Below are 41,985 nucleotides of genomic sequence, written 5' to 3'. Positions count from 1 at the left end.
CACGAGCTTTTTCTTCTGGTGCGTTATCGATCTGGTCGAAAGCACGAGCAGCACCGCCGTAGGTTTTAGCCAGTACGGTAGTGATTGCAGCGGTCAGCGTTGTTTTACCATGGTCAACGTGGCCGATAGTACCGACGTTAACGTGCGGTTTTGTACGTTCAAACTTTTCTTTAGACATCGATTGTCCCTCTAAGACACGGATAAATCGGTGATATCACCACATCAACCAGGCGAAAATGCCTGAACTGTTGAATACATTTACATTGAAACAGAGAGAAAGGGAGGGAGAAGTGAAGTGGTGCTGATACCCAGAGTCGAACTGGGGACCTCACCCTTACCAAGGGTGCGCTCTACCAACTGAGCCATATCAGCACGTATTGGAGCGGGCAGCGGGAATCGAACCCGCATCATCAGCTTGGAAGGCTGAGGTAATAGCCATTATACGATGCCCGCATCCTGAAACTCGGCTACCCAGTTCTTTCTGTAACAAAAAAAGAGATTTCTCTCTTTTCTGTTCGAGCTGGTCAATTTTTCCAACCAGCTCCGGCGGCGTTGACGCTGCCAGAAAGTGGTGGTGGGGGAAGGATTCGAACCTTCGAAGTCTGTGACGGCAGATTTACAGTCTGCTCCCTTTGGCCGCTCGGGAACCCCACCGGACTTGATGGTGCCGACTACCGGAATCGAACTGGTGACCTACTGATTACAAGTCAGTTGCTCTACCTACTGAGCTAAGTCGGCATCAAGTAGCGCGCATTCTATGGAGACCTGCGCAGTCATGCAACTAAAAAATTGCATAAAACGTTCTTTCGCTCACATTTTATTCGAAACCAGGGCTAACCGCTGTAAATTCATCCGCTCACGGTTAAAAATTCAACATGAACGCCTGATTTCGGCACGCTATAGCACCACGTGATACCTGCCCGGTTAAGCATCGCTTTCCCATATTTTTTCTTATTATTCCTCTCATCTGGTGTTAACCTCCTGCCCATTGTCCAAAATTAACTATGTGATGAGCCCGCACCCGCCGTTTCGTGATGGTTCACAGAAGCATGCTTATGAGCAAAAAAGAGCAAACGTTAATGACGCCCTATCTTCAGTTTAACCGTAGCCAGTGGGCAGCCCTGCGTGACTCCGTCCCTATGACACTGACGGAAGGTGAAATCGCACGGCTAAAAGGGATAAACGAAGATCTCTCCCTGGAAGAGGTGGCAGAAATCTATCTCCCCCTCTCTCGCTTGCTTAACTTCTATATCAGCTCCAATTTGCGTCGTCAGGCCGTACTGGAACAGTTCCTCGGCACGAACGGTCAACGTATTCCTTATATCATCAGTATTGCGGGCAGCGTGGCAGTGGGTAAAAGTACCACCGCGCGTGTGCTTCAGGCGCTGCTGAGCCGCTGGCCGGAACACCGCAGCGTGGAGCTGATCACCACCGACGGCTTCCTGCATCCCAACGAGGTGTTGAAAGAACGCGGCCTGATGAAAAAGAAGGGCTTCCCGCTCTCTTATGATATGCACCGCCTGGTAAAGTTTGTTTCAGATCTAAAATCGGGCGTACCTCACGTTACCGCGCCGGTTTACTCGCATCTGATCTACGACCGCATCCCGGATGGCGACAAAACGGTTGTGCAGCCCGACATCCTGATTCTGGAAGGCTTAAACGTCCTGCAAAGCGGGATGGATTACCCTCACGATCCGCATCATGTGTTTGTCTCTGACTTTGTCGATTTCTCAATCTATGTCGATGCGCCGGAAGATTTGCTGCAACGCTGGTATATCAACCGCTTCCTGAAGTTCCGCGAAGGGGCGTTCACCGACCCGGATTCCTACTTCCACAACTACGCCCAGCTCTCTGAAGAAGAGGCTATCAGCGTGGCGACCGGGCTGTGGAATGAGATCAACTACGTCAACCTCAAAGAGAACATCCTGCCGACGCGCGAACGCGCAAGCCTGATCCTCACCAAGAGTGAGAAACACGCCGTCGACCAGATTCGTTTACGGAAGTAGACCTCAGACGTAAAAAAACCGGCTTATCGCCGGTTTTTTATTTATGCATGCGGCTTTTCGCCGTTTTCATCCTGATCGACCGCGAAGCAGGCCACCAGCTGTCCACCATAATCCTTTAGCTGTGGCTGCAACTGCGTACACGGACCGAAGCGGCGACGGCAGCGGGCGTTAAACGCACATCCCGGCGGCGGGTTAAGCGGGCTTGGCAACTCACCGGTCAGCTTAATGCGCTCACGGCGGTCATCCGGGTTCAGCCGCGGCGTCGCAGACAGCAGTGCCTGGGTATACGGATGACGCGGGTTAGTAAAGATCTGATCTTTCGTCCCCTTCTCCACGCAGCGTCCCAGATACATCACCATCACCTCATCGGCAATGTGCTCGACCACGGACAGGTCATGGGAGATGAAGACGTACGACAGTCCCAGATCCTGCTGTAAATCCATCATCAGGTTAAGCACCTGCGCGCGAACGGACACGTCAAGCGCTGAGACCGGCTCATCGGCAATCACCACGTCCGGGTCAAGCATCAGCCCACGAGCGATGGCAATACGCTGACGCTGACCACCAGAGAACATATGCGGGTAGCGATCGTAATGCTCGGTTTTAAGCCCCACCTTCGCCATCATCGCCAGCGCTTTTTCACGACGCTGCTCTTTGCTCAGATTGCTGTTAATCAGTAGCGGTTCTTCCAGAATCTGCCCCACTTTTTTACGCGGGTTTAAAGAACCGTACGGGTTCTGGAACACAATCTGGATTTTCTGGCGACGCAGCTTCTGCGCCTGCGGATCGTGCTTGAGCAGATCCTGGCCCTGATAGTAAAGCTCGCCGCCGGTTGGCGTTTCAATCATCGTCAGCAGACGGCCCAGCGTGGATTTCCCACAGCCCGACTCCCCGACGACCGCCAGCGTTTTACCGCGTTCAAGGCTGAAGGAGACGCCGTCCAGCGCTTTTACCAGGCGCTCGGGGGCAAAAATCCCCTTCTTCACCGGGTAATGTTTTTTCAGGTCGATAGCCTGCAACAGCGGCTGTTGCGTGGTGGCCTGGTGCGTACTCATAGTGTTGGCCTCCCGGCATCATCGAGTGGGTAGTGGCATTTTGACTGCCGACCATCGGCCAGCAGATTCAGCTCTGGCTCCTCGGCGCGGCATTTATCTGTCGCATACGGGCAGCGCGGATTCAGCAGGCAGCCCTGCGGACGGTCATATTTACCCGGAACCACACCCGGCAGTGACGCCAGACGCGCTTTGTCCTGGGCAAACTCCGGCAGCGCACGCAGCAACGCCTGCGTATACGGATGACGCGGCGCGCGGAAGATATCGTGCGAACTTCCGGTCTCCACCACCTGACCCGCGTACATCACGATGATTTTGTGTGCCGCTTCCGCCACCAGCGCCAGGTCGTGCGTAATCAGCACCAGCGCCATATTCTCTTTCTGCTGCAACTCCAGCAGCAGCTCGATGATTTGCGCCTGGATGGTCACGTCCAGCGCGGTAGTTGGTTCATCGGCAATCAGCAGTTTTGGTCGACAGGCAATCGCCATGGCGATCATCACGCGCTGACTCATGCCGCCGGAAAGCTGATGCGGGTAAACGTCCAGACGCGATGCTGGGTCAGGTATCCCCACCTGGTTCAGCAGATCGATAGCACGCTGGCGACGGGTTTTCTTATTCCCACCCTGATGCACCTTAATCGCTTCCATAATCTGGAAACCCACGGTGTAGCATGGGTTCAGGCTGGTCATGGGGTCCTGGAAGATCATCGCCACTTCCGCGCCCACCAGCTGGCGGCGCTGTTTTTCGGAAATACGCTTCAGATCCTGACCGTTGAACTCCAGATTTTCCGCCATCACGCGGCCGGGGTAGTCAATCAGCCCCATAATCGCCAGCGAACTCACTGACTTACCGGAGCCCGACTCTCCTACAATCCCGACCACTTCGCCCTGATTAACGCTGTAGCTGATACGGTCCACGGCGCGAAACGGTGTGCCTTCGTCGCCAAAGTGCACGGATAATTTATTTACATTTAATAACGCCATCTCGTGCCTCTTACTGCTTCAGTTTGGGATCAAGTGCATCACGCAGACCATCACCCATCAGGTTAAATGCCAGCACCGTCAGCAGAATCGCCAGACCCGGGAAGGTGACGACCCACCAGGCGCTTTGCGCGAACTGCAACACGTCGGAGAGCATGGTGCCCCACTCCGGTGTTGGCGGCTGCGCACCCATGCCAAGGAAGCCAAGAGCGGCCATATCAAGAATGGCGTTAGAGAAACCGAGCGACGCCTGAACAATCAGCGGCGCAAGGCAGTTTGGGAAGATATTGATAAACATCTGACGCATCGCACCGGCACCCGCCACGCGAGAGGCGGTAACGTAGTCGCGGTTCACTTCCACCAGCACCGCCGCACGGGTCAGACGCACATAGTGCGGTAGCGCAACAAACGTCAGCGCAAGCGCGGCGTTACCAATCGACGGACCGAAGATCGCCACCAGCACCAGCGCCAGCAGCAGGCTTGGTAATGCCAGCATAATGTCGACGACGCGCATGATGATGTTATCAACAATGCCGCCGAAGTAGCCTGCCACCAGGCCGAGTACGATCCCCATGATCAGCGACAGTACGACAACGAGGCAGCCAACCAGCAGCGACAGGCGTGCGCCGTACATCAGGCGCGAAAGCACATCGCGACCCACGTCGTCGGTGCCCAGCAGGTGCGCCAGGCTTCCGCCGTCCTGCCATGCAGGAGGTGCCAGCAGCGCATCGCGGAACTGATCAGCCGGGTTATACGGCGCAAGGACGTTCGCAAACACCGCAATCAGGATCATGATGGAAACATACACCAGCCCGACGACCGCGCCTTTGTTGCGCTTGAAGTAGTGCCAGAATTCCTGCATCGGCGTCATTGGCACCGGTGCGGTGACCACTTTATTTTGAGTAACTTGTGACATGATGGCCCCTTACTTCTTATGACGAATACGCGGGTTCACCACGCCGTACAGCAAATCGACCAGCAGGTTGACGAGAATAATCATCGTCGCGACCAGCAGTACACCGCCCTGCACAACCGGATAGTCACGGCGTTGCAGCGCATCAATCAGCCAGCGTCCAAGACCCGGCCAGGAGAAGATGGTTTCGGTCAGGATCGCCCCCGCCAGCAGCGTACCGACCTGCAAACCGATAACGGTTACCACCGGCAGCATAGCGTTTCGCAGGGCATGAATGATGATGACGCGCATACGGGTCAGGCCTTTAGCGCGGGCAGTACGAATATAATCCTCGCCCAGCACTTCCAGCATGGAGGAACGGGTCATACGCACGATCACCGCCAGAGGGATGGTGCCCAGCACCATTGCAGGCAGGATCATGTGCGCAACCGCATCAATGAAGTTGCCCTCTTCGCCCCAGATCGCCGTATCAATCAGCATAAAGCCGGTTAACGGATTGGTGTCGTCAAGGAAAACCATATCGCTGACGCGTCCGGAGACCGGCGTCAGGTTCCACTGCACCGAGACCAGCATGATCAGCATCATGCCCCACCAGAAGATAGGCATGGAGTAGCCGGTCAGTGCCAGGCCAACAGCGGTGTGGTCAAAAATAGAGCCACGTTTAACGGCAGCCAGTACGCCAACGGGGATCCCTACCGCGGTCGCGAAGATCATGGCGCAGATACCGAGTTCCAGCGTCGCTTTAAAGCGAGGTACGAACTCGTCCCACACCGGAAGACGGCTTTTCAGTGAAATCCCTAAATCGCCGTGCAACACGCCCCAGATATAGTGGAGATACTGCTGCCACATCGGCTTATCAAGGCCGAGTTCAGCCAGCAGTTGCGCATGACGTTCAGGGGAGATACCACGCTCGCCCGCCATAATCATCACCGGATCACCCGGGATCATATGGACGAAGGCAAAAGTGAGAAGGGTGATACCGATAAACGTCGGGATAACCAGTCCCAGACGTCGGAGGATGAACTGCAACATAACCCGGATTCTCTCTGATGACGCACACTCAGTGGCGTGACGTCTGTATTGCTCACAAATGTAAATTCCCTCTCCCTGTAGGAGAGGGTTAGGGTGAGGGGGTGCATGCACGCCCCTCACCCCTGCCCTCTCCAGGAGGGAGAGGGAGAACACCCTACTTATTATTCAACAGACACGTTTTCGAAGTGGTGTTTGCCCAGTGGATCGACCACGTAGCCCTTCACTTCTTTACGCACTGGCTCGTACACGGTGGAGTGAGCAACAATCAGCGCCGGAGCCTGATCGTGCATGACAACCTGCGCTTGCTTGTACAGTTCGATACGTTTGTTGTGATCGTCGGTCGCACGCGCCGGCTGGATCAGATCTTCAAACGGCTTGTAGCACCAGCGAGAATAGTTAGAACCGTCTTTCGCTGCCGCACAGCTGAACAGGGTCGCGAAGAAGTTGTCCGGATCCCCGTTGTCACCGGTCCAGCCCATCATGACCGCCTGGTGTTCACCCGCTTTGGCGCGCTTCAGGTACTCGCCCCACTCGTAGGTCACAATCTTGGCCTGTACGCCAATCTTCGCCCAGTCAGCCTGAACCATTTCCGCCATACGGCGTGCGTTCGGGTTGTAAGGACGCTGTACCGGCATCGCCCACAGCTCAACGGTAAAGCCTTTGTCCTGGCCCGCTTCTTTCAGCAGCGCTTTCGCTTTCTCAGGATCGTAGGTGTAGTCCTTAATGTCGTCGTTATAGCCCCACATGGTTGGTGGGATCAGGTTCTTGGCCGCAACGCCTGCGCCCTGGTAAACGGCTTTGATGATCGCTTCTTTGTTCACCGCGTAGGTCAGCGCCTGACGCACTTTCACGTCATCGAACGGTTTCTTCTCGGTGTTGAAGGAGAGATAACCCACGTTCAGGCCCGCCTGCTCCAGCAGGTTGATATTTTTGTCCTGCTTCATGCGCGCGATGTCAGCCGGGTTTGGATACGGCATCACCTGACATTCGTTTTTCTGCAATTTTGCGTAACGCACGGATGCGTCAGGCGTGATGGAGAAGACCAGACGGTCGATCTGCGGCTTGGTGCCCCAGTAGCCCGGGAAGGCTTTATACAGAATACGGGAATCTTTCTGGTACTGAAGCAGCTGGAACGGGCCGGTACCGATTGGGTTCAGGTCCACTTTTTCCGGAGTGCCGGCTTTCAGCATGTTGTCCGCATACTCTTTAGAGAGAATAGAGGCGAAGTCCATCGCCAGGTCAGCCAGGAATGGCGCTTCCGGACGCGTCAGCACAAACTGGACGGTTTTATCGTCCACTTTTTTCACTTCAGCGATCAGGTCTGGCAGACCCATCCCTTCGAAGTATTCATAGCTGCCGCCAGACACTTTATGGTACGGGTTCTGGGCATTTTTCTGACGGTCGAAGGAGAACACAACGTCGTCGGCGTTAAAGTCGCGCGTAGGTTTAAATTCTTTGCTGTCCTGCCACTTCACGCCCTGACGCAGGTGGAAGGTATAGGTTTTACCGTCTTCGCTGATATCCCACTTTTCAGCCAGGCCAGGAATCACTTCCGTGGTGCCGGTTTTAAATTCAACCAGACGGTTATAGATCGGTACAGAACTTGCGTCGTAAGTCGTACCAGAGGTAAAGAGCTGTGGGTTAAAGCCTTCCGGAGAGCCTTCAGAACAGTAAACCAGGGTTTTTGCCTGTACGCTTGCTGCAACGGTCATGGCCACCAGGCTCAGACCAAGCTTCAGCATCCCTGACTTCTTCAAGGAAATACTCATTATTGTGCTCCAATGTGATGTTTTGCTTTGTTGTGTTACGCCGCCTGACCTTTATTTATTTTTTACCCGGTCCGGTCGGTGATGCCCGAAGGCGTTAAAAGGGATAGAGAATCCTTTCAGAAGAGCGTTTGAGTTGCAGCGCAGATCCTCCCTGAAATGCCCCTCGTGCCCTACAATCTGTCAACAGAATGTGAAAACGTCAATACAGGTGGCGGGGATTTACGTGGAGTGTGAGAAACCGCAAACAAAGATTAAAAAAACCCTGACCGTGAGTTTTCAGCAGAGAAATTTATGCTACTCGCCATGATGCAGCACAATTATCTTCATATTTCGCAACACTCAGTGATTAAGTTTTATTCAGAATGAGTAAATTTTCTTACAGGATGGTGATTATCTGAGCACTAAATACCGCGAACGTTAAAACGCACAGCGAAAAATGCTGAGGTTATCCATAAGCAACGCGAAAAAAGATCAAACTATATATAAAAAAATACAATGGATTATGTCACAAAACCGCAAGCAGGCAGGGGGAAGCAGGGCTAAGGGGTATTTTGAGGACTCGTGCGGGGTAACGCGTTAATGCAAAAAGGGCTAACCTTGCGGTTAGCCCTTTTTAGAATGTGGTCGGCGAGAGAGGATTCGAACCTCCGACCCACTGGTCCCAAACCAGTTGCGCTACCAAGCTGCGCTACTCGCCGAATGCGGAGCGCATCTTACTGCTGAGGTGCGCCCCCGTCAATCCCTTATTTTCAAAAAGCCATTCAACTGGCGATATTCTCGCCAGACCAGCTACTGCGCGGCTTTTGTGGTGTTATCAGGGAGTTTACACCAGTTGTTGTTTTCGTTAATCCCACCGTTCGGTGAGGTATAGCCGAGACAGCCCATAATGGTGTCGTACAGCTCAACGTGACGGCGCGGTACCTTGATCTCTGCCTGCTGTTTCAGATGGGCAAACATTTTGGCTTTGTCCGGATTTTCCAGGTACTTATCCGACATCCACATGATCATCGGCACGCGGAACTGCTCAGGCGGGGCCAGCTTACGCGGCGTACCGTGTAAATGCTCTTTCTCGTTGATGGACTCGCCGTGGTCGGCCGCGTAGATCACAATCGCTTTCTTATCGCGAAGCTGGTCGATCACCCGACTGAGGAAGGTATCCACATACAGAATCGAGTTATCATAGGCATTGATCAGCTCCTGCTTGCTACAGTTCTTGTTAATGCCGACGCACTCAGGCGTCCATTTGGCGAAATCGCGCGTGTAACGCTGATAGTAGCTGTAGTGTGACCCTTTGGTATGCAGAACAATAAGATGCTTACCCTGCGGATGGTTTTTCAGTGACTGTTCCATCTCAGAGAGCAGCAGCATGTCATCAACGTTCTTTCCGCGGTTACGCGGCTCGGCGCCAATCTGCTCGCGGTAGGCGATGTTATCCGCCATGGTGTTGGTGTAGAACCACATCTCACTTTGCATGGCGAACAGATCGGAGCTAAATCCAAGCTGCTTCAGAACAGCAAACACGTTTTGCTCTTTGAGAGTGCGCTGAGGATTATCACTCGCACCGCCCTCACGAACAAACATACAGCGCAACGAGAGCTTCGTGGCGGTATCGCAGGAGTAGCCGCGGTAAGCTACAAGATTCTTTTCCTGCGCCAGTTTCGGGGTGGTATCGCGGTCATAACCGAGGATACCCATATGATCCCAGCGCGTCGTTTCGCCGATAACGAAGACCACGTAAGTATCATCCAGCCCTTCAGCCGGAGCCTGGTAGGTGAACTTTTTGGTTGGGTTAATCAGCGATTTCACATCGCTGGATTCGTCCGCCTGAGCCCAGGCATAAAGACCTAACGCCGACAGCCAGTTAGACGGCAGATACGAGTTAGCCACCACGCCGCCGTAGCTTGGCATATCCACGCCTGTCGCTTTTTCGATCCTTTTTTGCTGTTTTTCCATCAGGCGAATAGGCGCCCACACCAGCAGACCCGCCAGAAGAACGACGGCGACGTTGCGGATGCGCTGTCCCCGGGTACGCAGCTGGCGTAACAGGGTGTAGCGGCAGGTGTTACTCCAGATAAAGAAGAGCGGGATCAGGCAGGTCAGAATCGTCCACAGGATGAACCCTTGACCCACCACCTCTTTCGAGAGGTCGATGTCCGTGGTCATCACCGAGGCCACAATACCGTAGCCAATGACCACATTCATGAATGTCATGTAATAGCTTGCGGCGGCGGAGATAATCACCACCAGCGAGGCCAGAACCTGCCATGTACGTCTGCCAAAAAGCGAGAGCAGACGTAGCAGGAAGAAGGTCGCCAGAATTGAGCCAAACACTTCAATCGCGGCAAAAATTCCATTTCTTACAGTGAGGTGTTCGAAATAACCTTCCACTCGTCTGAACAGCACCGCGCCATTCAGAAACAAACCGATATAGACAGCCAGCATCAGACACAATCTTTGCTGGGTAAGAGACCTAATATATTTCATGCAAACAACCCTGGGGGAAGGGGTATAAAGACCCGCCGAATCTCAGTGAGAAAGCTGACAGAGTAAGTAGATGCGAGAGCAACCGTTATCAGAAACGTCTACAAGCGCGATAAGTAGACCACAGCAGGAAAGAAAAGTGGCAGCAGAGAATGTGAATCGATGAAGTTTTTTACAAAATAGCAAGTCCGGAAGCGATTTAGAAATAAATAAAAGAGGCCCTGCGGCCCCTTTTTATCGAATCATGCATGCGCTTCTTTATATACCTCGCGCTGCGGCTGACGAATCGTGGTGGACAGCGCCAGCGAAATAATCAGCAAGGCAAATATCACGCAGAATGTCACGTAGAAGCCACCAAACAGCGAGGCAATCAGTGAACCGCAAATACTGCCGATACCGAAGCCGAGATAAATCACGCCGTAGTTTTTCGCCAGGTTGTTCAGGCCGAAGAACTCGCTCACCAGCGACGGGAAGACGGTAATAGTGCCGCCAAAGTTAAAGGCTACGCAGGCTATCGCCGCAAAGAATGTCGCCTCGTTCAGCGGAGCGAACAGCAGTGCTGCCATACCCACCAGGGAGATCACCTGCCCCAGCGTAATCACGCGGATCCGGGCGATTTTGTCAGACAAGATACCCAGTACCAGACGACCCGAGAGGTTAGCGATAGAGATGACCGTTACGGCGTTCGCCGCCGTCGCCGCGTCCAGTTTTACCATTCCCTGCGCGATATCTTTCGCCACACCGATGACATACAGACCGCTCATGCAGGCCGTCAGGAACATCACCGCCAGCATCCAGTACTGCGGCTTACGCATGGACTGAGCGAGAGTGAAATCGTTCTCCACCACGCCGTTAACGGTTTTCACTTCCTGCTTCGGCGCATCTTTCATCAGCGTGGCGCCGAAGAGGATCATTACCAGCACAATCACGCCCCAGATCATAAAGGTTTTCTCAAGCCCAACCGAGGCCAGCAGATGCGCATCGATGAATTTGAAGCCGAGGCTGCCCAGGCCATATGAACCAATGGCAAATGCGGAGATAAGCCCTTTACGCTCCGGGAACCACTTCACGCAGTTAGACAGCGTCAGCAGATAACCTGCGCCGTCCGCCAGCCCCACCAGCACCCCGGCGCTCAGCCACAGCATCATCAGGTTGTTAGAATATGCCGTCAGGAAGAATCCCAAGCCCAGCAAGATCCCGGATGCCATGGTTACACGCTTCACGCCGAAACGTTCCTGAAGTTTACCCGCCACGGAAGAGGAAATTGCTAACCCAAGACTCAGCAAGCCGAAGGAGAATGCCACCTGGCTTATCGGCGCGCCGAGCTTATCGGACAGGGCGCTGTTAAACAGGCTCCAGGTATAGACCGATCCCAGTGCGAACTGGGTAACGATGGTGCCGAATAGCGTCAGCCAACGCGTGCGGTTATAAGTTGATGTGTTCATGGCAGTGTCCTGCAAGATAAATTAAGGAAATTCGCTGAGGACAACGATAAACAAAACCTTTATAGCGCTGGGGGAAAACGGAATGAAATGCAGGAGAGAAGGAATGAAATGCCTGGGATCTGGAATGAATGACCTTGCCGGGGAATGAAGCGCTGTTCTGTTAGTGGGCACTATCGCTCCAGACCCCGTCATAATTGTATTAAATATGTTATCGTATCGTTTAAAAAAATAACAACCCTTAAAATTTGGCGCTCAATCCCAGCGTATATAAATATTCTTCTTCAGTTTGCTGGTTATAGCTGATCTTCGCCCAGGGGTGTAAATCACCATACTGCGTATCAACACGCCAACCCAATGAGTTCACGCTGGCATGCCAGAGGGGATCGGTAAGCGACTGCGTGGTGGTTGTATCCTCAAACGCATTCACCGTTACAGGGGGAGCGCCATCAGTGCGCCACGCCATGACGGGCCCGGTGGTGAAATGTCCCGCCACGGGAAAATTCCAGCCAACGCTCAGAACGGTTTCCGCATCCGAACCGGAGGGATCGTTCAGGGTAAACCCCGTAGCATTCTGCGTGCGGTTAATACGCTCCGCGAGAATATCTTCATAACGAGGTTGGTGATCGGCGTCCCATGTATAACGTTCCGTCGTATTACTTTGTGCATCTGAAACGATATATTCCTGTTGCCACGCAAAAGCGGTGTGACAAAAAAGCAGGCAGACTGAAACACCCACCAGGCCAGAAGCAGCATGGCGACCACTGATTTTTTTTATCATCATCAAAGCGACTCCAGAAAGAGCCGAGTTCGGCGATATATGTCATTGTTCGAAGAGGTATTAGGGCGTATAGCCCTGTATTAACTATTGTCTCTTTAGCAGACACGTCAAGCCGGGCAGATTGAAATTTTTGCGTTTACCGTATCAGGAAGGGAGATGACCTATGCAACGTTGCGGCTGGGTAAGCCAGGATCAGCTTTATATCGATTATCACGACAAGGAATGGGGCGTACCGGAAACCGACGGTAAAAAACTGTTTGAAATGATTTGCCTTGAAGGCCAGCAGGCCGGGCTGTCGTGGATCACCGTTCTGAAAAAGCGTGAGAACTATCGCAAAGCCTTCCACCAGTTCGATCCGGCTGCGGTTGCCGCCATGACCGACGACGACGTACAAAAGCTGGTTCTGGATACCGGTATCATCCGCCATCGCGGTAAAATTCAGGCCATTATTGGTAACGCGCGTGCTTATCTGGCGATGGAGCAAAATGGCGAACCCTTTTCAGCATTTGTCTGGTCGTTTGTGGATAACGAGCCGAAGGTGACGCAGGCCGCCACGCTTGCAGAGATCCCAACGTCGACCCCCGCCTCAGATGCCCTGTCGAAAGCGCTGAAAAAACGCGGCTTTAAGTTTGTGGGCACCACCATCTGTTACTCCTTTATGCAGGCCTGCGGGCTGGTCAATGACCACATTACGGGCTGCTTCTGCCATCCGGAGGGCCACCATGATCCGCAAATGGCAAAGTGAGAACACCGCGCCGCTTTTGAGTCTGTGGCTGGAGAGCACCACCGAGGCGCATCCGTTTATCGACGCAAGTTACTGGCAAGCGAATGAAGCGGTAGTGCGGGATGAATACCTTCCCGCCGCCGAGACCTGGGTCTGGGAAGAAAACGGTACCCTGTGCGGTTTTATCAGCGTCATGCAGTTCCAGTTCGTGGGGGCGCTGTTTGTCGCCCCGGCGTTCATCGGAAAGGGGATTGGGCGTGCGCTGCTGAACCACGTTCAGCAGCACTACCCGTATTTAACCCTGGAGGTGTACCAGAAAAACGTGCGGGCGGTGAATTTCTATCATGCTCAGGGTTTTCGCATCGAAGACAGCGCCTGGCAGGATGATACCCAACACCCGACGTGGATCATGAGCTGGCAGGCGGATCAAACGCCGTAAGGGTAAGCGCCGGCCCCTCATATTTCTCCACCCATGCCAGCGCCGTATTCCCCGCGCAGCCATTCCCCAGCTTCGAGCTGGGGAGATCTTTGGTCAGCACGTTTACGGCGCCGTTCTTACAAATACCGCCCTCGTCCAGCGCCAGATCCGGCCATGCGCCCTGATGAATGCAGAAAACGCCAGGGCGGATCCCGTCACTCACCACGGCGCCTGCCAGCACCTGCCCGCGCGCGTTCCAGACCCGAACGAGATCGCCGTCGTTAATCCCCCGCGCCTTTGCATCGTCGCTATTCAGCGCGATCGGCTCACGACCCGCCACCGCATACTGCTCGCGCAGAGCCGAATAGTTGAGCTGGCTGTGCAGACGATGGGCAGGATGGGCAGACAGCAGCTGAAGCTGCCCCGGCTGCGCATTGCCATGCCATTCGTCCGGCTCCAGCCACGCCGGATGCGGCGGACAGTCCGCGTAGCCAAAGCTGGCGATGCGTTCGCTGTAGATCACAATCTTCCCGCTTTCGGTTTTTAACGGGTGATTCTCCGGATCGCGACGGAAGTCAGCAAAGCGCACAAACCGCGCGTTCTGCTCGCTTTCTGGCATTTCGAAGAGTTGATTCGCCTCCCAGAACTCAGCAAATGGCGGCAGGGACACGCCCTGCGCAGCCCCGCGCTGGCTGGCAATCTGGTAAAATGTTTCCAGCCATTGCAGATCCGTTTTGCCCTCGGTGAAACGCTCCCGCCCGCCCGCTTCCCACATTTCACTCAGGTCGGCAAAGACGTCGAAATCATCCCGCGCTTCATCCCGGGGAGCCACGACGCGCTTCATCGGCACCATATGCTGGTTGCTGTAATCCCCCGTCATGGTGAGATCGTTACGCTCGAACGAGGTCGTGGCAGGCAAAACGATATCGGCATGTTTCGCTGACGCAGTCCAGAAGCACTCCGAGATCACCACCAGCTCCGGTTTCTGCCAGGCGCGGATTAGGCGGTTGGTATCCTGGTGATGGGTGAAGTTGGCCCCACCCGCCCACCAGATAAACTTAATATCCGGGAAATGGCGATCCTGACCGTTGTGCTGATAAAACCCGCCGGGGTTCTCCAGGGCTTCAACAATGCGTGCCACCGGAATTTTATCCACAGCGTCCACGCCACCCTGCACCGAGCCCTGCATGGACGCCAGCACCGCGGCTTTACGCGTCGGGTTGCCGCCGTTGGCAAAGTGATAGGAAAGGCCAAAACCGCCGCCGGGTGTGCCAATCTGCCCAAGCATCGCGGCGAGCGTCACCAACATCCAGTGCTTTTGCTCGCCAAACTGCTGGCGCTGCATCCCCCAGCCGGACATGAGCATCGTGACATGGCTATGGAATAACGCCGCCAGTTCGCGGATTTTAACGGCATTAACGCCGCAAATCGCCGCGGCCCACTCTGCGGTTTTGGCAATACCGTCGCTTTGTCCCGTCAGATAGTCGGCAAATTTATCGAACCCCGTGGTACAACGCGCCAGAAATTCCGTGTCGTGCCAGCCGTTCTCCACCAGGGTGTGGGCGATGCCCAGCATCATCGCCACGTCGGTGCCCATATGCGGCGCGATCCACTCGGCGCTGTCGCCGAAGAAATCCAGGGTTTCAGAGCGCATCGGATCGATACAGATGATGCGCTTGCCGCTTTTGCGCAGCGCATCGAAGTAGGAAACGCCCTGCTCGTCGGACGCATTCCAGGCAATTTTCAGGGTATTGAGCGGGTTGGCGCTCCACAGCACCACCACCTCTGTATGCTCCAGCACCAGCGGCCAGCTGGTCTGCTGTTGATAAACCTCATTCCCGCCCACGACATACGGCATGATCGCCTGCGCCGCGCCGGTCGAGTAATCACCCAGATGGCCGGTATATCCTCCGGCCAGGCTCATATAGCGTTGCAGCAGGGTTGCAGCCTTATGCAGCACGCCGTTTGAGCGCCAGCCATAGGAGCCGGCAAAAATGGACGACGGGCCATAGCTGTCGCGGATGCGTTTATGCTGCGTATGGATCAGCGCCAGCGCATCGTCCCAGCTCACGCGCACGAACTCATCCTGCCCGCGAATACCCTGCGGTTTATCCGGTGACGCCAGAAAGCCTTTACGCACCATCGGCCAGCGGACGCGGGTCTTGCTGTGTACCTGATCGCGAACGACGGTCTGTAAAGAGTTGAGATGGCGCGAAGGCAAAGCCCCGCGAGACGACAGCACAGTGTCGCCATCGGTTTCGACCAGCATCGGCCCCCAGTGGGCGGCGGTCAGAATGGTTTTTGTTGAGGTGCTCAAAGCGTGCGCTCCTGGTTGCGTGCAGGTGTTTCGGCCTTTCATTGAGGCAATTTATCGTTTGTGACAAATTTCAGAGTTATACACTGAATTTTCTCCGTATCCGGACGTCATAATCCACTGCCACGTCCGTCGTGGCAAAGAATAAAAAGGATTAAGGAAATAAGATGAAAAAACGCGTACTCGTTATTGCCGCTCTGGTGAGCGGCGCACTGGCTGTTTCAGGCTGCACAACCAACCCTTACACCGGTGAACGCGAAGCGGGCAAATCCGGCATTGGCGCGGGTATTGGTTCCCTGGTAGGCGCTGGCGTTGGCGTACTCTCCTCCTCCAAGAAAGATCGCGGCAAAGGTGCGCTGATTGGCGCAGCGGCAGGCGCAGCCCTGGGCGGCGGCGTGGGTTATTACATGGACGTGCAGGAAGCAAAACTGCGTGACAAAATGAAAGGTACGGGCGTAAGCGTGACGCGCAGCGGTGACAACATCATCCTGAACATGCCAAACAACGTGACCTTTGACAGCAGCAGCGCGACGCTGAAACCCGCAGGCGCGAACACCCTGACCGGCGTGGCCGCAGTGCTGAAAGAGTACAATAAAACTGCCGTGAACGTGATTGGTTACACCGACAGCACCGGCAGCCAGGATCTGAACATGCGTCTGTCGCAGCAGCGCGCCGATTCCGTGGCCAGCTCGCTGATCGCCCAGGGCGTAGAAGCGAACCGCATCCGCACCAGCGGCATGGGTCCGGCTAACCCGATCGCCAGCAACAGCACGGCGGAAGGCAAAGCGCAGAACCGCCGCGTTGAAATTACGTTGAGTCCTGTGCAGTAGGTAAAAGCAAAACGGCAACCCCGTTGCCGTTTTAGTATTTGCGCCCTCTCCTGTGGGAGAGGGTTGGGGTGAGGGCATCAGACCGACACCCGGCAAATTGCTTGATTCGCCAGATTTTCCCGCTAAGGTATTCTCACTAAATTCAGGGAAATCAGCGATGATCAAACCAACCCGGGCCACCATCAGCGACGTGGCGAAAGCCGCCAAAACCGGTAAAACCAGCATTTCACGCTACCTCAACGGCGAGAAACACCTGCTGTCCGATGCGCTGCTGGCGCGGATCGAACAAGCCATTGCCGATCTCGACTACCGTCCCAGCCTGATGGCGCGCGGCCTCAAGCGGGGTCGCACCCGCCTGATTGGGCTTATCATCGCCGATATCACTAACCCCTACTCCGTTAACGTACTCAGCGGCATCGAAGCGGCGTGCCGGGAAAAAGGCTTTACCCCGCTGGTCTGTAACACCAATAACGAAGTTGATCAGGAGTTGCATTACCTCGATCTGCTGCGCAGCTATCAGGTGGAAGGGATCGTGGTCAATGCCGTCGGGATGCGCGAAGAGGGGCTAAATCGTCTGCAACAATCGTCTCTCCCGATGGTGCTTATTGACCGCAAAATCCCGGAATTTGCCTGCGATGTGGTCGGGCTGGATAACACCCAGGCGGCCACCACTGCCACCGAGCACCTGATTGAACAGGGTTTCGAAGCCATTCTGTTCCTGAGCGAACCGCTGGGTATGGTTAACACCCGCCGCGACCGCCTGGCTGCATTTCGCGCCACGCTGGCGCGTTATCCCGGTGTGATCGCCGAAAATGCTGAAATCCCCCTCCATGAAGCCGGACAGCTGGATAATACCCTGCGCCAGTTCCATACCCGCCATCGGGGAATGCGTAAGGCGGTGATCTCCGCTAACGGGGCGCTGACGCTTCAGGTTGCCCGCTCGCTTAAACGCATTGGCCTGCACTGGGGCAGCGACATCGGCTTGCTCGGCTTTGATGAACTGGAGTGGGCTGAACTTGCTGGCGTAGGCATTACCACCCTCAAACAACCCACCTGGCAGATCGGCTATGCCGCGGTTGAACAAGTGGTTCGCCGCATTGAAGGCACCCGCGACGCCGTACGCGAGCAGGTTTTTTCTGGCGAGCTGATCGTTCGCGGCTCTACTGCCCGTTAATTTCCCCTTCGTGACAGCGATCATAAATTCAGCATCCCGATCTTTTCTTTGGAACCGGTTCCATCTAGCGTAATACTATCGATTACGCTCTGGAGTCAGGAAATGAGCAGAAAAATTATGGTGGTCACCGCCGCGTATGGTGCGGATCAGGTGCGACAGGCAGGCGGTCAACGGGCGATGCTTCCCGTGATTGCTGGCGCAGGGGCTGATGGCGTTGAAATCCGCCGTGAGCTCTTCAGCCACGACGAGTTAATGGCCCTGCCTGCGCTGGGCGAGTCCATTGAACTGCTGGGTTTACTGGCGTGCTACTCCGCCCCGGTCCCCCTGTTTATGCCCGATGGAACCCTCAACCCGGATCTTCCGCGCTACCTTAGCGAAGCCAGCGCACTGAACGCGCTGTGGCTTAAAGTCTCGCTGGGTCATTTCAGCGACAAACAACCGCTTGAAGCCCTGCGCGCACTGCTGGATGAAAGCGGCATGACGCTGGTGGTGGAAAACGACCAGACCGACTGCGGGCAGCTCGCGCCGATGCAGCGCTTCAAAGCCGCCTGCCGGGTAATGGCGCTGCCGGTCACACTGACGTTCGATATGGGCAACTGGCTGTGGGTTGGCGATTCCCCGGAAGAGGCTGCACGTCAGCTGGCTCCCGCCGTGAGCTATATTCATGTGAAGGCCGCAGTCCCGCATAAGGCGCAGTTCCGCGCCGTCGCGCCGGATCAGACCGATTCTCGCTGGCGGGATCTGCTTAATCAACTGCCTGCCGACGCGCCGCGCGGTATCGAATTCCCACTCGAAGGGACGGATCTCACCGCCGTCACCCGCCATTACGTCAACCTGCTGCGCGAGGAGTAAACCATGCACAAGACGCTGGACGTTATCACTATCGGCGAGGCCATGGCGATGTTTGTCGCCACCGAAACGGGCGAGCTGAGCGCAGTGGAGCACTTTATCAAACGCGTGGCAGGCGCCGAATTGAATGTCGCTACTGGCCTTGCGCGGCTGGGGCTGAATGTCGGCTGGGTGAGCCGCGTGGGCAATGACAGCTTTGGCCATTTCGTTCTCGACTCGCTGAAAAAAGAGGGCATTGATGCCGCAGGCGTCACGCTCGACGGACGCTTCCCGACGGGCTTTCAGCTGAAATCTAAAGTTGAAAATGGAACCGATCCCATCGTGGAGTATTTCCGCAAAGGCTCAGCGGCAAGCCATCTCTCCGTGGATGATTATCACGCCGCGTATTTCTCCTCCGCGCGCCACCTGCACCTGAGCGGCGTGGCGGCGGCGCTCTCGGCCAGCTCGTACGATTTACTCGATCACGCGGCTTCGGCAATGAAAGCGCAGGGCAAAACCATCTCCTTTGATCCGAATCTGCGCCCGGTGCTGTGGAAAAGCGAAGCGGAGATGGCTGAGAAACTCAACCGACTGGCGTTTCAGGCGGACTGGGTTCTGCCGGGCATAAAAGAGGGAATGATCCTCACTGGCGAAAGCACGCCCGAAGGCATTGCTGATTTTTACCTCAACAGAGGGGTAAAAGCCGTGGTGCTGAAAACCGGTGCCGACGGCGCATGGTTTAAAACTGCCGACGGTGAGCAAGGCGCTGTCGCTGCGGTAAAAGTCGACAACGTGGTCGATACCGTGGGCGCGGGCGATGGGTTTGCCGTCGGGGTCATCAGCGCCCTGCTGGAGGGCAAACCGCTGTCGCAGGCCGTGGCGCGAGGCAACAAAATTGGTTCGCTGGCGATTCAGGTGCAGGGCGACAGCGAAGGATTACCAACACGAGCAGAGCTCGGCGTCTAAATTCCCTCTCCCCGTGAGAGAGGACCAGGGTGAGGGCAGCAATCCGCACCAGATAATTAAGCCACCGTGTACCCTACAGACAACGGCGGCAACAACCTCAACAACAGAGGCAAGCCTATGAACAGTTCGACCAATGCAGTAAAACGCTGGTGGTACATCATGCCAATCGTGTTTATCACGTACAGCCTGGCGTACCTGGATCGTGCCAACTTCAGTTTCGCATCCGCCGCCGGGATCAACGAAGACCTCGGGATCACCAAAGGGGTCTCGTCCCTGCTGGGCGCCCTCTTCTTCCTGGGTTATTTCTTCTTCCAGATCCCCGGCGCGATTTACGCTGAACGCCGCAGCGTGCGAAAGCTCATTTTCATCTGCCTGATCTTATGGGGTGCCTGTGCGTCGCTTACTGGCGTGGTGAATAACATTCCTGCTCTGGCGGCTATTCGCTTTATTCTCGGCGTGGTTGAGGCGGCCGTCATGCCAGCAATGCTGATTTACATCAGCAACTGGTTCACAAAATCGGAGCGTTCACGTGCTAATACGTTCCTGATACTCGGTAACCCGGTCACCGTGCTGTGGATGTCGGTGGTTTCCGGCTATCTGATCCAGTCCTTCGGCTGGCGCGAGATGTTCATCATCGAAGGGGTTCCCGCGATTATCTGGGCCTTCTGCTGGTGGGTGTTGGTGAAAGATAAGCCAGCCCAGGCGAAATGGCTTTCTGAAGACGAAAAAGCCGCACTCCAGGCGCAGCTGGATAAAGAGCAGCAGGGGCTTAAAGCGGTGCGTAACTACGGCGAAGCCTTCCGCTCCCGGAACGTTATTCTGCTGTGCGCACAGTATTTTACCTGGAGTATTGGCGTGTACGGTTTTGTGCTGTGGCTGCCGTCGATTATCCGCAGCGGCGGTGAAAACCTTGGCATGGTGGAAGTGGGCTGGCTGTCATCGGTGCCTTACCTGGCTGCGACCATCGCGATGATTATCGTCTCCTGGGCATCGGACAAGCTGCAAAACCGTAAGCTGTTCGTCTGGCCACTGCTGCTGATCGCTGCTTTTGCCTTCATTGGCTCCTGGGCCGTAGGCGCGAACCACTTCTGGGTCTCGTACACTCTGCTGGTGATTGCGGGTGCGGCCATGTATGCCCCGTATGGTCCGTTCTTTGCCATCATCCCGGAAATGCTGCCGCGTAACGTCGCAGGGGGCGCGATGGCGTTGATCAACAGTATGGGTGCGCTGGGTTCGTTCTTTGGCTCGTGGTTTGTGGGCTATCTTAACGGTGCCACCGGCAGCCCGTCGGCCTCTTACATCTTTATGGGGGTGGCGCTTTTTGCCTCGGTATGGCTTACTCTGATTGTTAAGCCTGCTAATAATCAACAGCTACCCGTCGGCGCACGCCACGCCTGAATCCTTTTAAAATCAACGGAGATTAGCATGAAGCCGTCCGTCATTTTGTACAAAGCACTGCCTGAAGATCTGCAAAAACGCCTGGAGGAACACTTTACCGTTACCCGGGTAAAGAACCTCAGCCCGGAAACCGTGGCACAGCACGCCGACGCGTTTGCCAGCGCCGAGGGCCTGCTGGGTTCGAGCGAAAAGGTGGATGCAGCGCTGCTGGAGAAAATGCCGAAGCTTCGTGCTACCTCAACCGTTTCGGTGGGATACGACAATTTCGACGTGGATGCGCTAAACGCGCGCAACATCCTGCTGATGCACACGCCCCATGCCCTGACGGAAACCGTCGCCGACACGCTGATGGCGCTGGTGCTTAGCACCGCCCGTCGTGTAGTGGAAGTGGCCGAGCGCGTGAAAGCGGGCGAATGGACCAAAAGCATTGGCCCGGACTGGTTCGGCGTGGACGTTCATGGCAAAACGCTGGGGATTGTTGGGATGGGCCGTATCGGTCTGGCGCTGGCACAGCGCGCGCATTTTGGCTTCAACATGCCCATTCTGTATAACGCGCGCCGTCACCACAGTGAAGCTGAAGAACGTTTCAACGCCCTTTATTGCGAGCTTGATACGCTGTTGCGGGAAGCCGACTTTGTCTGCCTGATCCTGCCGCTGACGGATGAAACGCGTCATCTCATCGGCAAAGCGGCGTTTGAAAAGATGAAGAAATCGGCCATTTTCATCAACGCGGGTCGTGGTCCGGTGGTCGATGAGAAGGCGCTGATTGAGGCACTGCAAAACGGTGAGATCCACGCCGCTGGTCTGGACGTGTTTGAACAAGAGCCGCTGCCGGTGGATTCTCCGCTACTGACCATGCCGAACGTCGTCGCCCTGCCTCACATCGGCTCTGCAACTCATGAAACACGCTACAACATGGCGGCGACCGCCGTGGATAACCTGATTGCCGCGCTCGGCGGTAAAGTGGATAAGAACTGCGTTAACCCGCAGATACAACAGTAGAAACGAAAAAACCCGCCAGAAGGCGGGTTTTTGAATTTAGTGCTACTGGGCTGGAAGCTTACAGGCTTACAACGTTACCAGCTGCTGGGCCTTTAGCGCCGCTTTCGATGGTGAAGGAAACTTTCTGACCTTCATCCAGAGATTTGTAGCCATCGTTCTGGATAGCAGAGAAGTGTACGAACACGTCTTTAGAGCCATCGTCAGGTGTGATGAAGCCGAAACCTTTATCAGCGTTGAACCATTTTACCAGACCAGTCATTTTAGCAGACATAGAAATTACCTTATTAACAAATATATTGTGCCTTCCGGCTTGATGGATTGCGTTACAGATTTTTAAGCGATGAAGGAAGGGTCACTACGAAGGGTATCTATGGATAACAATCTGGACTGCTTTACTAAACTGCTTTAGGTCTGTGTAACAAACCGACGAACATAGTTATACCGATGTGGTAGATGAATGACAAGCGTTATTTTCATCAAGCATAAAAAAACCCCGCCGAAGCGGGGGTTTTTCTTATTCCGTAGCAGCGACCGCTGCGCTCCAGGCCTGGCTAAAGGCCTGATGCTGGGACGCGAGCGGACCGATCAGCGCGTTATACTGGCTCGCCTGCTGGGAGGTCGGGAACTGGATACCGTTAGAGACAAAGCTCACCTGCGTACCTTGTTCACTAATAAAGTCACCCACCTGGACCAACTGCTGAGTAAAGACCTGCGCCGCCGGGATCAGCGGTTGCAAAGCGTTTGACGGCTTGGTCACGACTTTCTCATACACCTGGTCATAGACCGGTTTAAGATCCTCGCCCTGCTTCAACGCGGAACGCGACGCATCAGCCTGCATTTTGGCATTTTGCAGCTGCTGGCTCAGTACCCCAAGCGCGCCATTTGACTGGCGTAGCGGTTCGCGCTGGGTCATATAATCCTGTGGAACACGGATGGCATTCACGCTATCCACTACCGGGCGAATACCGGAATCCATCGCCTGGCTTACCTGCTGTGAATAGCCATACAGAATGGCGTAATCCGACACGAATGGACCAAACTGTTTTTTCTGATCCGCAGTCAGCGTTGGTAAACGCTCGCCGCTACGCATCACTGTATTCTGTAGAAAATCGATAAACGCTTTGCGCTGATCGCCTTCTTTATCGAAACACCCACTCAGGCTAACAACCATCAATAACGCCGCAATAGGCGCAAACCAGCGAGAGCAGGACTTTCCTGTCGCCATTTTATTACTCCTTTCACCCAAAAAGCGCACACCGGCACACGCGTGCCCAACGCTGACAAGGATAGTCCAGGTCAGCCTTGCAAGATAGAGTTTTCATGCAAAACGGGTATTCCCGTTTTTGTACTGACTATTTACAAAAAAATACCTGTGAATCCCTACATATGACTAATCAGGTAATTAGCATAACTATCCATATAGCTGAAACGTGTAAAGCGATCGTTATCGCACAATTAATCACAGCCGTGACGATCCTGTGTCTGGTTTAGGGACTATTCTTAACAGGCTCTCTGATGTTCATGATCCCGATGTGTGATTTATGAGGAGTTCTCAATGGAATTAAAAGATCCTGAGTTTGAGCTGCTGAGCAGCCTGGAACAGATTATTTTTAAAGATGTACCGCCGACGGTTACCCTGAATCAAAAGCCCAATCCTTTTAGTGAATTTGAGCGTTTACGCAAAGGATCGGGCCTGAAAACAGATGAATTCGCAAGAGCGATGGGTGTCAGCGTAGCAATGGTGCTGGAGTGGGAGTCAAAACGTGAAAAACCTACCCCAGCCGAGCTAAAGCTGATGCGCCTGATCCAGGCAAACCCTGACCTTCGCAAGCAGTTAGCCTGATAAAGTTTGTTTGCCCCCGCCCTTGCGGGGGCTTGTGTTTACAGGCTTTCACATCGCCATCCCGTCTCTTCCCACACCAGTTCATGCGTCAGCTTCAGCCCTGCCAGAAAAGCTTCATCGTGCGACACCACCAGCAGCGCGCCGGGATAATCGGCCAGGGCCGCTTCAATGGCCTGAACAGAGGCCAGATCAAGATGGTTGGTCGGCTCATCCAGAAGCAACAGCTGCGTTGCCGCTTCACGCCACAATACGCAGGCCAGCGCGGCCTTCAGGCGCTCGCCGCCACTCAGTTCGGCCAGTGGTAGTGTCACTTTCTCTGCGCCCAGTTGAAGCTGCGCTAAACGGGTACGCAGCGCCCCCTCTTCGAGCGGCGTATTGCCCAGGCTAAGGTGAGTCATCACCGACTGCGACAGATCCAGCCGGGAAAGATGCTGATCGAGATAAGCACACCTGACAGAGACCTTACAGATTCCCGTAACAGGGGCGGTTTCGCCCAACATCACTTTCAACAGCGTGGATTTTCCACAGCCGTTCGGCCCGCGTAGCGCCACGCGCATCGGGCCATCCATTCGCCAGTTTATCGGTGGGACAGGCACGTGCGGAAGCACCAGTTCTTCCAGCACCAGCACCTGTTTCCCTTCCGGGATTTCACTGCCCGGCAGGGTAAACATCACCGCATTATCCTCTTCAACCCGCTCGCGTGCCTGGTTGACCGCAGCGTTCAAAGCATGGTTTTGATCGCTATGCTGTTTTTTCCAGGAACCAATACGCTCTTTCGCCGCCCCTTTGTATTTGACCCGTTCAAACGAGGCGATGTTAAGGCTGTCGACCGTGCGAAGCGTTTTGGCTGAACGCCGCAGGCTGTCGTCATGCTCTTTATGCATACGGGCGCGGGTACGCTTGCGCTCGGTGGCAGCATGCTCCAGCGCGGCGCGGGCAGCCAGCTGTTCAGCATCACGCTGGGTTCGATAGTCAGCATAATTCCCACCGTAGCTGCGCAAGCCCAACGCGCTCAGTTCAAGGATTCGCGGTACCTGGGCCAGCAACTCACGGTCGTGAGAGGCCACCAGCACCCCGCCCTGATACCTGGAAAGCTGCTCGTAGAACCACTTGCGGCCTTGCCTGTCGAGGTGGTTGGTCGGTTCGTCCAGCAGCAGGTAGTCAGCATCCGCGGTGAATGCGCTGCACAGCAAGGCACGAATGCGCTCGCCACCGCTCAACTCTGCCGCGCGTTTACTCGGGTCAAAAGGGGGAAGTTTTGCAGCGATAAAAGCCTGGCTCAGCCGTTCAGCCAGATCCCAATAACCGTCGAGCGTGTCGAGATCGTCGGGTTCATAATGACCGCTGTCGATGCGCGTGCGCGCCGCAAAGATCGCGTCGTAACCAAGCAGTTCGGCAAGCGTGGTATCCGCAGAAATATCCTGCTGCTGCGCCACGTAGACGTGTGTACCAAAGCGTTCAATATGACCGCTGGCGGGTTCATCAACTCCTGCCAGCAACCGGAGAAGGCGTGTTTTACCGCTGCCGTTGCGGCCAACCAGCGCGCACACTGACGCATCCAGAGAAAGATTCAGTGGACCATAAAGGATATCGCCCGTCGCAAACTGACAGGTGACCTGATGCAAAATAAAAGAGGGGGACTGCGCAAAATGAGCCATAAGCACTCCTGAATGAAATCAAAACATCCCCTGCGGACGCGATGCGTTGAGCAAGGATCAAAATTCATCAGTCGTGTTTGTTCATTTTTGGGGGGCGCTCCTGAGGGCGAAATTTAACGGGAACAAGAATAACGGCAATGCGCCGCCCATTTCAAGGTTAAATTTTCACCAGGCTATTGCCCGAGCATAAAAAACCCGCCGAAGCGGGTCTCTCAATCAGATAAACGCAAACGCATCGCCAAACAGACGATCTTCCCGCGCGTCACGCTCGTTGCAGAACAGGTCGCGGGCAATTTTTGCCATTTCAAAGCGACCGGCAATGTAGATATCGTGCCCGGCCAGCGTCCCGTGATCCTGCAATACCGCAGTCAGCACCGTACCGCTGCGCCCGCGCCAGCCCTCTTCCGGCTGCTCGACAACCGGCTCAATGCGCAGGTTTGGATGATTTACGCTCAGCGCCTCCAGCTCAGACAGATCGTAAAGGTGCTTCTCTTCACGGCCGCCCCAGTAGATGGTGATATCGCGATTTGGATTACGCGCCAGCGCCGTCAGCAGAATAGAGCGGACATAGGAGAAGCCCGTGCCACCGGCAATCAGGATCAGCGGACGGTCTTCGTCTTCACGCAGCCAGGCCTCGCCATGAGGAATATCGACCACGATTTCACGCTCTTTCAGGATGCGGTCCATCACGGCCATCGCGTACAGGTTAAGCTCAGACGCACCAATATGCAGCTCAATAAATTCCTTCTCTGCTGGCGTTGAGGCCATAGAGAAAGGACGCTTATCACGCTCGTCCATCACGACCATCAGGTACTGACCGGCACGGAATGAGAATGCCGCTTCAGGAACCAAACGGACGCGATATACGGTGTCGGTAATAGCATCTACCGACGTCACTTTACAGCTTAAGGTTGTCATTCGCTCTCTCTGTCGGGAAGTCTATAGGGCTAAACGGTCTTATTCTGCCTTACCGTTATTCATTATGGCCAGCTCGTCCCAGATCGCGTCAATTCGCGCGGTCACGGCAGGATCTTTTTCGATCGGGCGACCCCATTCACGGTCGGTTTCGCCAGGCCATTTGTTCGTGGCATCCAGTCCCATTTTTGAGCCAAGTCCGGAAACCGGCGAGGCAAAATCCAGGTAATCAATCGGCGTGTTTTCCACTAACACCGTATCACGCGCCGGATCCATACGCGTGGTGATGGCCCAGATAACGTCATTCCAGTCGCGGGCATTGACGTCATCATCGCAGACAATCACAAACTTGGTATACATAAACTGGCGCAGGAAAGACCATACGCCCATCATCACGCGCTTAGCGTGACCGGCATACTGCTTCTTCATCGTCACCACCGCCAGGCGATACGAACACCCTTCCGGCGGCAGATAAAAATCAACGATTTCCGGGAACTGCTTTTGCAGGATCGGCACGAACACTTCGTTCAGCGCCACGCCCAGTACCGCCGGTTCGTCGGGTGGACGGCCGGTATAGGTGGAGTGATAGATGGCATCTTCACGCTGGGTAATGTGGGTGACGGTGAACACCGGAAAGTTATCCACTTCGTTGTAATAGCCGGTGTGGTCGCCGTACGGCCCTTCGGGTGCCAGCTCGCCCTGTTCAATGTAACCTTCCAGCACAATCTCTGCGCTGGCCGGTACTTCCAGGTCATTGGAGATGCACTTCACCACTTCGGTTTTGGTGCCGCGCAGCAGTCCTGCAAAGGCATATTCAGACAGCGTATCAGGAACAGGCGTCACCGCGCCCAGGATGGTTGCCGGATCGGCACCCAGCGCGACGGAAACCGGGAAGCGTTCGCCCGGATGGGCCGCGCACCACTCCTGGAAATCCAGCGCCCCGCCGCGATGGGACAACCAGCGCATGATGAGCTTGTTTTTGCCAATCAGCTGCTGGCGGTAAATGCCGAGGTTTTGACGCTCTTTATGCGGCCCACGCGTCACGGTGAGGCCCCAGGTGATCAGCGGTGCGGCATCTTCAGGCCAGCACTGCATGATGGGAATTTTGGTCAGATCCACCGCATCGCCTTCCAGCACTTTTTGCTGGCACGGCGCACCGCGCAGGCGTTTGGTGGGCATGTTCAGCACCTGCTTAAACTGCGGCAGCTTGTCGAACAGGTCGCGGAACCCTTTTGGCGGCTCCGGCTCTTTCAGAAAGGCCAGCAGTTTGCCCACTTCACGTAACGCTGTGACATCTTCCTGCCCCATCCCCAGCGCCACGCGGCGAGGTGTGCCAAACAGGTTGCACAGCACCGGCATGGTGTAGCCTTTTGGGTTTTCAAACAGCAACGCCGGGCCGCCCGCGCGCAGGGTGCGGTCAGCGATTTCTGTCATTTCCAGATACGGATCAACAGGAAGCGTAATGCGTTTGAGTTCGCCCTGCTTTTCCAGCAGCGCCAGGAAGTCGCGTAGATCGTGGTATTTCATGCAGTTAATCATGGCCTCTCTGTAAGCGCTTCATTATACGGCGTAAGACCGCGTGATGCTGTAATTTTGTTAAATTAGCGTGAACTTCCACGACTTACTCTCTTTTTCGCCATTATAATCACCTTAGCGATCCCGCCAGGGTTTTGGTATGCTTGCGCCCCGAACAATGGGAAGAGTGATTATGCAGGCCTGGTATTTACTGTATTGCAAACGCGGGCAACTTCAGCGCGCGCAGGAACATCTTGAACGTCAGTCTGTTAACTGCCTGACACCCGTGATCACGCTTGAAAAAATGCAGCGTGGAAGACGCACGACCGTCAGTGAGCCTCTGTTCCCGAATTACCTGTTCGTCGAATTCGACCCCGAAGTGATCCACACCACGACGATCAGCGCCACGCGCGGCGTCAGCCATTTTGTGCGTTTTGGCGCCCATCCGGCAAGAGTACCGTCATCGGTTATTCATCAGCTTTCTGTCTACCAGCAGCCTGAAGATATTACCGATCCGGAAACCCCTTATGCCGGCGACAGCGTGGTGATCACCGAAGGCGCCTTTGAAGGCTTACAGGCCATCTTCGCTGAGCCGGACGGTGAAGCGCGCTCCATGCTGCTGCTCAACCTGCTGAACAAAGAGGTGTTGCAGAGCGTGAAAAACACCGATTTCCGCAAAGTTTAGAACTGCACGCCGAACAGACGACGCACGTTATCATCGGTTTGTGCTGCCAGCCACTGCACATCTTCTCCCAGCCAGTGCGCCACTCGCTCAGCAATATGCCCCAGGTAGGCCGGTTCATTACGTCGTGATGGCGGTTTGGGCTGCATATCCCGGGGCAACAGATACGGCGCATCCGTTTCCAGCAGCAAACGATCGGCCGGGATAACGGGTAACAGCTCACGCAGTTCCAGCCCACGACGCTCATCGCAGACCCAGCCCGTGATACCCAAATAAAGCCCGCGGTTCAGGCAATCCAGCGCTTCCTGACGGGAGCCCGTAAAGCAGTGCAACACCGCGCCCGGCAGTTTCTCCAGCCAGGGTTCCAGTAGCGCCATAAAACGTTCATGCGCATCGCGACAGTGCATAAACACCGGCATCTCCAGCTCTGCTGCCAGCGCGAGCTGGGCGGTAAATGCCTTCTCCTGCTCTTCAGGCGTCGAGAAGTTACGGTTGAAATCAAGCCCGCATTCGCCAATGGCAACCACTTCTGGCGTTTGTGCCAGACGATGAAGCGCCTCAGCGCTTTCATGCGTCCACTGGCTGCTGTCATGAGGATGCACGCCTGCGGTGGACCAGCAGTGTTGATAGCGTTGCGCCATCTGCCGTGCCTGCTCACTCTCATGCAGATTCGTTCCCGTCAGTAGCAGCCCACCCACGCCGGCGGCAAAGGCGCGCGCCACCACCTCATCGTGGTCTTTCGCAAACTGGGAGCTAGTGAGGTTAAGCCCGATATCAAACATACGTATCCCCATATGACAACCGCCCTGACGGGCGGTTGGTTTTATTCTTTAGTGGTCTCTTCAGACGGCTCGTCTTCTTCGTCCCGGGTACGCCCCTTTCCGACGTAGAAACGAGCGAAGAATACGCCGACTTCAAACAGGCAGTACATCGGTATCGCCAGTAAGGTTTGCGAGAAGACGTCCGGTGGCGTTAACAGCATACCTACAACAAATGCCCCCACCAGGATGTACGGGCGCTTCTTACGCAGATCGTCAGGCGTGGTCACCCCTACCCAGCAGAGCAGGACAATCGCTACGGGCACCTCGAAGGCGACACCAAAGGCCATAAACAGCGCCATCACGAAGCTGAGGTAGCTGGCGATGTCCGTCGACACCTGCACCCCTTCTGGCGCGGTATGCGTCAGGAAGCCAAAGGCCAGCGGGAAGACAACGAAGTAGGCGAACGCCATGCCGATATAAAACAGCAGCGAACTGGACACCAGCAGCGGAATAACCAGCTTGCGTTCATGCCTGTACAGCGCGGGCGCCACAAATGCCCAGACCTGATACAAAATGACCGGTGCAGATGCAATCAACGATACCCAGAAGGTCAGCTTGATGGGGGTAAAGAACGGTGAAGCAACGTCCGTTGCAATCATCGTCGCGCCCAGCGGCATCTGTTTAATCAGCGGCGCGGAAACCACCTGATAGATATCGTTGGCGAAATAGACCAGACATAAAAAAATGAGGAAAACCGCAATAATGCAGTTTAACAGGCGCTTACGCAGCTCAATGAGGTGCGCAATCAGCGGTTGAGTATCATCTACTGCCATGTTTACGCTTTATCACTCGACGAGGGGGATGATTCGGAAACGGGCGCGGCGGGTTTTACCTCAGCCGTTTTGACCACGGGCTCTTCCGGCGGCACCTGCTTTTTCACTTCGGGCTCCTGCGGCGATTGCTCTGGCGAAGCGGCCTGATGCTCCGCGCTGGAAGGCGTCACACCCTCGCGCTGCTCTTCGCTGCCCTTCACCACCGGATTATGGATGGTGTTTGCTTCATCGCTCGCCTTCTCAGGATCGTTAATGCTGTATGAGCGCTTCATGGATTCAGCCGCTTCGCGTAACTCATCCATTGATGCTTTCAGCTCCGGCGTCAGGTTATCCATGCTCGCCTTTTCAACCTTTTTCAGGCTGTCCTGAAATTCCTGAAGCTTCAGCTCCTGTGCCAGCTCGTTCTGCACGGTAGTTGCCAGCGAGCGAAGTGCCCGCACCCAGCCCGCGACGGTTTTCACCGCAACGGGTAAACGCTGCGGCCCCAACACAATCAGACCAATCACAAAGACCAGCAGTAACTCACCAAAACCAATGTCGAACACGAATTACACCTGCTCTTTATCGTGACGTTTAGCCTCTTCCTTTTTGGCTTCGTCCTGCTTATCGGCGATGGATTTAGCGGTAAAATCAGCATCCTGACTGGTTTTTTCCTGCTTATTCTCATCATCGCTCATGGCTTTCTTGAAGCCTTTGATTGACGCGCCCAGGTCGGAACCAATCGATCCGAGTTTTTTCGTGCCAAACAGCAGCACAACGATGACGGCAATGATCACTAACTGCCAGATACTGATACCACCCATGCGTGTTCCCCAGTGATAGATGATTAATTAGTCAGATCGCATTATACGTATGCAATCTCTCGATAGCGACGCTAATTCAGCGCGTTTTTCGCCAGCCAGCAAGCCAGACAACCACACCGGCAGCCATAATCCAGGCTGGCATCATTTCCCAGTCCGGACGATTGATCAACAGCAACGTGCCGCTTATCAGCAGCGTCGCGCCAATTCCGAAGAGATAGCGGGACTGCCCCTGACGCACGCGACTGGATTGAAGCTCGTGCGCGATTTTATCCATGCTGTGCTGAAGGTTCTTGCTCTGACGCAAACTGTCGTAAACCAGTTCAGGAATTTCAGGCATTTTTTCAATCCAGAACGGGCCTTTCTCTTTAAGCGAGCGAACCAGGGCTGGAATACCGACCTGATCCTTAATCCAGGATTCGAGGAACGGTTTCGCGGTTTTCCACAAGTCTAACTGAGGATAGAGCTGGCGGCCTACGCCCTCAACGTAAAGTAATGTTTTCTGAAGTAAAACTAATTGTGGCTGCACTTCCATATTGAAACGGCGTGCGGTGTTGAACAGGTTGAGCAGGACGTGTCCGAAAGAGATCTCCGAGAGCGGCTTTTCAAAAATCGGCTCACAGACGGTGCGGATCGCAAATTCAAACTCTTCCACGTTGGTATCTGGCGGAACCCAGCCTGAATCCACGTGCAGCTCGGCCACCTTACGGTAGTCGCGATTGAAGAAAGCGATAAAGTTCTCGGCGAGATAACGCTTATCCTCTTTATTCAGCGAGCCGACAATACCGCAGTCGATGCCGATGTATTTAGGATCTTCCGGGTGCTCATAGCTGACAAAAATGTTGCCCGGATGCATGTCAGCATGGAAGAAGCTGTCGCGGAAAACCTGAGTAAAGAAGACCTGCACGCCACGTTCGGCCAGCAACTTCATGTTGGTGCCCTGTTTTTCCAGCGCCGTCACGTCCGAGACCGGAATACCGTAGATACGTTCCATCACCATCATGTTCTGACTGCAATAGTCAGAATAGACTTCAGGAACATACAGCATCGGGCTGTCTTCAAAGTTTCGACGCAGCTGAATGGCGTTCGCCGATTCACGCAGCAGGTTAAGCTCATCAATCAGCGTTTTTTCGTATTCCCGTACCACTTCCAGCGGACGCAGACGGCGGCCATCCGGCAACAGACGCGGCACCCAGCGAGCCAGGCGATAAATCAGCTTCATGTCTGCTTTGATAACCGGCAGGATATCCGGACGAATCACTTTAATGACCACCTCTTTGCCATTTTCCTTCAGGCGCGCAGTATGAACCTGCGCAATAGAGGCAGAGGCCAGAGGCTGAATATCGAAATCATCAAACCAGGTCTCGATGGGGATATTGCCCATCGCTTCTTCGATTTGTTTCTTCGCTCTCTCTCCGTCAAACGGAGCGACGCGATCCTGCAATAGTGCGAGCTGATCGGCAATCTGCGGTGGAAAAAGGTCGCGACGTGTTGAGAGCATCTGCCCAAACTTGATCCAGACCGGTCCCAGCTCCTGCAACGCAAGACGCAGGCGTGCGCCCAGCTCCTGATCCTTATGGCGATTCGGCATCCAGAACAGCGTGCGACGCCAAAGCCGAAGCGGCAGGGTGATACGCATTCTGGGGATAAGCTCGTCGAGCCCGTAGCTCAAAAAGGTGCGAACGATAAAATAGAGGCGCCGAATTTCACCAGGCGTCATTTGCCCTCCAGTTTTTCCAGCCGTTTGGTTAACGCATCAACTGCGCGCTCAACTGCCGCGGTCTCTTCTGCAAACCAGGCGACTTCTAAAGGCCCCGGCGCCATACGCCACTCTTCGGTCAGCACCTCGGCAGCGTAGCGCTGTTGACGGAGCAGACCTTTACGCAGGAAAGCGGAACCCGTGCGCAGCGTTTTGCTTATCCCTTCAGCCGCGATGTCGCCGATATAGGGCGCCAGCAGTTCCGCCGGGTCGAATTCAGCCTGATCGCTGAGTGCAACGAAGTTCTGTACCACCTGAATATCGCCTTCGACCTCCAGCTCACCGCTGCGAATAAGCGCCGTCATCTGCTGACGGTCACGCAGTTTTGGTAAGACGCTCATGTGCGTAATTACCGAGCAATCAGCTTCGCCTTCCCACTCCCCCAGAACGTCAAGCCGGCGTTCGCTGAAGACCAGCACAAGCGGCGTCGAGAACTCCTTTAACACGATGCGCAGCACCTTTCCGTTAAGCCGCTGACGTGCGGTTTTCAGCGCCGGAGCGCGATACAGAAAGGCATTCAGTACATTCTCGATGCCTGCGGTGACTAAGGGTTTAATGGGCACAGGAAACCTCCACTCAGAACTTGTAACCACGATGCAGCGCGACGACACCCGCCGTCATATTGAAGTATTCCACGTTTTCAAACTCGGCATCCTGCATCATCGCTTTCAGCGTGTCCTGATCCGGGTGCATTCGGATGGATTCGGCCAGATAACGGTAACTTTCTGCATCGTTTGCCACCAGCTCGCCGATGCGCGGCAGAACGTGGAAGGAATAGGCATCGTAAGCTTTGCTTAGCGGGTCGATAATCGGTTTAGAAAACTCGAGAACCAGCAGTCGGCCGCCCGGCTTCAGCACGCGGTACATGGAGCGCAGCGCTTTATCTTTATCGGTCACGTTACGCAGACCGAAAGAGATGGTGATGCAGTCGAACGTATTATCCGGGAACGGCAGCGCTTCGGCGTTGGCCTGAACATATTCAACGTTGCCTACCACGCCGATGTTACGCAGCTTTTCGCGTCCCATTTTCAGCATGGAGTCGTTGATATCCGCCAGCACCACGCGGCCGGTTTCGCCAACCAGACGGGAGAATTTAGCGGTCAGATCCCCTGTGCCTCCGGCTAAATCCAGCACCGTTTGTCCACGGCGCACGCCGCTGCAATCAATAGTGAAGCGCTTCCACAAGCGATGAATGCCGAATGACATCAAATCATTCATCACATCGTACTTCGCCGCCACGGAATGAAATACGTGGGCCACCATGTCAGCTTTCTGCGCTTTGGCGACAGTCTGAAAGCCAAAGTGCGTTGTGTCTTGTGAATCGTCAACCATCTCAGAGCCTGCTAATCAGTCAAATGTTCGTGAAGTGTAACAGATTGGGCGCATTTGCCCTACGTTTCAACCACCGTGAAAGAAACGTGCCGGCTGCGCTTCGGGGGATAAACTCGCCGCTAAACCGTTGTCTTCATTGCGGCTATTTTGCTCACCGTCGCCTTCACGCAGACGAAACTCTTCGTCCTGAGCGGTAGCCTGCTCCACCAGTTCCGGATTAATCTCGCGTTTAACTTCCACCCCCAGGCTGCGAAACGCCTCCGCCTGCGCCAGCAAATTGCCGCGCCCGGAGGAGAGTTTTTTCATCGCCTGGCGGTAGTTATCCTGCGCGCGCTCCAGGCTTTGCCCTACCGAGGACATATCGTCCACAAACAGCCGCATTTTGTCGTACAGCTTGCTGGCGCGATCGGCAATCTGCTGCGCGTTACGGCTTTGGTGCTCATAACGCCACAGGTTGGCAATGGTACGTAACGCCACCAGTAGCGTGGTGGGGCTGACCAGCATAATGTTATTTTTCAGCGCTTCGGTGATCAGTTCGGGCTGTCTGTCGAGCGCCAGCAGGAAGGCTGGCTCAACCGGAATGAACATCAGCACATAATCCAGCGATCGCAGCCCCGGCAACTGCTGATAATCTTTTCTGCCCAGCAGACGGATATGGTTACGCACGGAGGCGATGTGCTCCTGCAACGCTGTTTCGCGGGTGTAGTCATCTTCCGCGTTGAAGTAGCGCTCATAGGCCACCAGCGTCATTTTGGCGTCGATAACCACATCTTTGCCCTGTGGCAGACGAACAATGACATCCGGCTGCATCCGCGAGCGCGCATCGTTTTCAATGCTGACCTGCGTTTCGTATTCGTATCCTTCGCGCAGGCCAGAGGCCTCCAGCACGCGCGTCATGACCACTTCGCCCCAGTTTCCCTGCGCTTTGTTATCACCTTTCAGTGCGCGCGTCAGGTTAACCGCCTCCTGCGCCATCTGCGCATTCAGCTGCTGGAGATTACGAATTTCATGCGCCAGCGTGTGGCGCTCGCGGGCCTCCTGACCAAAGCTGTCCTGCACCTGACGGCGAAAGCCGTCCAGCTGTTCACGCAGCGGCGTCAGCAGGCTGTTCAGGCTCTGACGGTTCTGCTCATCCACGCGGCGATTGCTGTGCTCAAAAATGCGGTTCGCGAGGTTCTCAAACTGCTCGCTAAGACGCTGCTCGCTGTTGATCATCTGACGGATTTTGTCTTCGGCGTGCAGTTGGGTGGACTCAAGGCGGGTGGTCACTTCCCGGAGATCGGCCTCCAGCGAGGTGTTAATGTCGCGCAGATTGCGCAGTTCGTTATTGAGCAGTTCACACTCATCGCGCCAGTGGTCACTCAGCGCAAGCTGTTGTTTCGTCGCGCTGAGTTCGGCGACGATCTCTTCGCGCTCTGCCAGCTGATCGGCTTTCTGCTGAGCATGTTGGTAGCCGCAAATGAGCCAGCCAATCCCCACGCTCACCAGCGCAACTACCGCATAAACCAGGATTGAAATATCCACAATGCCCCCTGCATCCACGTCTAACCCGCACAAAATAGAATTGTGCTGTATGAACGTCCAGTTTGAAAGGGTTTTCCTGCGAGGCGTTACGCAAAAAGAAAAGGCCGAGCATGTCGGCCTTTTAGCACTGAAGAGAGAATTAGATCAGGCGGCGCGCCGCTTCAACCACGATTTTCACCGCATGGCTTTCAGTCTGCTTCATGGTTTCAGCGTTCGGGATCTCCTGTTGGGTACGGTTGACGATAACGCCCGCCACCATACCGGCACGCAGACCCTGGCTCGCGCACATGGTCAGCAGCGTCGCAGATTCCATTTCGTAGTTCATGACGCCCATCGACTGCCACTCTTCCATGGAGCCTTTGAAACGGCTCACCACGCGACCAGAGAAGGTGTCGTAACGCTCCTGGCCCGGGTAGAAGGTATCGGAAGAGGCAGTTACGCCCACGTGGGTGGTGGCGCCCACGGATTTCGCGGCTTCAACCAGCGCGGTGGTGCATTCGAAATCGGCCACTGCCGGGAATTCCATCGGAGCAAAGTGCAGGCTTGCCCCGTCCAGCCGCACGGATGCGGTGGTAACCAGCACGTCGCCCACGTTGATGTGCGGCTGAATGGCGCCTGTGGTGCCGATGCGCAGGAAAGTATGAATGCCCAGCTGCGCCAGCTCTTCAACGGCGATAGAGGTAGACGGGCCACCAATACCGGTAGAGCACACGATCACCGCTTTACCGTCCAGCTCTGCGCGCCAGGTGGTGAATTCGCGATGCGCTGCCAGCTTAACCGGCTTATCCATCAGCGCGGCGATCTTTTCCACACGCTCTGGATCTCCAGGGACGATAGCAAGCGTAGCCCCTTGTAAATCGTTTTTAGTGAGGCCGAGATGAAAAACATCAGACTTAGACATAGGTGACTCCTCTGTGGGTCGGTTTGTCAGAAGAAGTAAAACGGTACTTTACAGAAGCAATGTGCATTATTTCGTGACACACCTCACCATGAATGAAAATGATTGCAGTTAATTTCCATAAAATAGCGATTCACATCACATTAACAAGTTATATCGCCGGGTGCTGCACAAAAGATAGACGCTATAAGGCACTGTGGGTTGTTAACCTGGTGTCTATATTTATCTTTGCGCTAATCCATTCATTGGTACGGAGAATGCCATGACTGAAAAAATCGGTTTTGCACCTGCTGCGGCCCCGCACGCTTCAACCATCGTCTCAACCCCTGAAGAAGCCATTACCGCAGGCGAGACCTCCATTCCCTCCCAGGGAGAGAACATGCCAGCGTACCACGCGCGGCCAAAATCTGCCGATGGCCCGCTGCCCATCGTGATCGTGGTGCAGGAAATATTTGGCGTTCATGAACATATTCGCGACCTCTGCCGCCGTCTGGCGCTGGAAGGTTACCTGGCCGTTGCGCCGGAACTCTATTTCCGTCAGGGCGATCCGAATGATTACAGCGACATCCCGACGCTGTTCAGCAACCTGGTCAGCAAAGTGCCGGACGCGCAGGTACTGGCCGATCTCGACCACGTTGCCAGTTGGGCGGCGCGCAACGGTGGCGACCCGCACCGTCTGATGGTGACCGGCTTCTGTTGGGGTGGACGCATTAGCTGGCTGTATGCCGCGCACAATCCGCAGTTGAAAGCGGCCGTGGCCTGGTACGGCAAACTGGTGGGCGAAAAGACGCTGAACTCGCCGAAACATCCGGTTGATATCGCCACCGATTTAAATGCCCCGGTGCTAGGGCTGTATGGCGGTCAGGATACCGGCATTCCGCTTGATACCGTCGAGACCATGCGCCACGCGCTGCGGGCGGCAAACGCGAAGGCCGAAATCGTGGTGTACCCGGATGCGGGACACGCGTTTAATGCCGATTATCGTCCGAGCTATCACGCGGAATCCGCGAAAGATGGCTGGCAGAGAATGCTGGCGTGGTTCAGCCAGTACGGCGGGAAGAAAGCGTAATACCAAAAGCCCGGTGGCGGCTACGCCAACCGGGCAATCCAGCCCCACTACGCCTGACGCAAATTCTGCGCCGCCTGCACCATGTTCGCCAGCGCCGCGCGGGTTTCAGGCCAGCCACGGGTTTTCAGGCCGCAGTCCGGGTTTACCCACAGACGTTCCGCCGGGATGCGCTGGGCCGCTTTTTGCAGCAGCGATTCAATCCACTCCACGCTCGGCACGTTAGGGGAGTGAATGTCATACACGCCCGGCCCGATTTCGTTCGGGTAGTCGAACTCTTCGAACGACTCCAGCAGCTCCATGTCTGAACGCGAGGTCTCGATGGTGATCACATCGGCGTCGAGCGCGGCAATGGAGTCCATGATGTCGTTAAATTCGCAGTAACACATGTGGGTGTGGATCTGCGTGTCGTCCTTCGCGACGGCCGCGTTGAGGCGGAACGCCTCCACGCCCCACTGTAAGTAAGCATCCCAGTCGCTGCGACGCAGCGGCAAGCCTTCACGCAGCGCCGGTTCGTCGATCTGAATGATGCCAATCCCCGCCGCTTCCAGATCCGCCACTTCATCACGCAGCGCCAGGGCGATCTGTTTGGCGATGGTTTCCCGGGAAACATCTTCACGCGGGAACGACCAGCAGAGAATGGTCACCGGCCCCGTCAGCATGCCTTTTACCGGTTTGTCGGTCAGAGACTGGGCATACTTCGCCCACTCCACGGTGATCGCTTCCGGGCGGCTGACGTCACCGATCACCACCGGCGGCTTCACGCAGCGGGAGCCGTAGCTTTGCACCCAGCCGTTCTGGGTAAAGACAAAGCCGTCCAGGTGTTCACCGAAGTATTCCACCATATCGTTACGCTCGGCCTCGCCGTGCACCAGCACGTCCAGACCCAGACGTTCCTGCTCGACGATCGCCTGTTTGATGTGTTCCGCAATGCCGGTGCGGTAGTGATTCGCATCCAGATTGCCCTTTTTGAAGTCCAGGCGCAGGCCGCGGATCTCGGTAGTCTGCGGGAAGGAGCCGATGGTTGTGGTCGGCCACGCGGGCAGGTTAAAGCGCGCACGCTGGGCTTCGGCGCGCACTTCATACGGGCTCTGGCGCTGGCTGTCCCGGGCAGTGATGGCCGCCAGACGTTTTTCCACCGCCGGGTTATGCACGCGCGTCGAGTGACGGCGCGCCTGGATCGGAGCGCTCCAGTGGGTAATCGCTGCCGTGTCGCCGCTGTTCAACGCGTCGCGCAGTAGAGCCAGCTCCTCACACTTTTGCAGGGCAAAGGCAAACCAGCTTTTCACCTCAGGGTCGAGTCGGGTCTCTACGCTCAGGTCGATCGGGCTGTGCAGCAGGGAACAGGAAGAGGCTACCCACAATTCACGTTTACCGACAATGTCCTTAATTTGTGCATATTTCTCGGTGAGATCGGCACGCCAGACGTTACGACCATTCACCAGACCGGCAGAGAGCAGCCACTCCGCAGGCAGACGCTTGTGCAACTCTGCCACATCGTCTTTGCCGTGAACGAGATCAACATGCAGACCCTGAACCGGCAGCGCAGTAATGGTGTCGAGGTTAGGCGTTACGCCCTCGAAATAGGTGGTCAGCAGCAGCTTCACCTGGCCCGTGAGCGCGTCATACGCCGGTTTGAAGGCATCCAGCCACGCCTGCGGCAGCTCAAGCACCAGCGCCGGTTCATCGATTTGCACCCACTGAATACCGCGCTTACCCAGCTCAATCAGCACCTGCTTATAAACCGGCAGAATATCGTTCAGCAGGCTGAGGCGGTCGAACTGCTCACCTTTCACTTTGCCCAGCCACAGGTAGGTGACCGGCCCCAGCAGCACGGGTTTCACCTGGTGACCCAGCGCCAGCGCTTCGTCCACTTCATCCAGAAGCTGGGTCCAGGTCAGTTTGAACTGCTGGCCCTTAACGAACTCCGGCACCATATAGTGATAGTTGGTGTTAAACCACTTGGTCATTTCCGCCGCTGCCGCTGGCTCACCCGTTGGCGCGCGGCCACGGCCGATGCGGAACAGGGTATCGATATCCACCGATCCATCGCTGTTCTGATGACGAGCCGGCACGTTGCCAAGCAGCAGGCTGGTGGTCAGAACATGGTCGTACCAGGCGAAATCGCCCACCGGCAGCAGGTCTACGCCCGCCTGTTTTTGCTGATCCCAGTGACGCGCGCGCAGCTCGCGTCCCACCGCCAGCAGTTCTTCGCGGGTGGCGTTACCCGCCCAGTAGCTTTCTTGCGCTTTTTTCAGCTCGCGACGCAGACCAACGCGAGGGAAACCGAGAGTGTGAGTGCGGATTGTCATGGCATACCCCTTGTAGAAATTCGTTATTTAGACGTCCAGATGTTTACACTTCTATAATTGGCAGGTACTGTATATTCCTCAAGCGCAAAATGTTCATGCCGAAGTGAAGGACTTTCATGATCGAGATTAAACACCTGAAAACGCTACAAGCGTTGCGGAACTGCGGTTCTCTTGCGGCGGCAGCGGCCACGCTGCACCAGACTCAGTCTGCCCTTTCTCACCAGTTCAGCGATCTGGAACAACGCCTCGGCTTTCGTCTTTTTGTGCGTAAGAGCCAGCCTTTGCGCTTTACGCCGCAGGGCGAAATTTTGCTTCAGCTGGCGAACCAGGTGCTGCCGCAGATTGCCAGCGCGTTGCAGTCCTGCAACGAGCCGCAGCAGACCACCCTGCGCATCGCCATTGAGTGTCACAGCTGTATTCAGTGGCTGACCCCCGCGCTTGAGAACTTCCGCCAGAAGTGGCCGCAGGTGGAGATGGACTTCAAATCCGGCGTCACGTTTGATCCGCAGCCGTCGCTTCAGCAGGGTGAGCTGGATCTGGTGATGACCTCAGATATTCTGCCACGCAGCGGTCTGCACTATTCGCCAATGTTTGATTTTGAGGTGCGTCTGGTGCTGGCCCCGGACCATCCGCTGGCCGCCAAAACGCGTATCACGCCGGAAGATCTGGCAACGGAGACGCTGCTGATTTACCCGGTACAGCGCAGTCGTCTGGATATCTGGCGCCATTTCCTGCAACCCGCGGGCATCAGCCCACAGCTGAAAAGCGTGGATAACACGCTGCTGTTAATTCAGATGGTGGCGGCCAGAATGGGAATTGCGGCGCTGCCGCACTGGGTGGTCGAGACGGTTGAACGCCAGGGTCTGGTGGTTACCAAAACCCTGGGTGAAGGACTGTGGAGCCGGCTGTACGCCGCCGTGCGCGATGGCGAGCAACGTCAGCCAATTACGGAAGCGTTTATTCGCTCAGCGCGGAACCACGCGTGCGACCATCTTCCGTTTGTGCGGAGCGCGGAGCGACCCAGCGGCGATGTACCCACAGCGAAGCCAGGATCACCGTTCCCCCAATAAGGAAACTCGGCCAGTGCGGCTGCTCCTGCCAGATGGCGAGGTTCACCAGTAGCCCCGCCGGCACGTGCACGTTGTTCATGATCCCCAGCGTTCCGGCGTCTACCTGCGTCGCGCCGTAGTTCCACATAAAATAGCCCAGCCCCGACGCCACCACGCCCAGCCAGACCAGAACGCTCCACTGCACGGGGGTGGTCGGCAGCTTTTGCGGGTTGCCGAGCATAAACCATGCCGCAATCGCGACAATCGCCGCACCCATATAGAACCACGCAAACGCGTTATGCTGCGGCATCGGGCGGGTCTCCATCAGGCGTTTGTAACCCACCATCCCGATGGCAAAGCTGATATTAGCGAGCTGGACGAACATCAGCCCGGTCCAGAAGTGATCGCTTACCTTGTCATAGCGAATAATCGCCGCGCCAATGACTGCCAGCGCAGCGCTCAGCAGATATCCCCAGCGCAGGCGGCGCCTGCTGAGCAGGTCATAAATCAGCGTGATGTAGAGCGGCGTCAGCACGGTGAAGAGCAGAAATTCCGAGACGGACAGGTAAACGTAGGCCCGGAAGCTGAACAGGTACATGATGCCGAGCTGCATCGCGCCTACCAGCATGTACAGCAGAATAGTTTTTAGCGATTGCCCGCGGGTACGCAGGAACGGCAGGAACACCAGCGCCGCCAGCCCCACGCGCATCAGCACCGAAAAGTAGCTGTCGACCGATCCGGCAAGGTATTCGCCAATCAGACTAAAGGAGAAGGCCCACAGGATAGTCGTGATAATGAGTAGCGCCACAATGCTTGTCTCTCAGAAAGAAGGAGAGGCATTGTAGCGAACTCTTTAGTTGACATCTGAACAATAAACAATCAAATGAAGATTATTCAAGGAACAGTTTGCGCAAATACTTAGGTACCG

General features: G+C 55.5%; 40 protein-coding genes and 5 tRNA genes (1 of these 45 running past the window's edge). 13 read left to right on the top strand and 32 right to left on the bottom strand.

Going from position 1 to position 41,985, the window contains the following annotated elements; genetic code table 11:
* From DD597_RS21145 to DD597_RS21125, 5 genes are all read right to left on the bottom strand, one after another.
* Positions 1-178, bottom strand: a 178-nt coding sequence (locus DD597_RS21145; protein WP_000031655.1) for a GTP-binding protein, incomplete at its 3' end; no start/stop codon positions are given.
* A 118-nt stretch (positions 179-296) separates the two neighbouring features.
* Positions 297-372, bottom strand: a tRNA-Thr gene (locus DD597_RS21140).
* 6 nt (positions 373-378) lie between these two features.
* Positions 379-453: transfer RNA gene (locus tag DD597_RS21135), tRNA-Gly, on the bottom strand.
* A 116-nt stretch (positions 454-569) separates the two neighbouring features.
* A tRNA-Tyr gene (locus DD597_RS21130) sits at positions 570-654 on the bottom strand.
* A gap of 8 nt (positions 655-662) precedes the next feature.
* Positions 663-738: transfer RNA gene (locus DD597_RS21125), tRNA-Thr, on the bottom strand.
* A gap of 317 nt (positions 739-1,055) precedes the next feature.
* On the opposite strand from DD597_RS21125, the gene coaA reads away from it, so the two are divergent.
* Positions 1,056-2,006: a type I pantothenate kinase gene (coaA, locus tag DD597_RS21120; RefSeq protein WP_015569977.1), complete on the top strand. Its 951-nt coding sequence runs from the start codon at positions 1,056-1,058 to the stop codon at positions 2,004-2,006.
* A gap of 41 nt (positions 2,007-2,047) precedes the next feature.
* On the opposite strand, the gene dppF is transcribed toward coaA, so the two are convergent.
* From dppF to DD597_RS21075, 9 genes are all read right to left on the bottom strand, one after another.
* Positions 2,048-3,061 carry a dipeptide ABC transporter ATP-binding subunit DppF gene (dppF, locus tag DD597_RS21115; protein ID WP_022650198.1) on the bottom strand — a complete coding sequence of 338 codons (1,014 nt, stop codon included), beginning with the start codon at positions 3,059-3,061 and terminating at the stop codon, positions 2,048-2,050.
* On the bottom strand, positions 3,058-4,041 hold the full coding sequence (gene dppD / locus DD597_RS21110; protein ID WP_022650197.1) for a dipeptide ABC transporter ATP-binding protein: 984 nt from the start codon (positions 4,039-4,041) through the stop codon (positions 3,058-3,060). The genes dppF and dppD overlap by 4 nt, the downstream gene beginning before the upstream one ends.
* A 10-nt stretch (positions 4,042-4,051) precedes the next feature.
* On the bottom strand, positions 4,052-4,954 hold the full coding sequence (gene dppC / locus DD597_RS21105; protein WP_003862349.1) for a dipeptide ABC transporter permease DppC: 903 nt from the start codon (positions 4,952-4,954) through the stop codon (positions 4,052-4,054).
* A gap of 9 nt (positions 4,955-4,963) precedes the next feature.
* Entirely contained in the window at positions 4,964-5,983 is a 1,020-nt protein-coding gene (dppB, locus tag DD597_RS21100) for a dipeptide ABC transporter permease DppB (RefSeq protein WP_006810536.1), read from the bottom strand.
* Between the two features lie 161 nt (positions 5,984-6,144).
* A complete protein-coding gene (gene dppA / locus DD597_RS21095; protein ID WP_003860756.1) occupies positions 6,145-7,752 on the bottom strand; it encodes a dipeptide ABC transporter periplasmic-binding protein DppA in 1,608 nt (535 codons plus the stop codon).
* A 621-nt stretch (positions 7,753-8,373) separates the two neighbouring features.
* A tRNA-Pro gene (locus tag DD597_RS21090) sits at positions 8,374-8,450 on the bottom strand.
* Positions 8,451-8,541: 91 nt separating this feature from the next.
* A complete protein-coding gene (eptB, locus tag DD597_RS21085; RefSeq protein WP_023315201.1) occupies positions 8,542-10,236 on the bottom strand; it encodes a kdo(2)-lipid A phosphoethanolamine 7''-transferase in 1,695 nt (564 codons plus the stop codon).
* Between the two features lie 239 nt (positions 10,237-10,475).
* Positions 10,476-11,678 (bottom strand): MFS transporter, encoded by a 1,203-nt coding sequence (locus tag DD597_RS21080; RefSeq protein WP_045332939.1) that lies wholly within the window; start codon positions 11,676-11,678, stop codon positions 10,476-10,478.
* A gap of 238 nt (positions 11,679-11,916) precedes the next feature.
* Positions 11,917-12,459: a lipase gene (locus DD597_RS21075; RefSeq protein WP_022650194.1), complete on the bottom strand. Its 543-nt coding sequence runs from the start codon at positions 12,457-12,459 to the stop codon at positions 11,917-11,919.
* 160 nt (positions 12,460-12,619) lie between these two features.
* On the opposite strand from DD597_RS21075, the gene tag reads away from it, so the two are divergent.
* Together tag and DD597_RS21065 are read left to right on the top strand one after the other, a co-directional pair.
* Complete coding sequence (tag, locus tag DD597_RS21070; RefSeq protein ID WP_022650193.1) at positions 12,620-13,201, top strand: DNA-3-methyladenine glycosylase I; 582 nt, start codon at positions 12,620-12,622, stop codon at positions 13,199-13,201.
* Entirely contained in the window at positions 13,179-13,619 is a 441-nt protein-coding gene (locus DD597_RS21065; RefSeq protein ID WP_022650192.1) for an N-acetyltransferase, read from the top strand. Before tag ends, DD597_RS21065 begins: the two co-directional genes overlap by 23 nt.
* On the opposite strand, the gene DD597_RS21060 is transcribed toward DD597_RS21065, so the two are convergent.
* Entirely contained in the window at positions 13,588-15,957 is a 2,370-nt protein-coding gene (locus DD597_RS21060) for a molybdopterin guanine dinucleotide-containing S/N-oxide reductase (protein WP_044704522.1), read from the bottom strand. The two genes, DD597_RS21065 and DD597_RS21060, sit on opposite strands and share 32 nt — an antisense overlap.
* Before the next feature lie 122 nt (positions 15,958-16,079).
* On the opposite strand from DD597_RS21060, the gene DD597_RS21055 reads away from it, so the two are divergent.
* The 6 genes from DD597_RS21055 (at position 16,080) to ghrB (ending at position 22,110) form a co-directional block, all read left to right on the top strand.
* Positions 16,080-16,742: an OmpA family lipoprotein gene (locus DD597_RS21055; protein ID WP_045142459.1), complete on the top strand. Its 663-nt coding sequence runs from the start codon at positions 16,080-16,082 to the stop codon at positions 16,740-16,742.
* Positions 16,743-16,899: 157 nt separating this feature from the next.
* The gene (locus tag DD597_RS21050) at positions 16,900-17,916 is read left to right on the top strand and encodes a LacI family DNA-binding transcriptional regulator (protein WP_015569988.1); all 1,017 of its coding nucleotides are present in this window, start codon (positions 16,900-16,902) and stop codon (positions 17,914-17,916) included.
* A gap of 102 nt (positions 17,917-18,018) precedes the next feature.
* The gene (locus DD597_RS21045; protein WP_129256562.1) at positions 18,019-18,768 is read left to right on the top strand and encodes a sugar phosphate isomerase/epimerase; all 750 of its coding nucleotides are present in this window, start codon (positions 18,019-18,021) and stop codon (positions 18,766-18,768) included.
* A gap of 3 nt (positions 18,769-18,771) precedes the next feature.
* Entirely contained in the window at positions 18,772-19,710 is a 939-nt protein-coding gene (locus DD597_RS21040; protein ID WP_023315195.1) for a sugar kinase, read from the top strand.
* A gap of 117 nt (positions 19,711-19,827) precedes the next feature.
* Positions 19,828-21,108 (top strand): MFS transporter, encoded by a 1,281-nt coding sequence (locus tag DD597_RS21035; protein WP_017694735.1) that lies wholly within the window; start codon positions 19,828-19,830, stop codon positions 21,106-21,108.
* A gap of 27 nt (positions 21,109-21,135) precedes the next feature.
* Positions 21,136-22,110, top strand: coding sequence for a glyoxylate/hydroxypyruvate reductase GhrB (gene ghrB / locus DD597_RS21030; protein WP_023315194.1), 975 nt, complete (start codon positions 21,136-21,138; stop codon positions 22,108-22,110).
* A 58-nt stretch (positions 22,111-22,168) separates the two neighbouring features.
* On the opposite strand, the gene cspA is transcribed toward ghrB, so the two are convergent.
* Both cspA and DD597_RS21020 read right to left on the bottom strand, forming a co-directional pair.
* Positions 22,169-22,381, bottom strand: coding sequence for an RNA chaperone/antiterminator CspA (cspA, locus tag DD597_RS21025; protein ID WP_003860775.1), 213 nt, complete (start codon positions 22,379-22,381; stop codon positions 22,169-22,171).
* Positions 22,382-22,624: 243 nt separating this feature from the next.
* Positions 22,625-23,335, bottom strand: coding sequence for a DUF3053 domain-containing protein (locus DD597_RS21020; RefSeq protein WP_017383576.1), 711 nt, complete (start codon positions 23,333-23,335; stop codon positions 22,625-22,627).
* A gap of 330 nt (positions 23,336-23,665) precedes the next feature.
* Between DD597_RS21020 and DD597_RS21015 the strand changes: the two genes are divergently transcribed.
* Entirely contained in the window at positions 23,666-23,953 is a 288-nt protein-coding gene (locus tag DD597_RS21015; protein ID WP_129256561.1) for an HTH-type transcriptional regulator, read from the top strand.
* A gap of 38 nt (positions 23,954-23,991) precedes the next feature.
* On the opposite strand, the gene DD597_RS21010 is transcribed toward DD597_RS21015, so the two are convergent.
* The 3 genes from DD597_RS21010 to ubiD all read right to left on the bottom strand — a co-directional run bounded on the left by DD597_RS21010 (position 23,992) and on the right by ubiD (position 28,065).
* Positions 23,992-25,611, bottom strand: a complete 1,620-nt coding sequence (locus DD597_RS21010) for an ABC-F family ATP-binding cassette domain-containing protein (protein ID WP_129256560.1) — start codon at positions 25,609-25,611, stop codon at positions 23,992-23,994.
* A gap of 216 nt (positions 25,612-25,827) precedes the next feature.
* Positions 25,828-26,529: an NAD(P)H-flavin reductase gene (fre, locus tag DD597_RS21005; protein WP_003860778.1), complete on the bottom strand. Its 702-nt coding sequence runs from the start codon at positions 26,527-26,529 to the stop codon at positions 25,828-25,830.
* 39 nt (positions 26,530-26,568) lie between these two features.
* Complete coding sequence (gene ubiD / locus DD597_RS21000; RefSeq protein ID WP_022650184.1) at positions 26,569-28,065, bottom strand: 4-hydroxy-3-polyprenylbenzoate decarboxylase; 1,497 nt, start codon at positions 28,063-28,065, stop codon at positions 26,569-26,571.
* Positions 28,066-28,234: 169 nt separating this feature from the next.
* On the opposite strand from ubiD, the gene rfaH reads away from it, so the two are divergent.
* Positions 28,235-28,726, top strand: coding sequence for a transcription/translation regulatory transformer protein RfaH (gene rfaH / locus DD597_RS20995; protein ID WP_003860779.1), 492 nt, complete (start codon positions 28,235-28,237; stop codon positions 28,724-28,726).
* Here rfaH and tatD read toward each other — a convergent pair.
* The 9 genes from tatD to udp all read right to left on the bottom strand — a co-directional run bounded on the left by tatD (position 28,723) and on the right by udp (position 36,633).
* Complete coding sequence (tatD, locus tag DD597_RS20990; RefSeq protein WP_032608224.1) at positions 28,723-29,505, bottom strand: 3'-5' ssDNA/RNA exonuclease TatD; 783 nt, start codon at positions 29,503-29,505, stop codon at positions 28,723-28,725. The two genes, rfaH and tatD, sit on opposite strands and share 4 nt — an antisense overlap.
* Before the next feature lie 41 nt (positions 29,506-29,546).
* The gene (gene tatC, locus DD597_RS20985) at positions 29,547-30,317 is read right to left on the bottom strand and encodes a Sec-independent protein translocase subunit TatC (RefSeq protein ID WP_023315191.1); all 771 of its coding nucleotides are present in this window, start codon (positions 30,315-30,317) and stop codon (positions 29,547-29,549) included.
* Positions 30,318-30,319: 2 nt separating this feature from the next.
* A complete protein-coding gene (gene tatB / locus DD597_RS20980; RefSeq protein ID WP_129256559.1) occupies positions 30,320-30,862 on the bottom strand; it encodes a Sec-independent protein translocase protein TatB in 543 nt (180 codons plus the stop codon).
* A gap of 3 nt (positions 30,863-30,865) precedes the next feature.
* Entirely contained in the window at positions 30,866-31,120 is a 255-nt protein-coding gene (tatA, locus tag DD597_RS20975) for a Sec-independent protein translocase subunit TatA (protein WP_003860787.1), read from the bottom strand.
* A gap of 76 nt (positions 31,121-31,196) precedes the next feature.
* Complete coding sequence (gene ubiB / locus DD597_RS20970; protein ID WP_022650180.1) at positions 31,197-32,837, bottom strand: ubiquinone biosynthesis regulatory protein kinase UbiB; 1,641 nt, start codon at positions 32,835-32,837, stop codon at positions 31,197-31,199.
* On the bottom strand, positions 32,834-33,439 hold the full coding sequence (locus DD597_RS20965) for an SCP2 domain-containing protein (RefSeq protein WP_045342699.1): 606 nt from the start codon (positions 33,437-33,439) through the stop codon (positions 32,834-32,836). Before DD597_RS20965 ends, ubiB begins: the two co-directional genes overlap by 4 nt.
* A 13-nt stretch (positions 33,440-33,452) precedes the next feature.
* On the bottom strand, positions 33,453-34,208 hold the full coding sequence (gene ubiE / locus DD597_RS20960; protein ID WP_003860790.1) for a bifunctional demethylmenaquinone methyltransferase/2-methoxy-6-polyprenyl-1,4-benzoquinol methylase UbiE: 756 nt from the start codon (positions 34,206-34,208) through the stop codon (positions 33,453-33,455).
* Between the two features lie 66 nt (positions 34,209-34,274).
* Positions 34,275-35,732 carry a DNA recombination protein RmuC gene (gene rmuC, locus DD597_RS20955; RefSeq protein ID WP_096946566.1) on the bottom strand — a complete coding sequence of 486 codons (1,458 nt, stop codon included), beginning with the start codon at positions 35,730-35,732 and terminating at the stop codon, positions 34,275-34,277.
* Between the two features lie 139 nt (positions 35,733-35,871).
* Positions 35,872-36,633, bottom strand: a complete 762-nt coding sequence (udp, locus tag DD597_RS20950) for a uridine phosphorylase (protein ID WP_129256558.1) — start codon at positions 36,631-36,633, stop codon at positions 35,872-35,874.
* A 259-nt stretch (positions 36,634-36,892) separates the two neighbouring features.
* Here udp and DD597_RS20945 point away from each other — a divergent pair, with 259 nt between their 5' ends.
* Positions 36,893-37,699, top strand: a complete 807-nt coding sequence (locus DD597_RS20945; RefSeq protein WP_023302906.1) for a dienelactone hydrolase family protein — start codon at positions 36,893-36,895, stop codon at positions 37,697-37,699.
* A gap of 47 nt (positions 37,700-37,746) precedes the next feature.
* Here DD597_RS20945 and metE read toward each other — a convergent pair whose 3' ends face one another.
* Positions 37,747-40,008, bottom strand: a complete 2,262-nt coding sequence (metE, locus tag DD597_RS20940) for a 5-methyltetrahydropteroyltriglutamate--homocysteine S-methyltransferase (protein ID WP_063158852.1) — start codon at positions 40,006-40,008, stop codon at positions 37,747-37,749.
* Between the two features lie 116 nt (positions 40,009-40,124).
* Between metE and metR the strand changes: the two genes are divergently transcribed.
* A complete protein-coding gene (metR, locus tag DD597_RS20935) occupies positions 40,125-41,078 on the top strand; it encodes an HTH-type transcriptional regulator MetR (protein ID WP_015570000.1) in 954 nt (317 codons plus the stop codon).
* On the opposite strand, the gene DD597_RS20930 is transcribed toward metR, so the two are convergent.
* A complete protein-coding gene (locus DD597_RS20930; RefSeq protein WP_003860795.1) occupies positions 40,966-41,865 on the bottom strand; it encodes a carboxylate/amino acid/amine transporter in 900 nt (299 codons plus the stop codon). The genes metR and DD597_RS20930 overlap by 113 nt on opposite strands.
* An 82-nt stretch (positions 41,866-41,947) precedes the next feature.
* Positions 41,948-41,985, bottom strand: partial view of a sugar/pyridoxal phosphate phosphatase YigL gene (gene yigL, locus DD597_RS20925; RefSeq protein WP_003860797.1) — the 3' end only. 763 nt of this gene lie beyond the right edge of the window; the window shows 38 of its 801 coding nt (coding positions 764-801); the start codon falls outside the window, past its right edge; its stop codon occupies positions 41,948-41,950.

The sequence above is a fragment of the Enterobacter cloacae complex sp. 677-3DZ2D5B genome (assembly GCF_004136695.1).
In the GTDB taxonomy this organism is placed as follows: domain Bacteria; phylum Pseudomonadota; class Gammaproteobacteria; order Enterobacterales; family Enterobacteriaceae; genus Enterobacter; species Enterobacter hormaechei_C.
Note: the sequence above shows the minus strand (reverse complement) of the source record. Positions and strands in the feature narration are given on the sequence as shown.

Excerpts from the sequence above, each read along its gene's own strand:
- metR (WP_015570000.1), top strand. The coding sequence starts at position 40,125 with ATGATCGAGATTAAACACCTGAAAACGCTACAAGCGTTGCGGAACTGC.
- metE (WP_063158852.1), bottom strand. The coding sequence starts at position 40,008 with ATGACAATCCGCACTCACACTCTCGGTTTCCCTCGCGTTGGTCTGCGT.
- eptB (WP_023315201.1), bottom strand. The coding sequence starts at position 10,236 with ATGAAATATATTAGGTCTCTTACCCAGCAAAGATTGTGTCTGATGCTG.
- tatC (WP_023315191.1), bottom strand. The coding sequence starts at position 30,317 with ATGGCAGTAGATGATACTCAACCGCTGATTGCGCACCTCATTGAGCTG.
- DD597_RS21055 (WP_045142459.1), top strand. The coding sequence starts at position 16,080 with ATGAAAAAACGCGTACTCGTTATTGCCGCTCTGGTGAGCGGCGCACTG.
- ubiD (WP_022650184.1), bottom strand. The coding sequence starts at position 28,065 with ATGATTAACTGCATGAAATACCACGATCTACGCGACTTCCTGGCGCTG.
- ubiB (WP_022650180.1), bottom strand. The coding sequence starts at position 32,837 with ATGACGCCTGGTGAAATTCGGCGCCTCTATTTTATCGTTCGCACCTTT.
- DD597_RS20945 (WP_023302906.1), top strand. The coding sequence starts at position 36,893 with ATGACTGAAAAAATCGGTTTTGCACCTGCTGCGGCCCCGCACGCTTCA.
- cspA (WP_003860775.1), bottom strand. The coding sequence starts at position 22,381 with ATGTCTGCTAAAATGACTGGTCTGGTAAAATGGTTCAACGCTGATAAA.
- udp (WP_129256558.1), bottom strand. The coding sequence starts at position 36,633 with ATGTCTAAGTCTGATGTTTTTCATCTCGGCCTCACTAAAAACGATTTA.
- DD597_RS21060 (WP_044704522.1), bottom strand. The coding sequence starts at position 15,957 with ATGAAAGGCCGAAACACCTGCACGCAACCAGGAGCGCACGCTTTGAGC.
- DD597_RS21080 (WP_045332939.1), bottom strand. The coding sequence starts at position 11,678 with ATGAACACATCAACTTATAACCGCACGCGTTGGCTGACGCTATTCGGC.
- tatD (WP_032608224.1), bottom strand. The coding sequence starts at position 29,505 with ATGTTTGATATCGGGCTTAACCTCACTAGCTCCCAGTTTGCGAAAGAC.
- tag (WP_022650193.1), top strand. The coding sequence starts at position 12,620 with ATGCAACGTTGCGGCTGGGTAAGCCAGGATCAGCTTTATATCGATTAT.
- ubiE (WP_003860790.1), bottom strand. The coding sequence starts at position 34,208 with ATGGTTGACGATTCACAAGACACAACGCACTTTGGCTTTCAGACTGTC.
- DD597_RS21035 (WP_017694735.1), top strand. The coding sequence starts at position 19,828 with ATGAACAGTTCGACCAATGCAGTAAAACGCTGGTGGTACATCATGCCA.
- DD597_RS21065 (WP_022650192.1), top strand. The coding sequence starts at position 13,179 with ATGATCCGCAAATGGCAAAGTGAGAACACCGCGCCGCTTTTGAGTCTG.
- dppC (WP_003862349.1), bottom strand. The coding sequence starts at position 4,954 with ATGTCACAAGTTACTCAAAATAAAGTGGTCACCGCACCGGTGCCAATG.
- DD597_RS21015 (WP_129256561.1), top strand. The coding sequence starts at position 23,666 with ATGGAATTAAAAGATCCTGAGTTTGAGCTGCTGAGCAGCCTGGAACAG.
- fre (WP_003860778.1), bottom strand. The coding sequence starts at position 26,529 with ATGACAACCTTAAGCTGTAAAGTGACGTCGGTAGATGCTATTACCGAC.
- dppD (WP_022650197.1), bottom strand. The coding sequence starts at position 4,041 with ATGGCGTTATTAAATGTAAATAAATTATCCGTGCACTTTGGCGACGAA.
- dppA (WP_003860756.1), bottom strand. The coding sequence starts at position 7,752 with ATGAGTATTTCCTTGAAGAAGTCAGGGATGCTGAAGCTTGGTCTGAGC.
- ghrB (WP_023315194.1), top strand. The coding sequence starts at position 21,136 with ATGAAGCCGTCCGTCATTTTGTACAAAGCACTGCCTGAAGATCTGCAA.
- dppB (WP_006810536.1), bottom strand. The coding sequence starts at position 5,983 with ATGTTGCAGTTCATCCTCCGACGTCTGGGACTGGTTATCCCGACGTTT.
- coaA (WP_015569977.1), top strand. The coding sequence starts at position 1,056 with ATGAGCAAAAAAGAGCAAACGTTAATGACGCCCTATCTTCAGTTTAAC.
- DD597_RS21075 (WP_022650194.1), bottom strand. The coding sequence starts at position 12,459 with ATGATGATAAAAAAAATCAGTGGTCGCCATGCTGCTTCTGGCCTGGTG.
- DD597_RS21020 (WP_017383576.1), bottom strand. The coding sequence starts at position 23,335 with ATGGCGACAGGAAAGTCCTGCTCTCGCTGGTTTGCGCCTATTGCGGCG.
- DD597_RS21040 (WP_023315195.1), top strand. The coding sequence starts at position 18,772 with ATGCACAAGACGCTGGACGTTATCACTATCGGCGAGGCCATGGCGATG.
- DD597_RS21050 (WP_015569988.1), top strand. The coding sequence starts at position 16,900 with ATGATCAAACCAACCCGGGCCACCATCAGCGACGTGGCGAAAGCCGCC.
- dppF (WP_022650198.1), bottom strand. The coding sequence starts at position 3,061 with ATGAGTACGCACCAGGCCACCACGCAACAGCCGCTGTTGCAGGCTATC.
- DD597_RS21010 (WP_129256560.1), bottom strand. The coding sequence starts at position 25,611 with ATGGCTCATTTTGCGCAGTCCCCCTCTTTTATTTTGCATCAGGTCACC.
- rfaH (WP_003860779.1), top strand. The coding sequence starts at position 28,235 with ATGCAGGCCTGGTATTTACTGTATTGCAAACGCGGGCAACTTCAGCGC.
- DD597_RS21045 (WP_129256562.1), top strand. The coding sequence starts at position 18,019 with ATGAGCAGAAAAATTATGGTGGTCACCGCCGCGTATGGTGCGGATCAG.
- tatA (WP_003860787.1), bottom strand. The coding sequence starts at position 31,120 with ATGGGTGGTATCAGTATCTGGCAGTTAGTGATCATTGCCGTCATCGTT.